We start from the raw sequence: 56,478 nt of genomic DNA on the forward strand, positions 1-56,478 counted from the left end.
AGCCCATGTTCGTCGTTTTATAAACGATGCCGGTCTCCGTATTGACGGGGCCCGGAGCGCCCATGCCGATCCATTTTAAGATGTGCTTCGGTTTGCCGAGCTCTTTCAATTTTCCGTCGATGGCTTTTGCGATGCTTACCGTAACCGTTTCCCCCGATTTATCGGTCGGAATTTCCCACTTGTGCAGGATTTCACCATAAGCGCTTACAAAAGCGAGCTTTACCGTTGTTCCTCCAAGGTCGACTCCGACCAGCCAGCTGTCATTCATTTTGCTCCCCCTCTAATCCCTGTTTTATTTTCTCTTTACTTTTGTGAGTTCATTCTGCAAAATTGAAACGCCTTTAAGCCACTGTTCTTTTTCTATCAGATTCGAAAGAAACATTTCTTTCAGTTCGTCCATCATATATTCAAGTTCAAGTTCGCGATCTCCAAAATAAACATAACATCCAAACTGTTTCAGCAACAGCTGTACATCATAGGCTGTTTTCATTTTATTTCACCATTCTTTAAAGGTCTAACATTAGAGTATTCATAAAGCTGTCCGGCGTCAAGCAAAAAAAAAGCCTGTTTTCCTGAAGGAAAACAGACATTCAGCGGTCTGGATCCTGGGGATCCAAAAATACGGGCCTTCTATTTTTCAGCGGCATTGGCGTTCGAATCGCGATATCTCGAAAGGCTCTGTAGTCAAAGGGGATAAACGGCCATAAATACGGCACATGAAACGACTTCATTCTGACCAGATAAATCACCCAGCAGAAGATCGCGATGACAAAGCCGATCGGTCCGAATGCGCCGGCCGCGATCAGGAGAACGATTCTTGCCAGCCTGTTCGCTATGCTCAGCTCATAGCTCGGCGTAGCAAACGTGCCGATAGCCGCAACAGCGAGATACAAGACGACTTCATGCGAGAAAAGTCCGACCTGCACCGCCACTTCTCCGATCATTAAAGCAGCTACAAGTCCGAGAGCCGTAGCCAGAGACGACGGGGTGTGGATTGCAGCCATCCGCATCATGTCGACGCCTATTTCAATTATGATGAATTGCGCAAGCAGCGGAAGGGCCCCTTTTTTTTCAGGCCCTATATATTGAAGGGCGTCCGGCAAAAGATCGGGATGGACAGAGAGCAAAAACCACAGCGGCAGCAAAAAGATCGATGCCAACACAGATATAAAACGGACCACTCGCAAATAGGCGCCTGCAAGCGGTTTGTTTCTGTACTCTTCGGCATGCTGCAGATGGTGCCAAAAAGTAACAGGGGTAATCAGCGCGCTTGGCGAACCGTCCACAAAGACGAGAATGTGGCCTTCGTACAAATGAACGGCCGCAGTATCAGGCCTTTCTGTATAGCGGACCGTCGGATAAGGATTCCAATGACGGCCGCCGATATATTCTTCCAGTGTCTTTTCCGCCATTGTCAAAGCGTCCGTATCGATCGCTTCAAGCGATTGCTTCAGCTTTTTTACACTTTCCAAATCAGCGATATCTTCCAAATAGCAGATGACAACATCTGTTTTGCTTCTTCTGCCGACCTGAAGGAACTCCATTCTGAGGGACCGGTCGCGGATTCTTCTTCTCGTCAGTGCGGTGTTGAACACGATCGTTTCGACGAAGCCGTCTCTTGAACCTCTGACGACACGTTCATTGTCGGGTTCCTCCGGGTTTCTTGCCGGGTATGTCCGCGCATCGATAATAATGGCATGGTCCACCCCGTCGACAAGGAGAACGGCCGGCCCGGACAGCACCTGGGCGGCTGCTTTGTCGAGGTCGTCTTCCGTATCAATTTCGATGTATGGGATGTACGTTTTGATCAGCTTCTCAAGCGGATCGTCTTCCAGAGTTTCGGGGGTGAGCCTTGAGAGATTCTTAAGCAAGTGGTGCATAATATCATCTTTTACAAAGCCGTCGACAAGATAAAGCGACATGTCTCTATCAGCATAAACAACATCAAGCCGGATCATATCGAAGCTTTTGTCGACCCCCAGCTTTTCATTTAAATATTCAACATTTTTCGCTAAATTTTTTTGGACCGCATGCTTTTTTTCCATTGTATATTAAAAGCTCCCGTCAAATGAGTCTATACTAAAGACCATTTTTAACATAACGGAAGCTTTTCATACTTGGTTACCGGGCGGTTTCTTTCTTAAGTTCGTCCCGAAACGCTTTATACATCTCTTCATCAGGCTTTTCTGCCAACGCTCTTTCAACAGACTGTTCGGCTTTGGCGAACTCGCCTTTTTGAGCATAGAGCCTGGCAAGATTATAGAGTGAGGCGTGATCTGATGGATCTTTTTCAACGACGGCCTCGAACCTTTTCTCAGCGTTTTCAAACTCGCCGAGCTGAAATTCGGAATAAGCGAGCAGCTTTAAAGTGTCGCTGGAAGCGTCCTGCTTTGAGCCCGCTTCCTGCAAGGCATCTTTTACCTTTTCATAGTCTCCCTCTTCATACCATTTCGCCGCCTGATGCAGCATGGCATTTTCCTGCATCGAAGCTGAATGTGTCCCAATGTACAGAGCGCCTCCTCCGATGACAAAGATGAGAACCCAGCCTGTCAGCCGCTGGAGTGGTCTTTTTTTCCCGGGGATTCCGACTGCCAAGGCCGTCAGAAGTCCGCCGATCAATCCGCCGATATGGCCGGCATTGTCAACATTTGAAATCGTGAAACCGAGGCCGAGGTTCAGAATGATAATCACAATGATATTTGTTCCAATCGTTTTTAAGAAAGCTTTCCGATTTGAAAAAGCCAGATACAAAAGTGCTCCCAAACAACCGAAGATGGCTCCCGAAGCCCCTGCGGACGGATACGGGCTGAACAGAAAGCTGCCGATCGATCCAAAAATTCCGGCTGATATGTATATGACAAGAAAGCGGAATGATCCAAACACCCTTTCTGCCGCGGCTCCGACAGACAGCAATGCAAATGTATTGAACATGAGGTGGACCAATCCGATATGAAGAACGATCGGCGTGACAAGCCGCCACCATTCCCCTGCTAACAGGAGGCTGTTTTCCTTCGCACCGAACCGGATGAGCGTGTCGGTATTCTGACTGCCGCCCGACATTTCCAGAAGCAGAAACATGAAGACTTGAAGCACTGCAAAAATCCAGGTAAACATCGGTTTGCCTTTCTCAAATACAGCCGCTTCCCGCCGCCTTTCTTCTTCTCTTGCTTTAGCCGCTGCTAATACTTCGGCTCTCTTCTCTTCCACATTCTCGTATCCGGCATCGTGCATGTGGCCTGTCAGCTCATCCGGCCCCATGTTTAAAGCAACGGCGAGTTTGCGGAAGCCTTCTTCAGCCGAAGCGTGCTCAATAAAAACCGGCACGATGCTGATCCGTTTATCTGCGACCGGATGACTGACAACATCTTCCCACTCATCTACAGGTGCTTCCTGTGACAAATAGACGTTTAATATCGAGAGCTTTCGCTGCCTTGATGCTGCTCTCAGGCGCTCCGCTCTTTCATAAAGAGATTCCAAGTCACCGACGAGATCCTGTCTGAAATCGATATCCTTCCGAAAAACGCGAACCAAATCATACGGCGCGCTCCCCCTTGCTTCAAGCCAGGCTTCTCCGAATGAAGCTGGTGCCTGCACAAGCTCAAAATCCCTGTCTAAGAGGTTCCCGATGAAATTCCAATACAAATAATCGATTGAATACATACCGACGCTCCACAATTGTTTTTGTCCATTATAACAGGAAACGCGTCATTCTGCGCCTTTTAAGCGCTTTAAAAAAATCCCGTTTTTAAACGGGATTCAGAAAGCCTGCTGTATAAACTTATTGCGAAAAAACGGAATTCTCATCATCAAATGGATAAAATAGTGGCGGATCTGGTTTTGACCAAGAATGAAATTGATGACACGATAACGATTTTGAAAAAACACAAGGGCGGCAATGACGCCTACTGCAATGAATGTAACTTTTCTCATATGATCCCTCCTATAACCGTATCGTGTCTCATTTTTTAATAATTATTCAGCAGACCCGCTGCAGGTGTAAACGGCGTCTTCGGTAAAAATTTGCTCAACCGGAATGTCGTGCGGCTCCTTTGGGACATGATCGATCACTTGGCACTCGAAAGCCAGCGATGCGGTATCTTTTGTGAAACCGGCCAGGTATCTGTCATAATAGCCGCCTCCATAGCCGATTCTGTATCCTGTCCGGTCATAGCAAATTCCCGGCACAAGGATGAAATCGATGTCTTCAGGCTCCATCCGCCCGGTTTTGTGCACGATCGGTTCCTGCAGGCCAAAATACACAACTTCAAGATCGCTTTCATCCTGAAAGCTGCGAAAGTGCATCTCTTTTGTATCAGGCATACATTTCGGAATGCACACCGTTTTTCCTTCAAGCCGTGCCTGTTCGATAATCGGTTCTGTCGGAACTTCGCGATTTCTGGATATCGTAAGGGCAATGCCAGACGCTTTTTTCCACTGTTTGGATTGAAAAAGCTTCCGGTGAATCGCTTCCGCCTTTAGAAGAAACTCCTGTTCCGGCATGTTTGCAAGCCTCTTTCTGACCTCATTTCGTAAAGAACGCTTCACATCTCTTTCCCCCTTAAAAACAGAAAAACAGCAGGAAAATCCCTGCTGCTTACTTTGTTTCGCGGTGTAATGTTGATTTTTTGTCACGTGGGCAATACTTTTTGAATTCAACGCGATCTGGATTGTTACGCTTGTTCTTTGTAGAAATATAGTTACGCTCGCCGCATTCAGTGCAAGCTAAAGTAATATTAACGCGCATTTATTTTTCCCTCCAAACTATATATCATTTCTGTTCAGACTTATCTATAATACCACTTATGATGCCGGAATGCCAGGCGTTTTTTTTAGTTTGTCACGGTTTGTTAAAAAGACGTGTGATACACATGTTGCAAAAACACATTTTTGATATATCCAGGATCATGCAAATCCAATATATAAGCCTCTGCCGTTTGCCCGACCTTGAGCAGCTGCTCCTTATCGCGGACAATTTCTGCAAGCGCATATGCAGCTTTATCCGGATGATTAAAATCAATCTGAAAGCCGGTCACCCGATCGATGACGAAATCGTTCCATCCCCCGTTGGTTCCGACGGCGACGGCAACGCCGGCTGCCATGCTATCTTGAGCAGCGATGCCGAACGGCTCATAACAACTTGGGAAAACAGCCATTTCACAAAATGCCAGCCAGCTCTCTCTTTCTTCTTCACAAAGGAAAGGAAGAATTGTCACACTTTCCTTAATGCCCAATTCTCTTGCCTTGGTCTGGATCCCGCTTTGAAGCGGTCCTTCCCCGGCAATGACAAGTTCAAGATCGGGCTGCCGTTTGCGAAGCTGCTGAAAGGCGTGCAGCCATTCGATAAACCCTTTTTCCGGAACAAACCTTCCGCAGGAAAAAAAGTACGGCGCACTTTTCATTCGTTTTTTCACCGTGCGGCTTTTTATGCACGGATGGGGAATGACGCGGACTTGCTCGAAAGGAAGCGAAAACGCCTTTTGCATGTCTGTCTTCATCATGCTGCTCAGCACGAGAATTTGATCGCTTTTTTCAGCCAGAAGCCGTTCGAGGCTTGCTCTGTATGGGTGGACATTCTCGCCTGCTGCCGTTTTCCGGCCGCTTTCAAGGCCGTGTACCGTGGAAATCAGCGGAAGAGCCAGCACCTCGCTGAGATAAACGGCGGCAGGCGCGGTGATATCATCATTTGCATGGATAAAATTAAATTGTCCTTTATACGCCAGCACGGTTTTGATCATCTGAAAATTCATGGCGGCCACCGCCTCTTCAAAAGAAGCGAACGCTTTTAAATCAAGCGGAATCTCAAGCGTTTTCCATCCATGGCTGTTTTGCCCGGCAGCCGTCGTGCAGACGGTAAAGCTGACTTCGTTCCGCAATAGTTCAAGGTGACTTTTCACATAGCGCCCCGCTCCGCTTTTCAATAAAAGAGGATTTTCCAGCGACAGCAGCAATACGTTGATCAACGGAAACGCTCCTTTCCTTCTATTAAAGAATAACTCGTGTACGCGGAAAATTGAGTCGTCCAATCCTGCTGATTGTCGTGACAGAGAAAACAGCTGTTTGAATGGATTCCGTTTTCCCCAAGGTAGAAGCAGCCGGAGGTGAGAACGGCCAGTGACATGTTGAGCGAATTGTATATTCGGTATTCCGCTTTGTAGAACGCATTGCCTGCAGCGGGAAAAACCGAGGCTTCCCCTTTAAATGCACCGGTATGGATCGTCCGTACGCTGCGCTCTCCGTTTTTTACGCAAAAGAGAAGAACTTGCTTTTCGACGTCTTTAATATTTTCAAACAGCACCGCTTCAGCTGCCGAAAGCGCAGCATCTGAGATTTCCCAGCTCAGCCGAACGGTTTCATGATCCGGCGAAGATATTTTTAAAATATCGTTACAAAACAAAGATTCGCTTCGAATACTATGTTGAAAAGGTTTTTTCGAGATGATTATCCTTTTCACCGTGCGCCCTCCCGTTAAGCCCTGTTATGTATTTATCCTATTGGAAATGGCCCCGCAGGCGCAACGAAAATAAAATTCTTCGACAAAATTTTTATTTTTTGCATTAACTCCTTTTGAAGCAAGCGTTTTTATGGTATAAAAAAGAAGGAGAAAATTAGAATTGAAGGTGATGAACGTGGAAATTGCTATCATTGCGCTGCTCGTTGTCAGCATTGCGCTGATTGCATTCTCATATTTTCAAAGAGAACCGATCAAGGAAGTTGAACAGGAGTTGGAAACCCTTCAGCTGTCCGCCATGCAGGAAATCTATAAATTGAAAAAGAAGATGACCGTGCTTGAGGAAGAGCTCCTCGATTCAAATGTGGTCGTCCGCAGACCAAATGCCGGCATCAGCCAGCATATTGCGAAGCAGATTCTTTCAAAATACCAAAACGGCATGTCTGTAGACGCCATCGCTAAAGCTGAGCACGTATCTGTCGAAGATGTGAAAGCGATCATTAAAGACAATGAGAGGGTGCTTGTATGACCAGACAAAGTGTACAAGCATTTGCCGGAGGAATGATTTTGGCTACCGCCGTTCTTGCAGGCGCATTTTATTTGACAGATAACGGAAAAGTTGAAGCTTCTAAAGACGCTCAAAACATCAGCGAAACCGATGTCAAAACCTATTTAAAGGACAACCAGCAGGTTTCGCTGAAACGCGAAGAATACCAGCAGCTGCTCCATTATAAAGAGACCGCTCTGAAGCAGGATGCTTCGTCTCAAAACAAAAAAGAGAAAGTAGCAGAAAAAAAAGATTCCAAGTATAAGCTTGAAATCAAAAGCGGCATGAGCACGGCTGAGATAGCAGACCTCCTTGCAAAAGGAAAAGTCATTTCATCTGCCGATGACTTCAAAGATTATGTAAAAAAGACCGGAAACGAATCTAAAATCCGCGCAGGTAAGTACGAACTGAAGCGCGGTGACAGCTTGAAAAACATCGTCAAAACACTGTCCAAATAAAAAAGCAGGCTGGAACGGGACTGACCCCCGTTTTGAGTCAGGATTTAAAAACACCTTTAAACAACCAATTCCCGATAGTTTACCGGTGATTGGTTGTTTAGTTTTGTTTTAATACGAATATTGTTAAAATAATGAATGTATTTCTTTAACAGTGTGTTCTACGATGGCAGTCGTAGTTCGATCAATGCTGTTAAGATCAAACGTTTCAGACTTTAGTGAGGAATGAAACGATCGGATGGAGGCATTATATTAATAGCTTTCTGATACTCATAAGATGTATACACTTAACCTTGATCGCACAGTAAGCAAGGACCCATATGTAATTTTTACAAGCTGAAGCAGTGCGGGTACAGTTCATAAAAAGGTTGTGGCTCCTGCACCATCTAAGTGTGAGATCATCCCACTTGCAGCTGTACCCATGGAAACAGTGACAACATTCCCCTTTGTCAGCTGTTTAATGCTTTGATTAGAGGTTCAAAGAATCCTGTGTCTTGTAGAATGCAAAAATTAAAGTGACGAAGATAAACATGGTCGCCACTGGCAGTACTTTGATAATCCCTTCTTTAAATATCATTGATGCCAAATCCAGAAATAAGCACCCCTACCAAAGGCACCATGGTCGGACTTGCTTTCCCCAAACCAGTAAACGTTAACATAAGCCCTCCCCCTACAGAAACCGTTTACATACCTATACAATAAAAAAAGATGGAGAACCCATTCGTAGTACGAAGTTGAACTTGTCAAAAAGCAATTCAAATTATTAATTTAAACGATATAAAAAAACATCCATTAAGGACGTTTTTTGATTGAGAATTAAGCAATCAATTTAACCAAAAGAAAGTAACTGTAATTAAAAGTATTAAATATATGGCCGAAAAAATTCTATAAATACCTTTTTTGGTTTGGAAAGGTGGGGATATAAAAGTTACTAAAATGGTCGGGCCAAACAAAGCAATCAAAAAGTACCTATAATCAAAAAAGACAGTACAGATTGATAGTAGTATTGAAAAATAAAATACTATTATAAATGAAGTATTAACTTTACTTTTCGTTTCTTTTTGTTCTTCTTCTGTATGATCATCCAGTAATTTATCTATCTGCTTTTTATTAAAAAACATAAGAGCCTCCTAATGTTAATTTGTTAAGTAAATAAGGCGTTATTAATGCTTCTGTAACAGCAGCAAGTAATGTCAATAAAAAAAGTATAATAACAAAGTACAAAAAATCTTGTAAAAACTGTTTTTTTGAAAAATAAATACCCCTTATCTTCATATACACGTAATCTAACAATTTGAAACCAAGTGCTCCCGACAAAATCATTGCCGGAATCTCAAAAATACCGTGAGGAACCAAAGCAGTTAATATAAATAAGACATCGTTTCCATGGTCAGTGATACTATGTAAAGAAGATAGACCGACTAAGAAGCCATTCAATAGTAATAAGATAGATGTCAAAATTCCAAATGTAAACATTGAAAAAATGAGAAATAAATTTGCTGCAAAATTATGTGTAAAGTAACCTGATACTGTGATATTTTGAACATTATCTTGACTAAGGCTAGGTAGAATATTGTTAAAAATCACACCAAGAACTAAACCCACTATGTAAAAGGAGCTTGCTATATAGAGTATACGCTTATTTCTTTTTATTAATTCCTTCATTTTAGTATCGTATCCATATCCCTTATAATCAAATCTTCAAAATCCTTTATGTCTGTCAGGTGATTATATTCTTTAACTAAAGTACCATTAATCAGTATACCAACCTTATCGCATAGTTGTTGCGCTATGTTTACAAGGTGTGTAGACATGATGACAGTATTTCCCTGTTCAGCATAACGTTTGAGAAAACTTTTCATCATCTTTGTAGTGGGGGGATCAAATGCCCCTAATGGTTCATCTAATATTAATATTTCTGGTTCATGAACTATGGCTCCTGCAACAGATAACTTATGTTTCATACCAAAAGAAAATGTAGATATCATGTCGTTTTCATTATCTTTCAATTTAAATTGACTTAACAAAAGATCTATTCTATCATTTTTAATCTCATAAGGGACTTCTTGTAAATCAGCAACAAACTCAAGGTACTCTCTAGGTGTTAAATAATGATAGATAAAAGGTGCGTCTGGAACGTATCCTATATATTTAAGGTAAGAGGATCTTTCAGATTCCAAGGTTTCTCCTTTGACAGTGATTTTACCTTCGTAAGGTTTCACTATACCAAGGATACATTTTAAAAGAGTTGATTTACCAGCTCCATTTGGTCCAAGTAAGCCGTAAACTTTGCCTTTCTCTATCTTTAAATTAATAGATTCAAGGATCAGTTTATCTTTATATTTGAAAGACACATTTTCAATGTTCATGTTTTCATCTCCCAATTTTTCGTTCCTATTCTTTTAATCCAAAAATAATAAAAGACTCCAATACCTATAACAAATAAAATGGTACCTGTCACAATGATTAAAAAGAATACTCCCCTATTAATAATATTAAAAGTAACGAGAACGCCTGTGATACCATACAACTGAAGGTAAAATGCCAGTAACACTCCGAGAATAGTATGTTCAAAAAATGATGCTTTAACAGATGAACCAATGTCTTCAAAGTTCTCCCAATCTAAACGAGGATAGAGAAATGTTCCAATAATTTGTCCAGCCCCTATGATAAGACTGATGGAGTTAATCATGATGAACAATATAAGCTGCGTCATAATATCTAAGTTGAATAACAATAAGATGAATAAAAATAACGTATTCATTAAAATAAGAATCACAGATAAGTGCAATAAAGATTTTCCTGCGATCAATTTAAAAATAGAAGCACCCGAGCTCTTATAAACGTAAAGGTTCTCACGCTCTGCATCTGCTGAAGTTACGCCAAGTAATCCCTCTCCTAATAAAGATGTATTATAAGTCACAGCAAATAAAATTGGGTAGATAACAAAAATGTCTGAGAAATCAAACCACTTTTGATTTAAACTAAGACCTATCAATACACCTAGTTCTACTGCAATCATATTAATGGAAAGTACCAGTCGTTTTTTTATTGTAAAATTAGCTCTTAATAATGCAGTAAGGTCTTTCTTTAGAATAGCAATATTTTGCCGTGGTAAGGTCTTTTGTAAGAAACTTAAAAAAGGCAACTTGATTGGTTTTAATTTTGGCAAAAGATTATTAGGTACTGCTTCTTTTATAATCAATACTTTCAAAATTAAATGAAAGGTAATAAAGGCGAAAAGGCAACCTAAAGCAATATAACCTATGGAACATAAAAAAAATAAATGTATATCACTTGTTGAAAGTAAAAACCAATTTGTAGGCAGCCAATTGGTGGTTAATATCGTATCTAATTTGAATAGATATATGAAATTGCCAATAGCTTCGAGGAGATCATTTTGATAAAAATAATTAAGTCCAATCCAACCAAGAAAAGTAGTTGAAATGGCAGATATACAGGCAATTCCTATAAGGGATAACAAGCTTTTTAATCGTGAATTTAAAATGTTATGTAGAAATTTAGAATAAACGATGTATGTAAGCGATGAATAAAGACTTGTCAGTCCAACAATAAATATTAGCAGTGATGGAAATGATAACAAAAGATATATACGGTCATGTGTAGAAAAATTTATAAAAAAGAGTATAGGGAATAACACTACTGTTAATTTAAACAGGATGTTTAGAAAAATTGTTGTGAAGAATCTTGATAATAAAATTTTTTTGGGATCCGTTTTTAAAGTATGAAGAAGAAGAAAATCTTCAGGATATACATATCGATGTATGATATCAGTCGATGATTTTAATATATTCAAAACAAAAAAGAGAATGATAAAGTTAGTACCTAGAGTTAGAATATGCTCTGGAACTCCAGTTAAAAGAGTCTGTGAGGCTTTATATAGAATAAATATATACACCAAGAAAAAGGGCGCAAAGACAAATAGAATTTTATTTGATTTAAGTAAATTTTCGCTTGATGGGAAAAAATAAATCAAGCGATTTAAAGTTCGTCTATAGGTTAGTTTAAAGTTTGCAATGAGAACCCTTTTGTTGAGCATGTGTATATTCCTCCTAGAACGAAAATAAGGAGGAGTATAATTATACTCCTCAATCTCTTCCTTTTGAGCATCTTACCATTCAGCAGCATATTTCTTGCCGTATTTTTTAGCTAGCTTTTTCGCTGTAGCTACCATTGCAGCTGTAATTAGACCAGTTCCGCCCAAAACAACAGCCAATAGGCTGAGAATTGTTAATACATCGCCTGTTGTCATAATAACACCGATTGCTACATAGGCTGTTTTTTTACTAATTCCTAGGTTTGTTGCAAGGTCTAAAGCGAACTGATGACCTGAACTAAAGTCAATAGAAGCTAAACCTGCAATACCTTCTGAAGAGCCCATAAGGAAAGTAGCAATGGCAAAGAGAGAAACTACACCTGTAATACTTGCAATTTTAAAAAGATTGCTATTTTTCATCTTGAAATCTCACCTCCTTTCAGTTTATAAAAATAAACTTGTTGAAAAAAGAGAAATAATACCTAAAGACATTGTAATGCTAATGATTATGATGGTTTTTTTATAAGAAATTTGATGTATTACTTTTAAGGCAATACACCCTAGAATAGTAGACCACCAAAAGAAAGGGTCGATAATAATATTCAAGATAATATCTAGCGGCTGTTGAGAATTTGGGTAAATAACTGAAAAGGCGAAATCACTACCTAAAAAGAAAGAAAAAATAATGAGTATTGTAAATTTGATGCCTATAGGTATGATTGAATAAATAAAACTAGGGAAAAATTCTTTGGCTGTAGCGGTCCCGCCAATTAATATCCCAATAATATGTATAATAAAAAAGCTTACAAGAACCATCGAGGTAAATTGAATAATACCTAATACTAATGTAATGATCATAATGAGTGTATTCATATCAGTTGTATAATCAATTCCATTGTCTTGAAATGAATTATTAATCAAGGTAGAGAGTGTTGGGAAGATAGCTAAATAAAAGCCTAAGAACAGAAACAATACAGCTAGGAAGACAAACCAAGAATGACGATAATTCTTATCGCTAGAATACTTGATAGAAAGAAAGTCCTTTGGAGAAAATATGAAATGATGTACGAGAGTAATAAAGTTTTGTTTATTATCCATAAATGCTCCTTATATAAACAAAAGTATTTTTTGGTAATTCTATTAAAAACATATCACCTTTTACAATGTTTGGTCAATATGGGATTTTATTTATTAAGGTAAATTTAAGGTTGAATTGTTTCGTGAAAATCGAAAAGAATGCCTCTGGGACTACCCCCTTTTTTAAAACTTCATTTTGTTGTTTCAGCTAACGACTTTCTGCCTGCATTCAGAAGAATACTCGGGATCCTTTCGATAAGTATATTGTTTTCCAACAGGCTGTTCGAATCAGTGTTTATCCGCAGCCTTATACCACCTGCCCCATGCCTGAACCCGCGCCTTATTCTTGATATTCGATTTCTGCATGATCTCTTTCTTAGGTACGCCTACCAATCTCATTTCTAAAGCCTTCCGTTTGACTTCAACCGGATAATTCACTCTTGTCCCCATAGAAAAAACACCTCCACGTCTTATTTCGGATAACAACTATCCGTTCAACTTTGAAGGTGTTTTTTATTTGTCTCATCTTATGGGACCGGTCCCCTTCGTACCAGCCTGCTTTTTTATTGCCTCCGCTCCGGTGCAAAAAAGGCTGCCGCTTTAAAGCGGCAGCCTCTTTCTCATCCGAACCGGCCTGTAATATAATCTTTTGTCCGATAGTCGTCAGGACTTGAAAACATTTTGACCGTATCGTTGCACTCAATCAGCTCGCCCATGAGGAAAAATGCCGTTTGATCGGAAATTCTCGATGCCTGCTGCATATTGTGCGTGACGATTGCAATCGTGTATTTCTCTTTCAGCTTGAGCATCAGCTCTTCAATTTTCAAAGTCGAAACTGGATCAAGAGCTGATGTCGGTTCATCCATCAAGAGAACGTCCGGATTGGTGGCCAGCGCCCTTGCGATGCAGAGGCGCTGCTGCTGCCCCCCGGAAAGTCCGAGCGCCTGGGAATGAAGGCGGTCTTTCACTTCATCCCACAGCGCCACATCCACAAGCGCTTTTTCCACCCTCTCATTCAATTCCTTTTTGTTTTTCAGTCCATGGATCCTTGGTCCGTATGCGACATTATCAAAAATCGACTGGGGAAACGGATTTCCTTTTTGAAACACCATACCGACTTTCTTCCGCAGCTCAACAAGATCGACTTTGCTGTTGAGTACGTTCGTTCCGTTGTAGCTGATCTCTCCGGTCATTTTGACATTCGGAACCATATTGATCATGAGATTCAGCGTTTTAATGAAGGTCGACTTTCCGCAGCCTGACGGACCGATGATGGCGGTAATTTCGTACTCGGGTATTGTCAAGTTAATGTTCTTTAATGCGTGATGTTCGCCGTACCATAAATTCAAATCATTGATCTGGTACACATCTTTTGGCTTTACGGCTGTTACAGCGCTCATACCGGCCCCTCCTTATCCAAACCTGCCGTTGATGTAATCCTCTGTCTTTTTTTCTGAAGGATTCATAAAGATCTTTTCCGTACGATCGTATTCGATCAAATCTCCGTTAAGGAAAAATGCCGTTTGATCGGAAATTCTTGAAGCTTGCTGCATGTTATGCGTGACAATGATGATCGAGTATTCCTCTTTTAAACCGACGATTAATTCCTCTATTTTCGCATTTGAAATCGGATCGAGCGCTGAAGCAGGCTCATCCAAAAGCAGGACTTCAGGCTTCATCGCGAGCGTCCGGGCGATGCAGAGGCGCTGCTGCTGCCCGCCTGACAGCGAAAAAGCCGACTCATGCAGCCTGTCTTTCACTTCATCCCACAGCGCGGCTTTCCTCAAGCTTTCTTCCACGATCTCATCAAGCACAGATTTACGCCGTTCACCCGCATACTTTAAAGCATGGGTAATGTTGCTGTAAATCGATTTTGGAAAGGGATTCGGCTTCTGAAATACCATTCCGATTTCCCTTCTCAGATTGACGACATTGATATTGGAATCAAGGATGTTAAGTCCTTCATATCGTATTTCTCCGGATGTTCTGGCTGATGGAATCAGATCGTTCATCCGGTTGATGCTTCTTAAAAAAGTTGATTTTCCGCAGCCTGACGGGCCGATCAAAGCCGTAACGGCATGTTTGTCAACATGCATGGAAATGTCGTTGACGGCCCGCTTTTCTCCATAGTAAATATTTAAATTTTTCACTTCTAAAATATGTTCTTTCGCTTCAGGAAACGGAGCGATTCCGATAGTGTCGCGCACGGTTTCCAAAACCGGCATCTGAACCTGAACCATATGATTTCATCCTTCCTTCTTATTTGTTTGCCGTTAACTTTTTATGAATAAAAGAGCCGAGCCATCGGGCTGCCAAATTAAAGATCAAGACGGACAGTACAAGAACGGCGGATGCCCCGTTTGCGATCGCTTCAGCATCAGGGATGATCCCCTGTGTGTTTACATTCCAAATGTGAACGGCCAGCGTTTCAGCCGGTCTGAAAATATTGAGCGGCGAGGTCTCAGAAAACGGATTCCAATCGGCGAAATTCAGTCTCGGCGTGGTTAGTCCGGCTGTAAACAGCAAAGCGGCAGCTTCGCCAAATACGCGGCCCGACGCAAGAATCGCCCCTGTGATGATGGACGGCACCGCACCAGGGATCAAGACCGTTTTAATCGTATGCCACTTGGACACACCTAAAGCAAGGGAAGCTTCTTTTTGTTCCTTAGGTACAGAGCGGATCGCATCCTCTGTCACCCTGACCATGACGGGAAGGTTGAAAATCGTCAAAGCAAGCGCTCCGCCGATAATGCTGTACCCCCATCCGGTCAAATTAACAAACAGCAGCATGCCGAACATCCCCATGACGATCGAAGGAAGGGATGACAAAACTTCAATACAGACACGGATAAAATCGGTCAATTTGTTGGCGGGCGCATATTCAGCCATATAAATTCCTCCGCCGACTCCAAGGGGAACTGTGATCAGCATCGTCAGTGCGAGAATATAAAACGAGTTGAACAGCTGATCGCGGATTCCGCCGCCGCTTGAAAGCGCACTGGAACGCGAAGTTAAAAAGCTGAGGCTGATATGTGAAACACCATTGATGATGATATAAGTGAACAAACCGACAAGAATGGCGGCGATTACCGCAGCAATCAATCCAAAAACACCGGTTGCTAAACGATCTGTTACTCTGCTGTTCATTACAGTTTCCTCCTGGATGACAGATAGCGGATGAGCAGGATGAACAAGAACGACATGATCAGAAGGACAAGGCCCATTGACCAGAGCGTATTGTTTTCCACGCTTCCGTATGTTGTATGGCCCATATTCAACGTTATAATCGTTGTTAATGTCCCCGCAGGGTCTAAAAGGCTCTCAAACAGGTTTCGGGAATTTCCGATGACCATCTGCACGGCCAGCGCTTCGCCGAACGCCCTCGCCATTCCTAAGACGACGGCTGTCAGAAGCGAAGGCAGCGCTGCCGGTATCAGCACTTTTCGGATTGTCTGCCAGCGGGTTGCGCCCAATGCGTATGATCCTTCGCGCAGATTTTTCGGCAGAGACATGAGCGCATCCGTTGAAATAGAAGTGACCGTCGGCAAAATCATGACAGCCAGGACAATCGTTCCCGCCAGAAGGCTGTGGCCCGATCCGCTTGACTTAAACTGTGAAATGAACGGCACTAACACTGTAAGGCCTATGAATCCATAAACGACGGAAGGAATACCAACAAGCAATTCGACAACCGGCTGCAGTACTTTTCTGCCCCATGATGGCGCGATTTCCGTCATGAAAATCGCACCTCCTATTCCAAGCGGTGCAGCAATCAAAGATGCAAGAAGGGTCACTGCAAAAGATCCGAGTATAAACGGAAGGGCTCCGTATTCAGGGTTTTCGTTCGTTGGATTCCAATCTAGACTGGTTAAGAACTCAATTGGACTTACACCATTGGCCAGAAAAGATTGCAACCCCTTATTTCCGAGAAAAATTGTGATCGAAATCGCCGCCGCCATCATGATAAACGCGCACGACGCAACCAAAATCCTCCCGCGGATTTCATCCATTTTGCGATTATGCTTGGAGCTGATCAGCCGCTCTTTTGCGGACAGTTTCTCTATTTTTTGAACCATTTTTTTACACTCCTATAAGAACAAGTCATAAGAGGGAAAGTGTCAGGAGCACACTTTCCCGCCTTCTATTGTCAATTATTTATCAGTTTGCTTTCCATTCGCATCGCGCTTGACTTCCATGTCTGTTACTGGAATGTAGCCCTGCTCCGTCACGATGGATTTTTGAATGTCATCGTTCATCAAATAGTCGAGGAATTCTTTCGCCAAGCCTTCAGGCTCGCCTTTCGTATAAGAATGCTGGTATGCCCAGATCGGGAATTTGCCTTTTTGTACATTTTCGGCTGTCGGCTTAACGCCGTCGATTGAAAGCGGAGTGACAGTGTCATCCTTGATATAAGAAAACGCAAGATATCCGATTGCTCCAGGCGTTTCAGCGATTAACTTTTTCACTGTGTTTGAAGAATCTTCCGTGATTCCTTCAGCCGGAGTTTCTCCGTCAAGTGCATATTTAACAAAAGTCGCGCGGGTTCCTGAAGAATCAGGACGGTTGACAAGCGTAATCTTTTGATCTTTCCCGCCTAGTTCCTTCCAGTTCTTGATTTTACCTGTGAATACCTTTTTGAGATCCTCTAACGAAATGTCATCGATGCCTACTTCAGGATTGACCGCAGCTGCCATTCCGACAACCGCAACTTGATGATCGGTAAGTTCTTTGGCAGGAATGCCTTCTTTTTCTTCGGCAAAGACATCGGAGTTGCCGATTTGGACTGTGCCTTCAGCCACTTGGGAAAGACCTGTGCCAGAACCTCCAGCCTGAACTTGAATATCGGCATCAGGATTTTCATCCATGAATTTTTCAGCCGCTGCTAAAACAAGAGGCTGCATCGCCGAAGAACCCGAAATCGTCAAAGAACCTGAAGCCTTATTCTCTGCTTTATCGCTTTGTTTGCCTTCGTCTGCATTGTTGTTTGTACTGCTGCTTCCGCAAGCTGCTGCGAAGACAACTAAAACGGACATGATGAACATCAGTGTGATTTTTTTAAATGGTTTCACTTCTTAATCCTCCCGCGTAAATGTGTAATTTGTCCTACGGGTATAGCGTAACTTTTCAGTGTTAATCTTGTTTAAATGAATTATTAAGGTTTTGTAAAATAAGCTTGAACTTTGTATAGAATGCGGGTGAAAGGAACGGGCGCACAAAAAAACACCTGCATGGTTCAATGCAGGTGTTTTAATGAAAAAGTCCTATTCTGTAGCTTCTTTTTCGATTTTGTCTTTATTTTTTTCGGCGGTATTTTCTTTCGATTGTTTTGATTTCAGTTCAAAATACTTATCAAGCACTTTCCGGCCGAGTTCGTTTGTAATTGAATATCTTTGGCCATAGTCATTATAAACCCAAGGAACGACGACGGAAATTGCGACTTCAGGATTATCGTAAGGAGCGTAGGCAACAAGCGTTGTATTGTATGTCGGTGTTCCCGTTTTCGATTTGTCCGGTCCGTCATAGAAAGACTGGGCCGTTCCTGTTTTTCCTGCTGGTTTATATGAAGCAGAAGCAAACTGACCCGCTGCCGTACCTTTTGTCATTACGCGCCTGAATCCGTTTTGGACTTCTTTAATATATTGATCGCTCATGTCTAATTTGTTCAATACTTCAGGCTGCACGGACTGTGTAACGGCCCCGATTCCTTTTTTCGAATCAGGCTCCCTGATCTCTTTCACGAGCTGCGGCTTCATGCGGTACCCGCCATTGGCGATCGTTGATACATACTGAGCCAGCTGCAGCGGTGTGTATGTGTCATACTGTCCGATGGAATAGTCAAGCAAGAAACCAGGCAGTCTTTGAGATCCTTTGTAGCCTGTTGCTTCATTTGGCAGATCGATTCCGGTTTTGACGCCGAGGCCGAACTGGCTGAAATAATACCTGAATGTATCAAATGCTTTTGTTTGAAGATTGAGAGGCTGGTGCGCCTTATATTGACCTTTACCAAGGGCGATCGCTGTTTTAAACATGAACACGTTTGAAGATTGTTCAAGCGCTCCCTGGATACCCAGTGTTCCCAAGCCCACTCTCCATGACTTTTTCGGATTCGGCGAGTCACCGATCCAAAGCGGTTCATCAAGAAAAGTCGTATTTAAATTAATGGCTCCCGTCTGCAAACCTGTTAAAACAGTGGCCCCTTTGACAGCCGAGCCCATCGCGTAAGAAGACGTCATCGCGCCGAGGGCATAGTCGTCAACCTTTAATTTGCCGCTTTCGTTTTTAAGCTGCTTGCCGGCAATCGATAACACTTCCCCGTTTCGCGGGTCCATCATGACGACGAATGCGCGGTCGAGAAGCGGAGCGCTATGCTGGGCTTTGGCGGACTTCAGTTCATCCTCGATAATTTTTTCAATCTCTTTTTGCATATCAACATCGATCGTCAAGACTAAATCTTTTCCGCTTTTCCCCTCTGAAATGACTTCCGTATCGACGATGTCCCCTGATTTGTCGGTAATATTTTTCACTTTCTCTTTCTGTCCCTGAAGCACATTTTCATATTCGGCTTCAAGGTAGCTTTTTCCAACCCGGTCATTCCGGTTGTAGCCGAGCGACAAATAATGATCAAGCAGACTTTTCGGAAGCCCTTCATTTGAATCAGATATGCTGCCGATCATCGTTCTGAGCAGACCGTTATAAGGATAATCCCGCTTCCAATCTGACGTCACATCGACTCCAGGGAGCTCGTCCAGGTGTTCGCTGACAACCGCCATTTCTTTTGCGGTTACGTCCTTGTTTTTAATATACTGCGGAGTCAACGCGTATCCAGAATCCATCTGACGCTTGATTGCCAAGACTTTCAAATCTTGATCTGTCAGTTCTTTCAGTTTATCTTCCGTGATCCTGTCAAGCTGCAGCTGGTATAAATCGTCTTCTTTCAGCTTGCCGTCCTTAACTTTTTTCCGATCCTGATCGGTGATGAGCTTCTCGGCTTTTTTCGGCCTCGTTAAAATCCAGTAGTCCTTTTTATCGCGCTCCGTTATTTTATCTGTATCGATTTTGATCATTTCTGCAAGTTTTTTTGCTATTTTAAGCCTGTCCTTTTGAGAGGTCGATGATGTCCTTGTGTATGTAATGGCATTCATCGGTTTATTTTTCACGATCGTGTTTAAGTTCCGATCATATATTTTCCCCCGCGGAACGCTTGTCGAGACATCGACTTCTTCCTGCTTCTGCACTTCGTTCGTATAGTCTTCGCCAAAGACGATCTGCACCATGCCGAGGCGCACGACGACGATGGTGAAAATAATAAAAGCGAGCAGGAACAATATGTTCAATCTAATGGGGAGCGATTTGCGTTTTTCAGTTTTCATTTTTTTGTTCATCATTAGCATCACCTTTTTGAAATAAAGAAAAGACACCTTATGAAAAGGTGCCAAATCTATTGTAAAGTTTTTTTCGACATTTTTCTACTATTTTCCCTTGCGGCTTACCTTTTTCCTTCTAAATAATTGGGTTCAGCTGTTTGTTTATGCGCATCTTTTCCGACCGTTTCGCGGGCGGGCTCTGTCAGACGGATATCTTTGACGAAATAGTAGATCAGCGTGTGGCCTGCCCCCAGCAAAACGAGGGAAACCGGAATGCCCAGGTCTTCTTTCAGCAGCGACACGAGCAGCAAAAAGACCAAGATCGAGACAATCCGTCCGATGTTTAAAAAAACCTCTCTGACGACAATATATTCGATCCGCGCTTTCCGGGCATACCTTGCTTTACCGATCACATCATATGTGAGCGATGAATACGGTACGAGCAAAATCGGATAGCCGATCGCAATCGCTACAGCATACAGCAGCAGCGTCACATACGTCATATGAAACAAAATCAGAAAGAGAGCGCCGAACAGGATGAGACCGCCCATTAAAATCGCCTTTTTGCGCGCTCCTTTTTTAATAAGCCGCGTTGCGAAATAGTATGCAAAAAAAGAAACAGCTGAATTAATCAAGCCGAACTTCCCCAATGCCAACTCGCTCTTTGTCGTAATAAAGACAAAGACATTGATTAAAAAAACGAAAATCCCTTCTCTCAGCCCCTGAAAAAAATGAGCATTTGTAATGCTGCGCCAATTCGGGTCTGAATTTCGTTCTGCCCAGATTTTCTTCAAAATGTAGCGGCCGCGCGATTCACGCCTCTTTAAAAAAAAGCTCGTGATGACAGCCACTGAAAATAAAGCCAAAGACAGGCTGAAAATCACCGTGTACCCCGTGTTGTCAGCAAGCCGTGAAATAACATAGCCGGCGACAATCGGACCGATCATTCCCGCGCCGGAATTTAAAATGCCGAGAAACCCGTTAAAAAAATCTCTCGTGTCCGGCTCAGTGATTTCAAATGTCAGGACATTAAACGCAAGCCAATAAAATCCGTAGCCAATTCCGAGCACACTGCCGAGCAGCACAAGCCGTGATCCCGCATTCTCCCCCGCCAACAGCACGGTTAAATAAAATACAGCCAAAAACGAAACGCCAAACCTGAGTATAAACACCCTGTCGATTTTTTTAGCAAGGCGGCCTGCAAACATAAAGATGATAGGCTGCATCACGACGATCGACAAATTGTAAATGGCCAAATCGACAAACTGTCCGGACTGCTTCCACAGATATACATTCACAAACGTATTGGAAAGGGCAATGCTAAGAGAATAAAGGCCGCCGACTGCAAGCAACAGCAGGAGGTCCCTGTTTACTTCAACATCGCCTATTATGTTTTTGATTCTGCTCATAACTGACTCCCCTTTACTGATCATCATTAGTCTGTCTCATCAAAAGTCAGTTATGTACTTCAGAGCAAAAGAAACGAAAAACAAACAGACCGGCTTTTTGCCGGTCCTTCAACAGCCGCTCCGCTTCGCGAACAACATAAAAAGGCCCGCTTTCCGCGGGCCTCTCAGCGTGTCGACAAACCCTCGCATTCGTTGTCAGGCCTGCGCGTCGGTACTCACGAATCCAACATTCGCTCCGCTCCGATGCTCGGCCTTCCTAGACTGCAAGGGTTTTCAATCACGCTGAAAAGGGATGATAAAATCCCAAAACAAAAAGTCGTTTTGGGATTTTATCAACAATCTGAAAGGCCCGCTTTTCGCGGGCCTCTTTTCTCAAACTGGATTATTTTGCTTCGCTGTAAAGGCGTGCAACTTCATCCCAGTTCACGACGTTCCAGAATGCTTTAATGTAATCTGGACGGCGGTTTTGGTAATTCAGGTAGTATGCGTGCTCCCATACGTCAAGACCTAAGACAGGGGTCTTGCCTTCTGAAAGAGGAGAATCTTGGTTTGGCGTGCTTGTGATTTCAAGCTCTCCGTTATTGACAACAAGCCATGCCCAGCCGGAGCCGAAACGGCCAGCTGCTGCAGCGGCAAAGTCTTCTTTGAATTGATCGAAGCTGCCGAATTTGCTGTTGATCGCTTCTGCCAATTCACCAGTCGGAGCGCCTCCTCCGTTTGGAGAAAGAAGTTTCCAGAACAATGAGTGGTTGGCATGTCCACCGCCATTGTTGCGGACAGCTGTGCGGATGTTTTCCGGTACAGCATCAAGGTTTGCAACAAGCTCTTCAACAGATTTGCTTTCAAGATCCTGTTTGCCTGCCACCGCTTCGTTCAATTTTGTAACATATGTGTTATGGTGCTTCGTATGGTGAATATTCATCGTCTCTTTGTCGATGTGAGGTTCTAACGCATCGTAAGCATAAGGTAATTCTGGAAGTTTGTAAGCCATATCAATTCCTCCTTAATTTGTATGTATTGAAATGCCGCCTTTAGCAAGCCTTTCCTCTTTCAATGTATCAAAAGAAAAGGCTTGTTTCAATGGAAATGCTCACAAAATGATCACAGTTGCATTTCAAGCGCTCACTAAACTTTATCCTTTTCCCCTTCTTTTTAAACATGGACGGGAAAATTTTAGAGCACAGTATATAAAAAGTAGCCGATCATTATCAGCTGAATCACACTTTTCGCAAAAACGCCTGAAATAAATCCGATCAATGAACCGATCCCGATTCTGGCCGCTGTTTTCAAATCCTTCTGATGGACAATCATCTCACCCGCCAAGGCCCCGAAAAAGGGCCCCAAAATAATGCCCGCCACAGGTATCACAAAAGGTCCGATCAAAAGGCCGATTGTGCTGCCCCATATCGCCGCCCTGCTGCCGCCGAAGCGCTTAATACCGAGGAGATTTGCAATATAGTCAGCAGCAAACAATACGGCTGTAAAAATGCCTTCAATGATCCAAAACAGGTAGGAGTAATGCCCGAATGTAAATAAAAAACCGTATAGTACAAAGCCGGCTACGATGAAAACGACGCTCGGAATGATGGGATAAACAAGGCCGATGAACGCAATGACGAACATCGCCGCAATGATGATCCAATATAAAACATCCATCCGAATCTCCTCCAATCGATTGTGATGCTTCATATTATACCCATTTTTCCAAAAGGAAACTTCCAGAACCCCTGTTGATCGATAAGTTTTCTTGTATTCGTCCTTTTGTGACGATACAATAATGCAGATACATTATAGAAATAGGAAGTGAAAAACGAATGAATTTATTTCAGCGATTTTTTAAAAGTACATATTCCCCTCACGCGATTGGCAAAATGCGTTTCCAAGGCATAGGGAAAACGATTTTATACGTATTTTTGCTCAGCATCATCGCCGCTCTCCCGAACCTTTACCATATCAGCAGCGGAGTGGTGAATACAATGAACAGCTTTCAGTCAGCTGTAAAAGAATTCCCCGCTTTCTCCATAAAAGACGGCTCACTGCAAACAGATGCAAAGAAAGCGATTGAATCACAGTCATTCGGATTTGTCATCGTTTTTGATCCGAGCGGCTCTTATAAAACAAAACAGATCGAAGACAAACGGAATTCCGTCGGCATTCTGAAAGATAAGTTCGTCATCGCCATTGACGGCCAAGTTCAGGAAATGCCGTACACCATGCTTCCCGAAGACATGTCCAAGAACGATATCCTTTCTTTAGTTGATCAAAATAAATCGGTGATTGTTCCCGTCTTATGCGTTCTGCTGTTTTTGGCGACGGCAGCCGGAAAATTCATTGATGTCTCGGTTCTTGCCGTCATCGGGCTGATCATTCGCAATGGACAGAAGAAAATGCTCTCCTATAAGCACCTTTGGGTAATGTCTGCTTATTCGATCACGCTCGCGACCGTGTTTTTTGCAATTATGGACGCGCTGGAGGCGGTGGTTCCAAGTCAGTTCCTCCTGAACTGGTTTGTGAACTTTATCATCCTGTTTCTCGCCATTAAAGAGACGCCGTCTTCTAAAGCAGCAAGGTAAAACGGGCAGGAGCAAATTTATTGTCATGTTGAAAGAGGGACAAGCGTAACATAATAAAAAATGCACGAAATGGGGACAAATCAGATGAAACGTGTGATTGTGCTGTTTTCGATTTTGCTCGCCCTGTTCATTGTTTATTATGACTTGAAATCAGGCACCATCCCTCAAAACGCCTTGCCGGCTTCAACCATGGCAGCAGAAGCTCCGGCTGCAAGCCTGCAATATAAGACCGTTACCGTCAAACCCGGACAGACCGTATTTTCAATCATCGGGAACAGCGCCGTTCCGGCCGACAAAATAGCCGAAGATTTTGAAGCGCTGAATCCGAATGTGAAGGCGAGCCGCATTCAAGCAGGCATCACCTACAAGTTTCCCGTTTATCCTGAATAAGCGTTAATTTCTTGTCAGTTTCATGAACGGGCTGTTACAATAAGACTTGTAAACGATTTGGTATAAGAAAAGGAGCAACCGCCTCCGAATTATACTTAAGGAGCGAATTCAAGTGAGTGAAATCACACATCGTACAAAAACGCGTCCCGTTAAAGTGGGACCTTTAACAATAGGCGGCAATAACGAAGTCGTCATTCAAAGCATGACAACAACAAAAACACATGACGTTGAAGCAACCGTCGCCGAAATCAACAGACTCGCGGAAGCGGGATGTCAAATCGTCCGTGTCGCCTGTCCTGATGAACGTGCTGCAGACGCGATTCCTGAGATCAAAAAGCGGATATCCATCCCTCTTGTCGTGGATATTCATTTCAACTATAAATTGGCTTTAAAAGCGATCGAAGGCGGAGCCGATAAAATCCGCATCAATCCGGGAAACATCGGCCGCCGCGAAAAGGTTGAAGCGGTGGTCAATGCAGCGAAGGAAAAGGGCATTCCAATCCGGATCGGTGTCAATGCAGGCTCTCTGGAAAAACGAATCCTTGAGAAATACGGCTATCCGACAGCAGACGGCATGGTCGAAAGTGCACTGCACCACATTAAAATTCTTGAAGATCTCGATTTCCACGATATCATCGTCAGCATGAAGGCGTCTGATGTCAATCTGGCGATTGAAGCGTACGAAAAAGCGGCAAAAGCATTCGATTATCCGCTTCATTTAGGCATCACCGAATCGGGTACGCTGTTTGCCGGTACGGTGAAAAGCGCCGCCGGTCTCGGCGCGATCCTTTCAAAAGGAATCGGCAATACATTGCGGATTTCTTTAAGCGCGGACCCGGTCGAAGAAGTAAAAGTCGCCAGGGAGCTCCTGAAATCTTTCGGGCTCGCTTCCAATGCAGCGACATTGATTTCCTGCCCGACTTGCGGCCGGATCGAAATCGATTTGATCAGCATCGCCAATGAAGTCGAAGATTACATCGCTAAAATCAAGGCGCCGATTAAAGTTGCCGTTCTCGGCTGTGCCGTCAACGGTCCCGGAGAAGCGCGTGAAGCCGATATCGGGATTGCCGGCGCACGCGGCGAAGGCCTTCTGTTCCGCAAAGGCGAAATCGTCCGGAAAGTGCCTGAGGAAACGATGGTCGAGGAATTGAAAAAAGAAATCGACAAGCTCGCCGAAGAGCATTATGCCAAACAAGCGGCCGAAAAAGAAAAATTAAACACAAAATAAAAAAGCTTGACGGATATCCGTCAAGCTTTTTCCGTTAGAAAAACGGGGTGATGAATATGCCAAGCACCAAGGAAACTGCACCGATACCCATTGCCCATGCTCCTAAGCCAGCTGCTCCTTGTCTTCTGGCTATATAACCGACAATGATCCCTGCAATTCCTAACAGCACTGGAAGCATAAACAAGGAAATAATCGAAAGCGCAAGCGCGATATACCCGGTTACGCGTCCGCCGGCAGCATCGGCATCGTTACGCGCGTCACCGTTGTCCCTGTTATCCGTACGATAAGTCGGGGCAACTTCTGCTGCTGTTTCTTCTAAAAAGTCATCATTATCTAAAGTCGCATCGACTAGGTCAGCATCATAACCGGCCCGGTTACGACCGCGAACATTTTGATCTCTTTCCATTCGATATCCCCCCTCTTTAATCCATAAAGGAGCATTTATAGTTTAAGCATTTTAGCCCGATTCATGTTTGCTAAACTTTACTGTAAATGTTAAAAGATTATGATACACTGGAGGAATGGATGATAAGGAGTGTGGACATGTTACATTTAGGAATCGATATTGATGGAACGATCACTGCCCAGGATACTTTTGTTCCCTATTTGAACGAGTCGTTCAGCCTCTCCATTACATTGGAAGATATTAAGGAATATGACTTAACAAAGCTGCTGAATATATCCCAGGAAGATTTTTGGAAATGGATGAACGAAAACGAGCCCCGCATCTATCAGGAAGCATTGCTGGCTCAATATGCCAAACAGACGCTGGATGAGCTGAAAAAGCAGCATAAGCTGATATACATTACGGCAAGAAGACACCATCTGGAGGATATCACCTTTGATTGGTTCGAGAAACGCGACATTCATTATGACCATATAGAACTTGTCGGCGGTCACGATAAACTGGAAGCCGTCTTCAGGCATAAGATCGATGTTTTCTTTGAGGACCACCACGGGAATGCAACCATGATTGCAAAAGAAGCAGGCATTCCGGTTCTGTTGTTTAATACGCCGTATAATCAGCTTCCGATCGATTCAAACATCGTCAGAGTCGACAGCTGGCTTGAAGCCGCCCAATGGCTGAAAAAGAACGAGAAAACGATTAAAGGCGCAAAAAGCATGTAAGATAAAGTCTCTTACATGCTTTTTGCGTTAAAAAGGCATATGGCTTTTTAACGCCATATGCCGCTTTTCTTTACTGCGCTTCTGCGCTTTTTTCTTCGCATCGCGGGCACGTTCCGTAAATTTCAAACTTGTGGCCGCTGATCTGGTAGCCGTCAAGATCGTCTGTCAGCTTTTCCATCGGGCATAGCTCGATTTCCTTCGTTTTGCCGCACATCATGCAAATAAAATGATGGTGGTGATGAGCAGAAGAACATTTAAAGCGAAACAGCTTTTCACCGGAAAGCTCAGTCGTTTCCAAAATGCCGAGTTCTTCAAACAGCGACAAATTCCTGTAGATCGTATCAAAGCTTAACCCCGGATAATCATCGTTTAAAGCGGAAAGGACGTTTTTCGCCGTTAAATATTTATCAGAATCACTAAACAGCTGAAGCATATCCTCCCGTTTGCTTGTATATTTATATCCTTTTTCCTTCAGTAAATCAAGCGCTTCCTGTACGTTCACGGCGAATCCTCCTTTTGATTTTATTATAACTGATGCACAGTATCAGGATAAAGATCGACAGCATCACGATCGTTCCCCCCGGCGCAAGATCGAGATGATAAGCAAGCACCAGGCCGACGATGACGGAAAGTTCACCGAATAGAATCGATAAGAAGATCGCCTGCTTAAACCCCTTGGCAATGCGCATGCTCGCAGCGACAGGGAGCGTCATCAGCGCTGAAACGAGAAGCGTACCGACGATTCTCATTGAGGCGGCAATAACAAGCGCAACGATCAAAATAAATATAAAATGAATCCACTTTGCGGAAATCCCCGAAGCTTTAGCATGCTCTTCATCAAACGACAGAAGAAACAGCTCTTTAAAAAGGGAAAACACCACAATCAAAACGGCCGCGGAAATTCCGACGATCACCAGCATGTCTTCCCGCGAAACAGCGCTGACGCTGCCGAATAGATAGCTGAACAGATCCGTATTAAATCCGTCCGCAAGCGAAATAAAAATAACGGAAATCCCGATTCCCCCCGACATGATAATCGGGATCGCCAGCTCCTGATAATGTTTATAAACCGTTCTCAGCCTCTCGATAATCAAAGATCCGGCAACGGAAAACGCCATTCCGAAATAGATCGGGCTGACGCCGGCGAGTACTGCAAACTGTTTGCCTGCATACAGGCTCGCTGCTATGCCGGCTAAAGAGACGTGGCTGAGCGCATCTGCGATCAGCGACAGGCGCCTGACAACGATGAATACACCGAGCAAGGGCGCGATGAGGCCGATTAATATTCCTGAAATAAAAGCGTTTTGCAAAAACTCATAATGAAAAAAAGGTGTCAGCATTATTCGTGTCCTCCATGATGATGGTGATTGTGGCTGATGGCTTGAACATCATGCCCGTAAAATTGAGACAAGTCTTGATCTGTCATGGACTCAAACTCTTCTGTATTGCCGTGAAAATGAAGATGTTTATTCATGCAGGCAACGTGTGTGACTTTATCGGAAACCGTGCCGACATCATGGGTGACAAGAATGAGTGTAATGCCTTTTTCACGATTCAACTTCTCCAGCAGCTTGTAAAACCCTTCAACTGTTTTTTGATCGACTCCAACCGTCGGCTCGTCAAGAATGAGCAGCTTCGGTTCGCTCACAAGCGCTCTCGCGATGAAAGTTCTTTGCTGCTGTCCCCCCGAAAGCTCGCCGATGTTCCTGTCTTTCAGGGACGTGATGCCGACGGCTTCGATCGCTTCATCCACCTTTTGCTTATCGGCTTTGGACATGCGTCTGAATAAGCCGAGCTTCGCTGTTAAACCGCTTGCCACCACTTCATATACGGAAGCGGGAAAACCGGTGTTAAAGCTGTTTGCTTTTTGGGATACAAAGCCGATTTTGCTCCAGTCCTTAAATTTTCTGAGAGGGACGCCGAACAAATTAAGTTCGCCTGTCTGCGGCTTAATCAGCCCCAGAATGCATTTCAGCAATGTCGTCTTTCCCGATCCGTTTGGACCGACCAAGCCGAGAAAAGTCCCTTCTTCAATGTTTAAATTGATATCTTCTATCACATTTCGATGATCATAGGAATATGATACATGCTTCATTTCAATAATAGGTTGTTTCAATACGTTCACCTTCAACTTCTCCAGAATCATTACGATTTATCGCACAAAAAGAAAATGGCAGCCGAAAAGCAGCAAGCCATTTTCACGATTGACCAGTTCATCTTTAAATTATACATATAAACTAAAAAAAAGTAAATGAAAGCCTAATGGATGGCATTTTTGAACTTTCCTCCACGCGTTTCGTGCGTGTCCATAATCGTTATAAAAGCATTGTGATCAATATTGAAAACAATCGATTTCAGCTTTGTCACTTCAAGCCTGGTCACAACGGCATAAATCACCTCTGTATCCTCATCGGAATAGCCGCCTTTCCCTTTGAGCTTTGTCGTTCCCCGGCCGAGGCGATGCAGCAGCGCATCGGAAATCTCCTCGTATTGATCTGAAACGATGATGACCGCTTTCGTCTCATCAAGCCCTTGAATAACGGCGTCGATCGTCTTCATCGCAATATAGTACGTCATAACCGAAAACATAGCCTGCTCAAGGCCGAATACAAAGCTTGCCCACGTAAAAATAAAGACATTGACGAACATGACAAATTCGCCGACTGAAAATGGCAGCTTTTTCGTAAGCAAAATGCCGAGTATCTCAGTTCCATCCATAGAACCGCCGTTACGAATAACAAGCCCTACGCCGAATCCGAGCAGAAGACCGCCGAATACGGCTGCCAGAACGGGCTGAGTCGTAACCCCTTCTACATGATGCAACAAGGTTTCAATAATTGATAAGCTGATGATTCCGATCAGGGTTGAAATTAAGAACGTTTTTCCGATGTGCTTGTAGCCTGAAAACATAAACGGAATGTTAAGAACGACGACGAGCAGTGCGAAGTTGATATACGGAGTATCTTTAAAAATGTAGTCCAATATTAGTGAAATGCCGATAATGCCCCCGTCAATGATGTTGTTCGGCACTAAAAATAATTCGATGCTGGCGGCTGCACAGGCAGCCCCGACGAGAATCATGACGATCCGAAACGCCACTTTGACCGCTGATTCTTTTTTATGCTGTTTTATGGTATTTGCCATTCTGTCTCTCCTTTTTCCAAACTGGCCAAACTGTCCCTTATCATCATATCATTTAACAGACTGAAATAAAAAAATGACACATTTTTAATTTTACGCCATACATTAGTTCAGAGGGGAGGAATGGACGTGATTTTATTTCAAAAAATCGTGCTGCAGCGTTTAAATCAGGTCACGGCTGACGAGGTGCTGAAGTACGCTAAACAATACGGAATTCATGTAACAAGAAAACAGGCGCTTGAAGTGGAAAAGCTTGTGAAAGGAAAAAACATCAATATTTTTAATGAGGAAGAACGCAATAAACTGCTCAAGCAGGTGGAAGCGGTCACTTCAAAAGAAGCGGTGCAGCTCTTGAACCAGCTATTTTCTCAATACGTATCATAAAAAAAGGGGAGCTGATACGCCCCCCTTTTTTTATTGCTGCTTGATTTTTTCCAGCAGCCCTTCATCAAACTGTTTATTTTTAAGCATTTCAATTTCAAACCGGTATGGCGGCTTTTTGTTCTTTTTATCTTCTCCTACATAAGGCGTTTCAAGGATTTTCGGAATATCTTTCAGCTGATCGTGGTGGACGATGTATTGAAGCGCATCAAAACCGATTTCTCCGAATCCGATGTTTTCGTGCCGGTCCTTTCTCGCGCCTCTGACATTCTTGCTGTCATTAATATGAAGCACTTTTAAACGGTCGATTCCGACGATCTTATCGAATTCGTTTAAGACACCGTCAAAGTCGGATACGACATCGTAACCCGCGTCATGGGTATGGCATGTATCGAAGCAGACGGATAAATGTTCGTTGTGTGTAACGCCGTCGATGATCTGTGCCAGCTCCTCAAACGTCCGTCCGCATTCTGAACCTTTGCCGGCCATCGTTTCCAAAGCGATCTGCACATTCTGATTCGGGTCGATGACCTCGTTCAATCCTTCGATGATTTTTTGAATGCCCGCTTCTGCGCCTGCACCTACATGAGCTCCCGGGTGAAGAACGATTTGTCTGGCGCCGATCGCCGACGTCCTTTCAATTTCAGAACGCAGGAACTCGACACCGAGCTCAAATGTGGCCGGATTTGTTGTATTGCCGATATTGATAATATACGGGGCATGAACGACGATATCAGAGATGCCGTTCTCCTCCATATGGGCTCTTCCTGCTTCAATATTTAAATCCTCGATTTTTTTCCTGCGCGTGTTTTGCGGCGCTCCCGTATAGATCATAAATGTATTGGCGCCGTAGGAGCTTGCCTCCTGACTGGCCGCAAGCAGCATATGTTTTCCGCTCATTGAGACGTGTGAACCGATTTTCAACAAAACTGTTTCCCCTACTTTCCTTTTCTAAATTGCTTTCTTTTTTGCTGTCTTTTTATTTTATTGATTTCCGTCTGCATTTTCTTCTTATATCCTGGCTTGACTTTTCTCGGTTTTTTCACAAGCCGCTTAGCGGCCTCATCCGTTTCATCAGGCGTTCTTTTTCGATTCTGACGGCGCTTGCGGTCATCGACCTTTTTCCACTCGCCTTTTTCAAGCCTCATGTTTTCAAACACGATTCCCATCTGTTCAAGCTTCACAAGTGCATCTTCGTCAGATGTATCATAAAACGTCATCGCTGTTCCGGATGTTCCGGCGCGCGCTGTACGGCCGACGCGGTGAACGTAAAAATCAAGATCGTCTGGCAGTTCATAGTTAATGACATGGCTGATGCCTTTAATATCGATTCCCCTTGCAGCCAAATCAGTGGCTATGATATAGGTGAATTCCAGATCGCCGATTTGCTTCATCACTTTTTTTCGTTCCCGCGGCGTAAGCCCTCCGTGAAGAAGTCCGACTTTCATCCCTTTGTCCGTCAGGTATGCGGCGATTTCGTCAGCCGTTGTTTTTGTATTGGCAAAAACAATCGCCAAATACGGATTTAAATGGGTCATAACCTCGAGCAGCAGCTCATTTTTATCCCTGTGTCTGGAAGGTATCAGCACGTGTTCGATTTTTTCGGCCGTGATGTGCTTCGGCTCAACATGCGCATACCTCGGATTGGCCATATACTTTTTCAGGAAAGGCTTTAATTTTTCTGGAATCGTTGCGGAAAATACGAGCATCTGCAAGCCTTCAGGCATATGCGACCCGATAAAATCGACATCTTCCAAAAATCCCATATCAAGCATTAAGTCCGCCTCGTCGATAACGAGCGAACCGGCTTTATGAACATCGAGCGCCTGCTCCCTGATCAGATCTGCAATCCGCCCCGGCGTACCAACCACCAGATGGGGCTGTGTTCTTAATTTGTCAATCGATTTTTGTTTATCGGTACCGCCGATGAAACATTTCGAACGAACCGCTTCATCAGGCCCTAAAAACTTGGTGATTTTCAGGACTTCCTGATGAATCTGGTTGGCGAGCTCCCTTGTCGGAGCCGTAATCACGACTTGAACGAACTCTTTTTCAAAATCGATCCTGCTTAAGAGCGGGAGCAGATAGGCATGCGTTTTTCCCGTACCTGTCTGCGACTGTCCGATCGCGCTCTCCCCTTTCAGCGCCGCAGGAATTAACCGCTTCTGAATATCAGTCGGCTCATAAAATCCCAAGTCGTGAACAGCCTCTATAATAAACGGCTTTAAATCGTACATTTCAAATTTCGTTTGTTTCATTTTCCCAACTCCTTCTTGGAAAGCCTTTATTCCGGCGCTCCAAGCTTTATCCTATATGGCTGAATTGTGCGCTTATGTATCCTTTTTTATGCCGCACTGCTTAAAAAAAGGCTGATATCATGTCCATCATTAAATTATAACTGATCCTGCGGAAAAAAACCATCACCCCCGCCCTATTCGGGCCGGCGGCAAAGGCACTTTGCCACCGTTGGTGCATACCCTATCAAGAGAAGGATTTTGAAAGGAGGTACAAGTATGTTTCAGCAACAGCCGATGAGAAATCAGCCAGGACCGCAGATGCCGCAAAGGCCCGGCAGAGCCTTGATGCCGAGACATCCGGGGATGAGAATGCAGCCCCCTCAAGCGCAGCAGCGCGGCCTGCAGCAAATGTTTCAGCCGATGGGCGCCGCCCAGGAGCAAGCAGGGGCGCGAGGAGGCGGCGGGATTCAGGGTTTGCTCTCGAAAATCCTTCCTGGATCTGCCGCGTCCGGGGGAACAGGAGCAGGCCTCGGCGGAACCGGAAGCGGCCTTGGAGGCATTCAGGGTCTTGCCAATCCGGCTACCATTTCAAACATGCTCGGCAATGTTCAAAAAGCGCTCGGTGTAGCCCAGCAAGTAACGCCGATGATTCAGCAATACGGACCTCTCGTCCGCAATCTCCCCGGCATGGTGAAAATGTTCAGACAGCTGAATTCCGATGATACTGAAGCGGAGGACAGCGAACAACAAAAAGACGAACCGGACAACAAGACCGAAACGAGCGGCGAAAAGAAAGAAGAAATAAAAGTGTCTTCCAAAACACCCGAAAAATCCAAAGCCGAAGAAATCAGAAAAAAACGGAGCCGTTCAGCCCCTCCGTCTGCAAAAAGAAAAACCGGAGGATCAAAACCTAAACTGTATGTATAACATTCTTTGATATCTCCTGCGGGATCAGATATAATGAGGTCTATAGAGACTGCAAAAATAAGCCGTTTTTTACGGCTTTTTATCATGCCCGGCTCTTACTTCTTTATAGGAGGACTAAGAATGAACGTAATTAAAATATCGCCGCGCGGCTATTGCTACGGTGTCGTCGACGCCATGGTCATCGCAAAAAACGCGGCTCTCGATAAAAGTCTGCCGAGACCTATATATATTTTAGGAATGATCGTTCACAATAAACATGTCACCGACGCATTTGAAAAAGAGGGCATTTATACGCTTGACGGTCCGAACCGGCTTGAGATTTTGAATCAGGTCGACAAAGGAACGGTGATCTTCACCGCTCACGGCGTTTCGCCCGAAGTCCGTAAAATAGCTGAGGATAAAGGTCTTGTCGCGATTGACGCCACCTGCCCTGATGTGACAAAAACACACGATTTAATCCGAAAAATGAAAGCGGAAGGCTATCACGTCATCTACATTGGAAAAAAAGGACACCCGGAGCCTGAAGGAGCGGTCGGTGTCGCCCCGGATATCGTTCATCTTGTCGAAACCGAAGAAGACGTGGAAAGGCTGGACATTGAAGCGGAGAAACTGATTGTCACGAACCAAACGACGATGTCTCAATGGGATGTCCATGATATTATGGAAAAAGTAAAAGAAAAATATCCGGATGTTGAATTCCACCAGGAGATTTGTCTGGCCACCCAGGTGCGTCAGGAAGCGGTGTCCGAACAGGCGAAAAAAGCCGACTTGACAATCGTTGTCGGCGATCCGAAAAGCAATAACTCGAATCGCCTCGCCCAGGTCTCCGAGGAAATCGCAGGCACGAAAGCATACCGGATCGGCGATTTAAGCGAATTAAAGCTGGAATGGCTCGACGGCGTGGAAACCGTCGCTGTAACGGCCGGCGCATCGACCCCGACTCCGATTACAAAAGAAGTCATCCGCTTTTTAGAACAATTCGATCGTGAAGATCCTTCCACATGGAAGATCAGTCACGAAGTACCTCTTCAAAAAATCTTGCCTAAAGTAAAAGCAAAAACCTGAAGCATCCATCGCTTCAGGTTTTGTTTTTATAAAAATGTAAACGGGTTCGTATTTGTATCTGATGGAAAGACGGCGACATTGTATTTTTTCTTTCGGCACATCGCCGTCAGCTTTTTCGCAACTCCGTTTTTCATGATTTGTTCGGCATAATGTCCAGGGTCGACCACATTCAGCCCGATCATCATGGCATCGTGCGCTGTATGGAAATAAAGATCTCCTGTTACATATACATCGGCGCCCATACGTTTTGCATGATGGATGTATTTATTGCCGTCGCCGCCTAATACAGCGACCTTCTTCACTTTCGCATCAGACTTGCCCACCATCCGCGCTCCGTTTGCCTCCAGCTTTTCTTTCACATAACGGGCAAATGCTTCGAGTGTCATCTCTTCATTCAATTCACCGATACGGCCCAGCCCTTTTCGAAGCGGACTCTGCTCGACGGGATAAATATCAAAGGCCACTTCTTCATACGGATGAGCCTCATTCATCGCTTTGATCACGGATTTTTCAATACCTGACGGATAAACGGTCTCGATTCTTACCTCTTCGACCCGTTCAAGCTCGCCCCGCTTGCCGATAAAAGGATCGGCTTCAGACAGCGGCTTGAAGCTGCCGACTCCTTCTGAAGAAAACGCACAGTGGCTGTAGGCGCCGATATGACCGGCTCCGGCGTCTCCAAGCGCTGCGCGCACCTGTTCTTCATAATCTTTCGGGACATAGACGGCGAGTTTTTTCAGCGGCTCTTCGTAGGTTGGAACGAGCACTTTTGTGTTCTTTAATTCCAGCGCTTCCGCAAGCATGTCGTTGACACCGCCGTCAGCAACATCGAGATTTGTATGAGCCGCATAAACGGCGATATCATGCTTGATGCACTTTTCGATCAGCCTTCCGCCAGGCTGGTCTGTGATGACATGTTTCAGCGGCCTGAAAACAGGCGGATGGTGCGCAATGATTAAGTCAACGTTCTTTGCAATCGCTTCATCAACCGTTTCTTCGAGAACATCTAGCGTGACCATGACATTGGACACCGTTTTGTTCAGCGTGCCGATTTGCAGGCCGATTTTATCGCCTTCAACGGCGTATGACTTTGGTGAAAATTGTTCAAACAATTGGATGATTTCATGCCCGTTTATCGTTTTTGTCATCTTCTAAGTACCTCCTTTAAGACCTCTATCCGTTTTGACAGTTCAAGCAATTTTTGTTGATTTTCTGCACTCGGAAGAGCCGCTTCAATTTGTTGATAGATGTTTTCCGTATGTTTCAGTTCTTGCGACCATTTTTTGATAAAAACAGCATTTTTTTGTTTGGCCAAAAATGGGCCGACAAGCATGCCTGCCGCAAAGGAAATCCCATCGTAAGCCGCATCCCGATCGCCCGCTTCCGCGACGAGAACCTCATAGTACTTGCCGTCTTCCTCAAGGATTTCTTCATTGATCAGTGCATAGCCTTCCTGATAGAGCCATTCTCTAATATGGTGAGCGTGGATATTCGGCTGTAAAACCAAACGTTCCTTACCTGAGAGCTTATCCTTGCCCGCTTTTAGAATGTGAGCAATGAGCGAGCCTCCCATTCCGGCAATCGTGATCACATCAGCTTCGCCCTTTTCAATCACTTCAAGCCCGTCGCCTTTCCTTACGGATATGAGCGGGCTTAATTGCAATTTCTCAACCTGCTGCTTCGCAGAAAGAAAAGGACCATCTGTGATTTCTCCGGCGATCGCGGCACTTGCCAGTCGATTCAGCACACAATAGCAAGGCAAATACGCATGATCAGACCCGATATCAGCCACAATCGCCCCTTTTGTTATGTATTTCGCCACAGTCTGCAGCCTTTTCGATAACTTCAATTCATTCACAATTATCACAACTTTTCTAGATTCATTTTTCCTTTACTATCATATAAAAAATCGCTTTAGTTTCCAAGCTGGAACAGCAAATCAACATTTTACTTGATCAATTTTTGATTTTCTCTGTAGTACGCACGTAAAGCATGAGTCTCAAGATCCGCGAGCCGAACCGGAATCGGCAGCCTGCTTTCTCGATTGACCAAGCTCATCGCGATGTCATAACTGCTGTCTAAATCAATCAAATGTCCGCATGATAGAAATATCGGTTTGACATCTTGCCTTGTCCGCACCGCACGTCCGTAGACTTCACCACCAAATACAATATCAGTATAAGCACCGAAATTATTATCAGGCATCACAAAATCAGTTTGTTTTATTTTCAAGTAAGTTTTCGCAATGCCGATCGTTGGCTTTTCGAGAAAAAACGCCGCATGTGTCGCAATCCCCATATGGTTAAAATGGAGATAGCCATTCCCGTCAAATAAAAAAACATCCGGTTCAATCGTCAGCTTCTTAGCCGCCTTAATAATAAGCGGCAGATCCCTAAAAGCAAGAAACCCCGCGATATAAGGCACAGCGATTTTTCCTGCACTATGTACTTTTTCAATGACACGCTTCGTATGAAAATCCAGCACGATGATACTGCAGACACCAAACGCTTCACCATCTTCCTCCCAATAAGCTAAATCAACCCCCGCACAGGTTTGCAGAGCGTCTTTACTGATGGAGTTTACTAGATTGATATGTTTTTTTAGTTTTGTTTGTATCGTTAAGAAGTCATTTTCTTGGTTTAAATTAAAATCGTGTATGTTGTTGATGTTCATTTTTAAAACCAACTTTCTATCATCCCATTTTTTTAAGCGCCTTTAGCCAGATCATATCTAAATTGTTCAGTTCATTCAAAGTTATTGATTCATACCGGGATAAGCCGGGACAGCAAGATGTCTTATAGAATGAGCAGCATATAAAAAAGAACCCCTCAACAAGCAAAAAATTGGGAGCTCTGTTTGTCTTTTTGTAAATCGAAGTATTTTCTAATCATTCATTATTATTCTTTATTTCTCAGCTTCATCGTCATACTGTTTACACCCTCAAAAACAGCGTCCCGTATGATTTCAGTGTAATTCTCATAACTGTCGCTTTTGGCTTTAATGATATCTAAAACTTGTTTAAATTGTCCATCTATGATAATCGTAATGCCTTCGACCTTTTCACCTGTCTGATCATTCACAAATTCCTCATTTAACATGGTTACCGTATCATTACTATTCATAAGACACTCTCCTATCTTTTTGAAAATAAATTTTTCCCTTTATGATTGATCCAATACTTTTGATTTGTAGGAACTAGATTTGTAAAGTCCTCATAAATTCCGATCCAATGATTCGGTACATATTCTTCATAAGATGCCGGCTCTGGGTATATGGAATCCAACTTTTTTTGACCAAAATCTAACAAATCATCGGCTGGCTATTTATATTTATGTTCGGCTGCTTTTTGAAGTGTGGCTTCGATGTGGTCCACTAATTTTTCCGGCCTTCTCGTTTCCATGTCTTCTAACGGGTTATCCCAGTCTAGATTTTTTATTAACAGCATATAAAAGGTGCCTGAAGGATCAATATCTATGTACCAGCCGACATCTAAAGTCAAGCGGCTTTCTTTATGCTCCAACTGCAATAATGATGACGTAAAGTTGAACCAGTCATCACTGTCTTCCTCTAACTGATCTGGATCGATATCAATTAGTTTATTATAAGAGACAGTCCATCCTTGAGGAACTCTCAGGCGTAAATAGTCAGGAGGGCCTTCAAAAATAAAAATGTTCCCTCCAAATGCCGCCGCTTCTATTTTCCAAATGATCCGTTCCAATTCGTCCACTAACTGCCGGCGATCTTCAACATTGATTGTGTCAATCGTTTCTCCATGATTGTCACAAATATGTATAAGATAATCATCATGGCCTTTCATGATTTTGACCGCAGCATGATATCTTTGTTTTTCTAATTCTATTAATTTGGTATTTGGTTCAACTGTTTCTTGTGTGACCGTTAAATCATGATATTTAACGAACCAGCCGCACGGTATATTTATAGGTTCTAATGATTTTATGGAATTAGACAAAGTGTTCACTCCTGATTTTCTATTATAAACTGTTGATTTGTTTTCTGCTATATCTGAAAAACACCTTGTTATTACGAATAAAGCTCATTACTTCTTCGACTAATTGAGTGTTCTTATCAAAATTCATTTAGATAACCACCTTTTCAATAACTCTTCGGTTGCTTTACCGCCTCTGTTCCAAATAGGGAGCTTTTTCTTTTTTTCACTTTTATAAAATTCTTTAGATATTCCTATTCTTTATATAAAATAAGAAAGCTGGGATATCCCAACTTTCTTATTTTTATTCTGCACTATTAAGTAAAAAATCTTGAATACTCTCCCTGGAAACTTTTTCTGACCCCTCTTTTTTCAAAAACTTCAAAAAGGCTTTTTCTTTTTGGCCTGGATTTTTAGATAATAAACTAAAGTGACTGTGAAATTCCTCAAATAACTCGTAAGAATCTATAGATTCGATGGTTTCAGGTAAATACTCATCTTTCTGATATTTATATGCTTTGTAAATTGTATAAGATATTGCATCAGCAATACATATCCAAGCATCTAGATCATCTTCATTTGATTCAAGCTGCATTAAAGTTAAAATCCCTGTGTCATCTAAATTTTCCAGGTAAGTATAAAGATCGTCTGCTTCTATATTCTTGTGTTCAAGCCACTTCCAGCAGGCATCTAATGCTTCTTTTATATAATTGAAATCATTTGATTGTTTTAATGCAGGAACTATTGCTTCACAAAGTCCTAAATAATATGCAGATTTTAAATGATCGTTCAATTCTTCCCACTCTTGAAACATCTACTACACTCCTCAATTAAATATATTCACCATTTTTAATAACTAAATTCAATCTTCCGTTTGGCTTGATTCCTTGAATAGTCTCAGAAGTTACTTCTATCGTTAAATTAGGAAACATCTCGCTAAATTGCTTAAATATTCCAGATGGTACATTTGGATTATTTAGTCCTTGAATACAGGTTGGACAAACCCCTTTAGGATTAGATTGGTGAATTTTTAATGTTCCTGTTATTTCAGCAGGATTTTTTCCTACAGCTTCTACTTTGCTTATAAAGTCATTTAACACGCCTTCTTCAGCATGTCTTGTTGCACTTGCGATTTTTCCCGGAGATTTTATAGGTCTATCTGGCATTACTGAGTCTAAATCGGGAAGCCCGGCTTCTTTTCTAACTTTAGGCGATCCACCCTCAAATACTAAATTTTCCAAACCTTCCACATCTGTCTTTCCAACTGCAACAGTGTCAGTTTTAGGAACATTCCATTTTTGGCGTAGAACATCTAAATCAGCTTTTCCAACATCTATTTTACTCCCAGTCCTATTGGCTCCCTTACTGACGTTCCCCCCACCACTCACCATCTTCACAATCCCTAGCTCTTTCACCGGCGTTTTCTCAACATTCACGCGGACAATTGGGGTGCCGATGCGGTGGCCTGTTGCGGAGGCAGGCTGTTCGACGTAGACGCGGACGTTTGTCGGGACTTGGAAGGATTTCACCTTTTCAAGGATGTTGTTTCCTTTTTGCACCAGAGCTGCTTTTGGCGACTTGGCGAGCGGAATGTTTTTGCCGGCCGTTTTGGCCAATGTTTGAGCGCCGTGGTTTGCCGTTTTTGCGACAGCACCTGCACCGACGAGACTCAAGGCTGCTTCGATCAGGCCTTGTTTCCGCCTCTCTTCAGAAACTTTGTTTCCAAACATGTCCTTGCCCGTGACGGCTTCTGAGAACCCATTTGAAGCGACAAGGCCGTAGGCGCCCATTTCCGTCATTTTCAAGACGTTCAACGTTTTTGAGGCTTTGTAAGCGTCAAGCGCGTGTTCAGCGGCGATGAGTCCTTTTCCTGTTTTATAAATGGCTTTGCCGCCTTTGAAGGCTCGGCCTGCCCACCCTACGATCGGAATAAATCCTGCTGCCGCCATTGCTCCGGCGGCGACACGCTGGCCGTCTGTCAGCTTTTCTCCTGTGACCGGGTCGACGCCGTCAGCGGCTCTCTTATAATCATAATACCCGCTGACTTCTCCGACAAATGTTCCGGCAGCGTCGAGCGCTTTTAAATACCAAGGCTTGTTCGCTTCTTCTTCTTGTTTTTCCTGAAGCCTGCGCGCTTCTGCCTGTTCATTTTTGAATTCAATATAATTGGCGGCTTGATTTTCGACGTCTATCGTATTTTTATAGATCTCGCTTGAGTGGAACGATTTCAAGCTAAAATACATCGGCGAGGCGGTTTTTCCGTGGCTTGTAGCTTCCATTAGCCCGGAATATTTGCCGAGCACGGCGCTGTCGAGTGCTTGTAAGTTTGTGTATTCGGTCTTGAGCGATTCATCCAGCTGATTAACGGCGTCGATGGTGTTTTGCCGAGTTGTTTGCGCTTTAGACATTTTATCAATATAATCGTCGAGCGTCCAATTGTCCAAGTCAACGATATCGCTGATGCTTGCGATGATTTTATCCATTTCCAACTTGAGCCCCGAGACGATTTCTGTCGCTTTCAAATCAGCGTTTTTCAGTTCATGATCCAAAAAAGAGATTTCCACATAAGAATCGGACAGCTTTTTGTCCTTTATATCACCCGATATACCTTTAAAAAAAGCAATCTGCGCTTCAACAAGCTTTAACCAGCTGTCTACGATCTCTGCCTGTCCTTTGTAGAAGTCTTTAATGTTGTCGGCACCTTTCCCCTGGAAATCTTCACCTAAATCAGCGACGCCAAGAAACGCTTTTTTGAGCGTCTGCAGTTGATCCTCAAAGGTTTCGTATTGTTTCTTGCGGTTATTCGCTGCTTCAATTAAAGAATGCGCTTCAAATACTTTCATTGAATTGTCCTCTCTAACCTAAGGGCTATTTTCTGGCGATTGCTTTGTCCTGCTCTTTCAGCAAATCGACATTTTCCTTCGTATCCTTTATGTTTTTGTGTACGGCTTTTTTGTAATCGGCCACCATCTGATGTATGTTCTGCTCGCGTTCGTGGCACTTTGTCACATATGTCAATTTATTTTTCCCCGCAGCTTTCGGAGGATTTGGCAGGTCTAGGGCATCGAGCGCCTCTCTTACGGCCTCCAGCTTTTTGATGACCGCTTCATGTTTCAGCTTGATTGTCGTCATTAAAACCAGCTCCAACTGTTTTTGATTGAGCGGAGTTTATCGCTCAACTGATCAACCGCTTTTTCTCCGAGAGAAAGCAAATGATCAGCCTCTTTAGCTGCCGCTCCCGCCAATTCAAGGCTGTGTTTTTCAATTTCCAGCGCGAAAATTTTTCTCTCCAGCTGTGAAATATAGCCTTCGTACTTTCCGTTCACGATGTTGTACATTGATGTATGAGCTTCATCCCGTTCGTCATCAAAATCATTGGCGAAGTCCCCCGTCCAGTGGCTGTTCAGGTGAGGGTGCAAGATTTGTCTGATCTCGACTATCCCGGTTTCGTGTTCTTTCTCAATCTCCTTTTTGGCTGTTTTGACTCGTTCAATCCGGCTTTCTACATCAGCCAGCTTTTGGTTAATCGTGCTGTGGATATGATTCAATGTGCTCTCATGACTCATATGATTCACCTCAAGAAATACTCAAATAGACGGATGGCACCAGTGCATCCGCTGCATTTTCTCCATTTATATAATAGTAAAATAGATGCAATCTTACTTAAATAGGGTGGAATGCTTATTTTTTCCCTTGCAAAGATGAGTGCAGTCTTCAGAAAAAGTAATAAAGACCTATTCCCGATAGACGCCGCACCGTCATAAAGGACGAAATCACGGATGCTGAAACAGTTCAAATCACCCTTTCGAGGTGACTCCTCGTCAAGCAAGATCACCCATTTACCGAAAACAGAAAAAGGATTCGCACAAAAGCTCTTATCAAAGCTTTCATTGCGAATCCTTTTGGTGATGAAACTGATGAAACGGTTTTAACCTATTTAATCTCCGACACCCATTTTGCCATATCATCAAGCTTTTCCGCCGGAACCAGTCCTCCCGGCATTCCGTTACCGCCTTTTTCAATCTTTTCTTTAATCGCACCTGTATCCATCCGGTCCCCGACGCCCTTCAGTTTAGGTCCTGATACACCTTCATAATTCTCGCCGTGGCAGGTTACACAGTTCGCTTTGTAAATTTCTTCAGGCGAGGCATCCGCTTTGTCTTCTTGAGCTGTTTTATTCCCTTCGCCTGCAATTTCTTTTTCGTCATAAAGGCCTTTTATGGATAAGATAAAAACCAGTCCTATGCCCATAATGGCGATTAATAAAAATGGTATCAATGGATTGCGGTTCATTTTACATCCCCCTTTTTAATTTACCCCTGCCCCTTATGTAAACAATTCTAATTCTACTTTAATTTTACAAAAAGTAAACCAATTATGAAACAAAAGCTGATGAAGTTCACATTTTAGACAAAATAACGGATGATGAAGCAATTGTTCATTTTCCATTTAAAGACCAGTTTTTGAATACGGTTACAACAATAATTATAAAGGGCTTTTCCTTCGATCTCAAGGTTATAATGACTCAAAATGCACTTTTGGATATTTGCAAATTCGAAAGAAATTAAGTAAAATATAATCGGGTTACCAATAATAGCGCTTTCATTCTGTCGTGAAAAAAAGAACGGATCTCCTGACCCGTTCAAGTTTATTCGAGAAAATCTTTCAAGCGTTTGCTTCTGCTTGGATGTCTTAATTTACGAAGTGCTTTAGCTTCTATTTGACGAATTCGTTCTCTTGTTACCCCAAATACCTTACCAACTTCTTCTAATGTTCTTGTACGACCATCATCAAGGCCGAAGCGAAGGCGGAGCACATTTTCTTCACGGTCTGTCAATGTATCCAGTACATCTTCAAGCTGTTCTTTCAGCAATTCATATGCTGCATGATCTGACGGAGAAGTCGCTTCCTGATCCTCAATGAAGTCTCCCAGATGTGAATCGTCCTCTTCACCGATCGGAGTCTCGAGTGAAACCGGTTCCTGGGCGATCTTTAGAATTTCACGGACTTTTTCAGGCGTCAGATCCATATCTTCCGCAATCTCTTCAGGCGTTGGCTCGCGGCCGAGATCCTGAAGAAGCTGCCTTTGAACACGAATCAGTTTGTTGATGGTTTCAACCATATGAACAGGAATCCTGATCGTTCTCGCCTGGTCGGCAATCGCTCTTGTAATCGCCTGTCTGATCCACCATGTCGCGTATGTGCTGAATTTGTATCCTTTGCGGTAGTCAAACTTTTCTACCGCCTTCATCAGGCCCATGTTTCCTTCCTGAATAAGGTCAAGGAAAAGCATTCCGCGGCCGACATACCGTTTTGCGATGCTGACGACAAGTCTCAAGTTGGCTTCAGCCAGACGGCGCTTCGACTCTTCGTCGCCTTCTTCGATTTTTTTCGCGTATTCGATTTCTTCTTTTGCAGACAAAAGGTTTACCCGTCCGATTTCTTTCAGATACATGCGGACAGGGTCGTTTATCTTAACGCCCGGAGGCACGCTTAAATCGTTAAGGTCAAATTCTTCTTCGGCCTTGGCCAGCTGTTGAATATTAGGATCCTCATTTTCTTCGTTCTCGCTAATTAATTCAACGCCTTGTTCTCCTAAAAATTCATAATACTCATCCATTTGGTCTGATTCGATCTCGAAGCTGGACATGCGCTCTGCAATTTCTTCATATGTGAGCACTCCGCGCTTTTTTCCGGCTTCTGTTAATTGATCCCTCACCTGTTCAAATGTGAATTCAGTTTCGGTCTCGTGTGCTTGTTTATCAGCCATTCATGGATCCCTCCTTCCAAAACTTACAGACGAATTCTAAAAGCATCCCGCTTTTTTTGTTCCTATTTCACGAATAAAGCCTTCTCTCTCATCTAGGGCTTCACGGGAAAGCAAATCATAAATTGACAATATATGATTAGGACAAGCAGCTTTTGCTCCTCCGTTGGGATTCATTGCCAAAAGCTTTTCCTATTATATATAACGGTTTATTTCAGCGAACGGTTCAGCTTAACAATTTCCTGTGCCAAAGTTGCCGCTTTGATGAAGTCTTTTTGCCTCTCGGCTTCCGCCCTTGCAGCTTCTTTTTCTTTTATCATTGACCAATTTCGATAATTCAACACTTTTTTTACATAATCAGATAATTCCGCTTCACTTAATTCTTCGTTCACCTGAAGCATTAAGATATCTGTCAGAAGCTGACCGAGTTCCTGATCCTCAACTCTCTTAAAGAGCTCCTGGATGGAAATGTCCGCTCCTTCTTCATACATGGCGTACAAATAAGCGGCAATCGCGCGGTGCTGATCAAGGTTGAATTCAAAGCCCACCCGGTCTAAAACCTTTCGAATGACGTCCCGGTCATGAATCATGTGAGCCAGGAGCATCCGCTCCGCGTTCTCATGAGCCGGCCGAAGACCTGTCTTTCTCCGCGGGGCGCGCGAAACGGCCGCCTGCCGCTCTTTTGAGTCCTGACGGCTGCTTTCCCTGCTGCGGCTTACAGCCTGCTTTTCAAATACGGAAAGCTGATCCTTCAAGGATTCAAATGAGATTGAAAATTCATTTGCCAGCTGTTTGACGTATATTTCCTGTTCCAAAGGTCCGCTGAGAAGGCTGACTTCCTTCAGTACATCGTTGATATAGGCTAAACGGTCTCCTTCATCAGACAGGTTTCTGCCCTTGCGGAAATAGTTCATTTTAAACGTCATCATCGTAACGCTGGCCCCTATTACATCATTCTTAAATTTCTCGCTTCCGAATTTTTTGATGTAGTCATCGGGATCCAGCCCGTCAGGTATCATGGCCACCTTGACGTCGCAGCCTTTTTTCTGAAGAATCTCCGCCGCTTTCAGCGTGGCTTCATAACCGGCATGATCCGAGTCATAGCACAGTATGACCTCTCCGACATTTCGCCTGATGATTTTCGCATGCTCTTCTGTCAGCGATGTGCCCATCGTGGCGATCGATTCTTTCACACCGGAACTGACGGCTGAGATGACGTCGGCAAATCCTTCAAAAAGGACGGCCCTCTCTTCTTTTCGAATGTGAAGGCGGGCCTGATGGAAATGATAGAGAAGCTTGCTTTTTCGAAAAAGCGGCGTTTCCGGGCTGTTCATATATTTTGGCTGCTCCCCGGTGAACGTCCTTCCGGAAAAAGCGACCGTTGCGCCGTGATGATCATGAATCGGAAACATAATCCTGTTTCTGAAACGGTCAAAATAGCCGTCACCGTTCTCGCGTCTGATGATGAGTCCAGCTCTTTCCATCAGCGCAAGATCAAAACCTCTCCGTTCCAAAAACTTTGTGATGAAATCCCATGAATCAAGGGCGCATCCGATTTCAAACTGCTCGATCTGCTCCATCTCAAAGCCTCTTTCGAGCAAATAATCGAGCGCTTCCTGGCCTTCCTTTGTATTGACCAGCAAATGATGATAAAATTTCTTTAACAGATCATGAGCTTCCGCCATTTTCTGTTCATCCGAACTGCCTGTGCTGTATGCTGATACAGCCGCTACCTGCTCCGGCAGATCTATTTGATATTTGTCCGCCAGGTGAGAGACGGCCTCCGTAAATGAATAACCTTCCATTTGTCTTAAAAATGAAAAAACATTCCCTCCCGCTCCGCAGCCAAAACAATGAAAAATCTGTTTTTCTCCGGAAACGGAAAAAGATGGCGTATTCTCACCATGAAAAGGACAAAGCCCAAAATAATTACGCCCCTGTTTTCTCAACTGGACGTACTCTCCGATAACTTCTACGATATCAGCTGATTTTTGCACCTGTTCTACAATTTCGTCTGGTATACGATTGCCCATGTTCCAACACTCCGTCGTACATAATTCGCTGCTTAGTACGTAAATCCTTCAATTTTCGACAAGATTTTTTGCAGCTCTTTGACAAATCGCTCTCGGTCTTCCTTGACCAGTTTTTTCGGGCCTTTCGTGTAACGTCCGCTTCTTCTCAATTTTTGTGCGACGTGACGGCGGAAAAGAGCATGATCGATGGAGTCCTCTTCGAAAAGATAGCCTCTCTCCGACATCACATAGACCTTTTTGCCAAGCAAAAGTGATGCCAGCCCGATATCTTGTGTGACGACGACATCACCTGGTCGAACATGGTTGGCAATGTACAGATCGGCTGCTTCTTTATGCGGATCGACATATGTCCAATTCTCTTCTTCTTTCCTTGTGACTTGAAAATGCTCGAATGAAGCCACGAATATGACCTTTACGTCGAAATCCGCCGCTGTTTTGAGCACTTCATCTTTCACCGGGCATGCGTCTGCATCGACAAAAATCGTCCTTTCTTTTTCAAGAAGACTAATTCTCCATCCCTCCATCAATCTCCTGCTATAAATACAGGCAAAATCACACAGGTTTCAAAAATAATCGATCTATAAGAATTTGTCGAAAGTTTTTTTCGGGAAATTCTTGACACGATACCCATAATAGTTTATTCGTTCTGTACTAAGCTTAAACCTAAAAGTTAATTATTTTATCACAATTTTTTATTATAATACAAATGGGTTAAAGATGCTAACATTTTCACTTTTCCCAAAACCATCAAAGCAAAAACCCAGGATGGGGTGTCCTGAGTTTTATTCTTAGACCCTTTTTGTCATCATGTTGTGAATAATGTTGGCCGTTTCCTCTACCGCTTTATTTGATACGTCTACGACATTGCAGCCGATGCGGCCGACGATCTTTTCAAAGAACTCCAGCTCTTCTTTGATGCGGTTGATATTAGCGTAAATCGCTTTGTCGTTGAGGCCGAGCGATTTCAGGCGCTCTTTGCGAATATGGTTCAGCTTATCCGGGCTGATTTTTAACCCGATGCATTTAGCCGGATCAACGGTAAAGAGCTCTTCGGGAGGATCCACCTCGGGAACGATCGGAACGTTTGCCACTTTTAACCGTTTGTGCGCCAAGTATTGGGATAACGGAGTTTTGGACGTTCTCGACACGCCGATCAGCACGATATCCGCTTTTAAGATGCCCCTTGGGTCTCTGCCGTCGTCATATTTTACGGCAAATTCGATGGCCTCTACCTTCTTAAAATAATCTTCGTCCAGCTGCCGGACTCTGCCCGGCTCGTATTTCGCGCTGAAGCCATAGACCGTCTCCATTTTCTCAATCAGCGGGCCGATGATATCGTAATACACGACATTCGCCTTTTCCGCTTCGGCGATTAAAAAATCACGAATCTCCGGGACAACAAGCGTAAAACAGATGATGCCTCCGTCCGCTTCTGCCAGCGAGATCACTTCTTTTATTGTTCCGCGGTCTTCGACATAAGGAATCCGCCTGATGTTTGTCTGCTCGGATGAACCGTTAAACTGGCTGATAGCCGCCTTGACTACGAGCTCAGCGGTCTCGCCGACAGAGTCTGATACAACATAAATCGTCCGATTACTCATGATATCCCTCCATTTGAAGTTCACTCTACATGATTTCATTTTCAGATAAGCCGACTAAAATTTTTGTCATGTTCGTTTTCGTAATTCTTCCCACAACTTCATAGCCTTTTTCTGTATCTTTTACAACAGGCAGTGCGTCAATTTGTTTTTCGATAAGCATCTTGGCAATGTCCAAAATGAAATCGTCGCGCCTGCAAAGCGTAATGTTCGGCATTCTCGTCATAATGATATGGACGGGTATTGAAGGGAGCTCCTGTTTGCCGATGCTGGCTCTGAGCAAGTCTTTTCGTGAAAGTACACCGACTAAGATGGCATTATCATCAACGACAAAAAGCGTTCCTACGTCCTCTAAAAACATCGTGCAAATCGCATCATAAACGGAGACATTTTCATGAATGACCACCGGAATGGACTGGAAGTCTTTCACCTGCAGCTTTTTCAGCTTATCAGCCAAGAGCTGCGTGCCCGTCTTTCCCGTGTAGAAATAACCGACCCGCGGCCTTGCTTCCAAAAATCCTGACATCGTCAATATCGCCAAGTCCGGACGAAGCGTAGCCCTTGTCAGATTCAGCTTTTCCGCGATATGTTCTCCGGTAATCGGTCCGTTCTCTTTGACAATCTGCAAAATATGCTCCTGACGTTTATTTAGTTCGATCGTACTCACCACCTTTAAGCCGAAGCTCACAATTCGTTCGTTATGTATAAAAGTCGATAACATATTATAACGCATATGAAGACTAAAATAACAGCAATTACAATTGAATTCTATGAAAAAGACAGGCACAATTTGACAAGGATGTGAAAAATCAATTTGAGCAAAAAGACGATTGCCAGCTTGTCAGCAACCGTCTTCTGCGGTGTTTATTTTACAATGATGGCATTGATGTTTGCAAAAGATCGGATCAGCTCCGCCAGGCTTGCCATTTGCGCCAGGCGGTTCGCTTTTAATCTTTCATCTTCGGCATGGACCATCGTGTGATCAAAATAAGCTTCGATCGGCTCTTTCAGCTTGGACAGCTCACTGAAGGCTCCCTCATAATCTTTTGCTTGGTAAAGGGTCTCTAATTGCTGTCTGCACGCCTCATAAGCTTTGAAAAGCTCCTCTTCTTGAGGGTTTTCAAACAGTGACGCATCAATGGCGTTCGTTTCGCTCTTTTTGCTGATCGAAATAACCCTTGCCAGCGCTTCAGCCGTTTCTTTAAATTCCGGTTTTGCTGCAGCCGATTCAAGAACAGCGGCTTTTTTGACAGCCGAATACGGCTCAAGGTTCGAGCTTTCGAGCACGGCATCCACCACATCGTAGCGGATGTTTTCCGCTGTTAATACGTATTTGAGGCGCTGTTTAAAGAATTCGAGCAGTTCGCTGTTTGCTTCCTGTCCGGCAAACGCAGCCAGTTCTTTGAATGAAATGCCCCAGTTCCGGTCAAGCAGGATTTGGACGATGCCGCTCGCCTGTCTTCTTAGTCCATACGGATCCTGAGATCCTGTCGGAATAACGCCGATTTTAAAGAATGAAGCGACTGTATCAAGTTTATCCGCTAATGCGACGACGGCGCCGACGATTGATGAAGGTGTTTCCCCTCCGGCTTGTCTCGGCATATAATGCTCATTGACAGCGAGCGCCACTTCTTCTTTCTCCCCGAGCATCCGCGCATATTTTTCACCCATGATGCCCTGCAGCTCAGGAAATTCGTAAACCATGTGTGTCACAAGGTCGAATTTTGAAATGTGCGAAGCGCGCTTGATCAGCTGCACCGTCTCTTGATCCGCACCGATGATTTCAGCGATCCGTTCAGCAACCGCCTCAGTGCGTCTTACTTTGTCTCCAAGCGATCCCAGTTCTTCGTGGAAAACGATCTTTTCGAGTTTTTTCACATTCTCGTCAATGTTTAATTTTTGATCTTCTTTATAGAAGAAGGCGGCGTCTGAAAGCCTTGCTCTCAGTACTTTTTCGTTCCCTCTCGCCACGTTTTCAAGGGCGCGGCTGTCTCCGTTGCGGACGGTCACAAAGTAAGGAAGCAAATCGCCGTTTTTATCTTTGACAGGGAAATAGCGCTGATGCTCTTTCATCGTTGTCACGAGCACCTCTTCAGGAATTGCGAGAAATTCCTCTTCGTAAGAACCGAACAGAACCGTTGGATATTCAACCAGATGGGTAACCTCATCCAGCAGATCCTCGTCTCTCGGAATGTCCCAGGACTTTTCAGCCGCCAGTTCGTCAAGCTGCTTAACGATCAGCTGCTTCCGTTTGTCCGGATCGGCAATCACAAACTGGCTTTCCAGTGCCGCTTCGTATTCAGAAGGTGCGCTCAAGCTGGCTGCTTTTCCGAGGAAGCGGTGTCCCTGTGTTGTGCGGCCGGTTTCGACATGAGCGACTGAAAACGGAACGACTTCACTGCCGAACAGCGCGATGATCCATTTAATCGGCCTGATGTATTTCAAATCTTCGCTGCCCCAGCGCATGTTTTTTGGAAAGTGGAGGCTTATCACCAAGTCGCCGAGCTCAGGAAGTAATGAAAACGTATCCTGACCTTTTTGGAATTTTTGCACAAAAACATATTCCGTTCCTTTGATGTCTTTAAAATACAAATCTTCCGGACTTGCTCCTTGCCCCCGTGAAAAGCCGATGGCCGCCTTTGTCCATTCGCCGTTTTCGTCAAGGGCGATTTTCTTTGCCGGTCCTTTCGCTTCTTCTGTCACATCGTCCTGCTTCTCCGCCACGTTCTCGACAAGAACGGCCAGTCTTCTAGGGGAGTTATAGAGCTTGACGGAACCGAAGGCAATATTTTTTTCCTTGAGCCAGCTTTCCAGTTTTTCACCAAGCTGAGTCATGCTGTCATGCATGAAGCGCGCCGGCATTTCTTCTAATCCGATTTCTAAAAGCAAATCTTGATTACTCATGTGAAGCCTCTTCCTCCTTCAGCATTGGGAAACCCAACTTTTCGCGTTCATCATAATACGTTTTCGCCACTTTTCTGGCCAGATTTCTCACCCTTGCAATATATCCTGTGCGCTCCGTGACGGAAATCGCTCCTTTTGCGTCAAGCAAGTTGAACGTATGCGAGCATTTCAGTACATAATCATAAGCAGGATGGACAAGTCCCTGATCCATCTGACGGTTCGCTTCTTTTTCGTACGTGGCAAACAATTCGAACAGCATGTCGACGTCAGATGTCTCGAACGTATAGACGGAATGCTCGTATTCAGCCATCTTGAACAGGTCTTTTATCGTATAGCCTTTCGTCCATTCGAGGTCAAAGACGTTTTCTTTGTCTTGAATATAAGAGGCAAGGCGTTCAATACCGTATGTGATTTCCACAGAAACCGGTTTGCACTCAAGCCCGCCGACCTGCTGAAAATAGGTAAACTGGGTGATTTCCATGCCGTCAAGCCACACTTCCCAGCCAAGCCCGGCGCAGCCGAGCGACGGATTTTCCCAGTTATCCTCGACAAAACGGATATCATGCTCCAGAGGGTCGATTCCAAGAGCTTTTAATGAATCTAAATAAAGCTCTTGAATATTGTCGGGAGACGGCTTAATGATCACCTGGAATTGATGGTGCTGATAAAGCCTGTTCGGGTTGTCCCCGTATCTTCCGTCCGCAGGGCGTCTTGACGGCTCCACATAAGCGACTTTCCAAGGTTCAGGTCCAAGGCTCCGCAAAAATGTATATGGACTCATCGTTCCTGCACCCTTCTCTACATCATACGACTGCAAAAGTACGCATCCTTCATTGGACCAGTGCTTTTGCAGGGTCAAAATCATTTCTTGAATATTCAAATGAAGCACCTCCATAAAACGTGTTTTCAAGTTTAATTTTTGGCATAGGGCTGGTTTGGGCAGAAAAAAACTCTCGTCCCTATGCTTGTTTGCCCACAAACATAGGGACGAGAGTTCTCCCGCGGTTCCACCCTAATTGCTGAGAGGAAATGTCTCAGCCTCTTTTTTAAAAGTTGCTCAGGGAATGCCTTTCATTACGCTCTCATCCCCGGCTTTCACCGCCCCGGAGTCGCTTCAATGAGGCCGTGCGCAATTACTTCTTTCCGTCAACGCAACGTCATTATTGAATCCAATCTTCATGACATGATCTTATAAAAAGATGAAGAGGTTGTCAACTTTTGTTTTCATCGCCCAGCATCTTTTTCATATTGTCCATTTGTTCCATGAAGCGCCGCGATTTCAGGTAGATCCCTGAGTACTCGTCATAGTACGTCTGTATGACCCTTTTCAGCTCATCCTTCGTCTCCTGTTTAACCGAGACATTTCCGAGCCTTGACAGGTCAAAATAAAAAAACAGCCTCAACAGCCTGGCGGATGCGGGAGACAGCGGTATCCTGTATGGATCTTTCGCAAAACAGCGGTGGCAGATAAAGCCGTTGTCGCGGATCGAAAAATGAAATGTGCCGTCTTTGCTTTTGCAATGTACACATTCATCCAGCTCCGGATACAGCCCCATCACGCTGAGCATTTTAACTTCGATAAGGTTGGCGATAATGTCGGGATCTGTACCGTCATCGAGCCTCCTCATCGACTGAAGAAGCAGCTCAAATAAAAACGGATTCGGTTTCTTTTCCTCCGTTCCCTTGTCGATTAATTCAGTGATGTAGGCCGCGTATGCTGTTAAAAACAGATCCTCGCGTATATGCCTCATGCTTTCGATCATCTCGCCCTGCTCCAATGTGCCGAGACCGGATGATTTGCGGAATAAAAAAGAAGCATAAAGGAACGGCTGGGAAATCGCTGACAAGCGGCTGTTCGGCTTTTTGGCGCCCCTTGCCAGCACACCGATTTTCCCGTGTTCTCTCGTCAACAGCGTAATGATTTTATTTGTTTCACCATAGTCGTTTGTACGAAGGACGATACCTTCACATTTCGTCAGCATATGTGCACCATCCAAAAATTGGAGGGGTCAAGCATGATCACAAAATTGGAAAGTCAATTTGCGCTAGCTCTTCTTCAAGTACTTCGGGTCTTTCCAGGTTCTCCTTTTCCAATTCTTTAAAAAGGAGGTACGTGTCTACGCTTCCTGTTTGTGAAAATACATTCCAAGTAAAATTCAACATAAAAAGCCCCACCTTTCTGTTTATAACTAGCTTTTTAAACATCCAAATTCTTAAGATTATCTTGACCTTGTATCCTCCATTTCATGTTAAACAATTTTTTCTAATATATCTTTGATTTCGAGAGATTTTGTCACGACTAAACCGCGGTCAAGCTCTGTCCGTTAATACTCGTCTTCTCTAAATCCAAAATCACGAAGCTGAGACATCTTGTTGCGCCAGTCTTTCTGCACTTTAACCCACAGCTCTAAAAACACCGATGATCCGAGCAGCGCCTCGATATCGGTTCTTGCCCGCTTGCCGATTTCTTTAAGCAGGCTGCCTCTTTTTCCGATGACGATCCCTTTTTGTGAATCGCGTTCGACGACGATGGTCGCGCTCACATACACAGAACCGTTTTCCCGTTCTTGAATGGACTCGATCGAGACCGCAATGCTGTGAGGGATCTCTTCCCTTGTCAGATGCAGCACTTTTTCCCGAATCAGCTCAGAAATGATAAATCGCTCCGGATGATCGGTCACCTGGTCACTCGGGTAAAACTGCGGACCTTCCGGCAAATAATCTTCAATTTGCTTTAAAAGCGTATCGATATTATTTCCCTCAAGGGCGGAGATCGGAACGATTTCCTGAAACGGATACCTGGTTCTGTACTCATCGATAAGCACAAGAAGCTCATCCGGATGAATCCGGTCGATTTTGTTGACGATCAAAAATACCGGCGTCTTGACTCCTTTTAAGCGCTCGATGATAAATTCGTCGCCTTTTCCGTAGCCTTCCTCCGCATTGATCATAAACAAGATCAAGTCGACTTCCTTTAAAGTGTTCTGCGCCACCTTCATCATAAAATCGCCCAATTTATGCTTCGGTTTATGAATGCCCGGCGTATCGATAAAAATCGTCTGGGATGTATCGGTTGTCAGCACACCTTGCACTTTGTTTCTTGTTGTTTGCGGTTTGTCGCTCATGATGGCGATTTTTTGGCCGATCACGCGATTCAAAAATGTAGATTTTCCTACGTTTGGTCGTCCGATAATGGAGACAAATCCTGATTTAAAGCTTTCCTGTGTCATGTAAGTCCTCCGATGAAAATGCTCCTGGCAGTAATTCTTGAACCGTCATTTCTTTGATTTGGCCATTCAGATTGGTTAAGATGACAGGCATGTTTGGTGAACAAAGTTCAGAAATCACCTGTCTGCACGCTCCGCACGGCGACACCGGACCCGGCGTATCCGCAGCGACGGCAAGCATCTTAAACGATTTTTCCCCTTCCGAGTAAGCCTTGAACAACGCTGTCCGCTCGGCGCAGTTGCACAGGCTGTATGCAGCATTTTCAATGTTGCAGCCTTTGTACACCTTGCCGTCCTCAGTCAAAAGGGCAGCGCCGACTTTGAATTTCGAATACGGAACATATGCAAATTCCCTTGCTTTTAAAGCTTCTGCAATCAATTCTTGTTTAATCAATGTGTGTATTCCTTCCTATAGCGGTTATGGTACCGCTAACACTTTTATTTTACATAAAAATGGCTTCTTTTTCACGCCCAAATCACAAATGTAAAATTTTTGTAAGAATTGCGCACAATGAAAGGCACGGCATCAAAACAATTTTGACAAAAAGATGAGTAACCCAATCATACACGAAACGGCCGCAAACACGCAAACCGCCCCGGCCGCCGCGTCCTTTGCCGCCTTTGCAAGCGGGTGGTTCTCTTTTGTGAAAAGATCGATCGTATGCTCCACAGCCGTATTCATCAGCTCCAAGGCAAGCATTCCGCCGATCAGGATCAAGATGATGGACCATTCGATCAGAGTCAGCCTGAAGAAAAAGCCGCAGACGATCACAAGGATGGCGGCCCCGGAATGAATTCTAAAATTGCGCTCCGACATGAACGTCTTGACTATTCCTGTTAAGGCGTTTGAAAAACTCCATTTCAGACGGCGCCATTCATTTTGTTTATGAGGATCTTGAGAGCCCATATCGATTCAAAATGTCCTTTTGCTTAGTGAACATCTCTTTTTCCTCTTCTTCTGTCATATGGTCATAGCCGAGGAGGTGCAAGAAGCCGTGAACCGTCAGAAAACCCAGCTCCCTCATCAGTGAATGCCCGTATTCTTCGGCCTGTTCCCGTGCTTTATCAGCGCTGATGATGATATCTCCGAGAACGGGCGGCATGTCAGCGCCGATAATTTCAATCTCTCCTTCGCCGTCTTCTTCAAGGGCAAATGAAATGACATCAGTCGGATAATCTTTGCCTCTGTACTCTTTGTTGATTTTTTGGATCTCTTCATTGTTGACGATCGTAACCGAAACTTCGGCGCCGTCTGCGACGCCTTCCTCTGCCGCTGCGAATTGAAGAATTTTCTCAATTTCAGCAAGCTGGTCTTCAGGGACCCGTCCGGTCTCGTCTGTGATATCTAGAATTAAACTCATGTGTGTTTCACCTTCTGTTTAGGATTAGCTTCCGGATATTCGATCCGGGAATGAAAAATACCTTTCAGCGTTTCGCAGAGCGTCTTCGCGATAATATTGAGCTCTTTTAAAGTCAAATCGCATTCGTCAAACTGCCCGTCCTGCAGCTTATCTGATATGATCCCGCGCACCAGCTTTTCAATCCTTTCGGGATTCGGGTTATGCATTGAGCGGACGGCTGCTTCGACACTGTCGGCCACCGAGATGATCGCCGCCTCTTTTGTCTGGGGCTTAGGGCCAGGATAGCGGAACTCTTCTTCAGTCGTCTGATCGCCTTTTTCTTTCGCCTTATAGTAAAAAAACTTGAGCAGCGATGTGCCGTGATGCTGTTCGGCGATGTCGACAAGCTCCTTCGGCATTTTATGATCCCTCAGCATATCGGCGCCGTCTGTCGCATGGGCAATGATGATGTTTTTGCTCAGCTGCGGAGAAAGCTTGTCATGCGGATTATCAATATTCATTTGGTTTTCTATAAAGTATTGGGGCCGCTTTGTCTTGCCGATATCATGGTAATAGGCTCCGACTCTTGCCAAAAGCCCGTTTGCTCCGACAGCTTCACATGCCGCCTCCGATAAGTTCGCGACCATAACGCTGTGATGGTATGTGCCGGGTGTTTCCGTCAGAATTTTGCGGAGCAGCGGATGATTCGGGTTTGAAAGCTCGAGAAGCTTCATCGTGGACAGAATCCCAAAGCCGCTTTCAAAAAACGGCATGAACCCGAGAACAAGAACTGACGATCCGATGCCGGACACCGCTCCCATGACAAGGTATGTCCCCATCTCAAGTCCGGTTTGAGCCGTGTTTTGAATCAGCTGCAGGGTAAACAGGACGACGATGTTGATCAGGGAGACAAACAAACCGGCCTGGAGGATTTTCGCCCTCGCATTATGCTTCCCTAAAAACAGTATACCCGCCATCGAGCTGATCAAGAAATACGTTCCGATTCCATAGTTAAACGTGCCTGTCACACCCTGGTTAAACATCATGCTTCCGCAAATGGAAAGGATCATGCTTGACAGGATCGCCAGCCTTTCATTGATCAGCAGTTTAATGAGCATCACGCCCATCGCAATCGGTACGAGATAGCCGATATGGCCGATTTCAAGCTGCTGAAACAGGCTGATCACTTCCATGACGATTAAAACGATCGCTGTAATCAATGAAAACAGCATGAGC

64 protein-coding genes and 2 pseudogenes (2 of these 66 only partly in view) are annotated in these 56,478 nt (G+C 44.1%); 9 read left to right on the forward strand and 57 right to left on the reverse strand.

Features of this window, described 5'->3' with window-relative positions; translation table 11 throughout:
• From M1D67_RS13890 to M1D67_RS13930, 9 genes are all read right to left on the reverse strand, one after another.
• A protein-coding gene (locus M1D67_RS13890) for an ROK family glucokinase (RefSeq protein ID WP_020452187.1) crosses the window boundary here: on the reverse strand, positions 1-268 show its 5' end (the start). 707 nt of this gene lie to the left of the window's left edge; the window shows 268 of its 975 coding nt (coding positions 1-268); it begins with the start codon at positions 266-268; the stop codon falls past the left edge of the window.
• A gap of 24 nt (positions 269-292) precedes the next feature.
• On the reverse strand, positions 293-490 hold the full coding sequence (locus M1D67_RS13895; RefSeq protein WP_020452188.1) for a YqgQ family protein: 198 nt from the start codon (positions 488-490) through the stop codon (positions 293-295).
• Between the two features lie 100 nt (positions 491-590).
• Complete coding sequence (locus tag M1D67_RS13900; RefSeq protein WP_023855199.1) at positions 591-2,045, reverse strand: spore germination protein; 1,455 nt, start codon at positions 2,043-2,045, stop codon at positions 591-593.
• Between the two features lie 76 nt (positions 2,046-2,121).
• Positions 2,122-3,660, reverse strand: coding sequence for a rhomboid family intramembrane serine protease (locus M1D67_RS13905; RefSeq protein WP_025811154.1), 1,539 nt, complete (start codon positions 3,658-3,660; stop codon positions 2,122-2,124).
• Positions 3,661-3,756: 96 nt separating this feature from the next.
• Positions 3,757-3,930, reverse strand: a complete 174-nt coding sequence (locus M1D67_RS13910) for a hypothetical protein (RefSeq protein WP_020452191.1) — start codon at positions 3,928-3,930, stop codon at positions 3,757-3,759.
• Between the two features lie 42 nt (positions 3,931-3,972).
• Positions 3,973-4,545, reverse strand: coding sequence for a 5-formyltetrahydrofolate cyclo-ligase (locus tag M1D67_RS13915; protein ID WP_020452192.1), 573 nt, complete (start codon positions 4,543-4,545; stop codon positions 3,973-3,975).
• Between the two features lie 49 nt (positions 4,546-4,594).
• Positions 4,595-4,744 (reverse strand): 50S ribosomal protein L33, encoded by a 150-nt coding sequence (gene rpmG / locus M1D67_RS13920; RefSeq protein WP_003183500.1) that lies wholly within the window; start codon positions 4,742-4,744, stop codon positions 4,595-4,597.
• 103 nt (positions 4,745-4,847) lie between these two features.
• Entirely contained in the window at positions 4,848-5,960 is a 1,113-nt protein-coding gene (locus M1D67_RS13925) for a glycosyltransferase family 4 protein (RefSeq protein WP_479831343.1), read from the reverse strand.
• Positions 5,957-6,451, reverse strand: a complete 495-nt coding sequence (locus tag M1D67_RS13930) for a hypothetical protein (protein ID WP_145624057.1) — start codon at positions 6,449-6,451, stop codon at positions 5,957-5,959. The genes M1D67_RS13925 and M1D67_RS13930 overlap by 4 nt, the downstream gene beginning before the upstream one ends.
• Positions 6,452-6,626: 175 nt before the next feature.
• Between M1D67_RS13930 and M1D67_RS13935 the strand changes: the two genes are divergently transcribed.
• Positions 6,627-6,977 carry a hypothetical protein gene (locus M1D67_RS13935; protein ID WP_011198121.1) on the forward strand — a complete coding sequence of 117 codons (351 nt, stop codon included), beginning with the start codon at positions 6,627-6,629 and terminating at the stop codon, positions 6,975-6,977.
• Entirely contained in the window at positions 6,974-7,453 is a 480-nt protein-coding gene (locus M1D67_RS13940) for an endolytic transglycosylase MltG (RefSeq protein ID WP_479831344.1), read from the forward strand. Before M1D67_RS13935 ends, M1D67_RS13940 begins: the two co-directional genes overlap by 4 nt.
• Positions 7,454-7,509: 56 nt before the next feature.
• Here the strand turns inward: M1D67_RS13940 and M1D67_RS13945 are convergent.
• The 17 genes and pseudogenes from M1D67_RS13945 to M1D67_RS14025 all read right to left on the reverse strand — a co-directional run.
• Positions 7,510-7,737, reverse strand: a pseudogene (locus M1D67_RS13945) (IS3 family transposase); the annotation flags it as partial.
• A gap of 537 nt (positions 7,738-8,274) precedes the next feature.
• Positions 8,275-8,571 (reverse strand): hypothetical protein, encoded by a 297-nt coding sequence (locus M1D67_RS13950; protein WP_020452196.1) that lies wholly within the window; start codon positions 8,569-8,571, stop codon positions 8,275-8,277.
• Positions 8,561-9,115: a stage II sporulation protein M gene (locus tag M1D67_RS13955; protein WP_020452197.1), complete on the reverse strand. Its 555-nt coding sequence runs from the start codon at positions 9,113-9,115 to the stop codon at positions 8,561-8,563. Before M1D67_RS13955 ends, M1D67_RS13950 begins: the two co-directional genes overlap by 11 nt.
• Positions 9,112-9,819 carry an ABC transporter ATP-binding protein gene (locus M1D67_RS13960; RefSeq protein WP_020452198.1) on the reverse strand — a complete coding sequence of 236 codons (708 nt, stop codon included), beginning with the start codon at positions 9,817-9,819 and terminating at the stop codon, positions 9,112-9,114. The genes M1D67_RS13955 and M1D67_RS13960 overlap by 4 nt, the downstream gene beginning before the upstream one ends.
• A complete protein-coding gene (locus M1D67_RS13965) occupies positions 9,816-11,510 on the reverse strand; it encodes a hypothetical protein (RefSeq protein WP_020452199.1) in 1,695 nt (564 codons plus the stop codon). The genes M1D67_RS13960 and M1D67_RS13965 overlap by 4 nt, the downstream gene beginning before the upstream one ends.
• A gap of 72 nt (positions 11,511-11,582) precedes the next feature.
• Positions 11,583-11,927, reverse strand: coding sequence for a circular bacteriocin, circularin A/uberolysin family (locus M1D67_RS13970; RefSeq protein ID WP_020452200.1), 345 nt, complete (start codon positions 11,925-11,927; stop codon positions 11,583-11,585).
• Between the two features lie 24 nt (positions 11,928-11,951).
• Positions 11,952-12,605, reverse strand: a complete 654-nt coding sequence (locus M1D67_RS13975) for a YIP1 family protein (RefSeq protein WP_020452201.1) — start codon at positions 12,603-12,605, stop codon at positions 11,952-11,954.
• Positions 12,606-12,762: 157 nt separating this feature from the next.
• Positions 12,763-13,034 (reverse strand): annotated as a pseudogene (locus M1D67_RS13980) (IS3 family transposase); the annotation flags it as partial.
• Between the two features lie 170 nt (positions 13,035-13,204).
• Positions 13,205-13,984, reverse strand: a complete 780-nt coding sequence (gene pstB, locus M1D67_RS13985) for a phosphate ABC transporter ATP-binding protein PstB (RefSeq protein WP_023855209.1) — start codon at positions 13,982-13,984, stop codon at positions 13,205-13,207.
• Between the two features lie 12 nt (positions 13,985-13,996).
• Positions 13,997-14,809, reverse strand: coding sequence for a phosphate ABC transporter ATP-binding protein PstB (gene pstB, locus M1D67_RS13990; protein WP_043054596.1), 813 nt, complete (start codon positions 14,807-14,809; stop codon positions 13,997-13,999).
• A 34-nt stretch (positions 14,810-14,843) separates the two neighbouring features.
• The gene (gene pstA, locus M1D67_RS13995) at positions 14,844-15,731 is read right to left on the reverse strand and encodes a phosphate ABC transporter permease PstA (protein ID WP_224067290.1); all 888 of its coding nucleotides are present in this window, start codon (positions 15,729-15,731) and stop codon (positions 14,844-14,846) included.
• Positions 15,731-16,660, reverse strand: a complete 930-nt coding sequence (pstC, locus tag M1D67_RS14000; RefSeq protein ID WP_003183532.1) for a phosphate ABC transporter permease subunit PstC — start codon at positions 16,658-16,660, stop codon at positions 15,731-15,733. Before pstC ends, pstA begins: the two co-directional genes overlap by 1 nt.
• A gap of 75 nt (positions 16,661-16,735) precedes the next feature.
• Positions 16,736-17,626, reverse strand: a complete 891-nt coding sequence (locus M1D67_RS14005) for a phosphate ABC transporter substrate-binding protein (RefSeq protein ID WP_031304750.1) — start codon at positions 17,624-17,626, stop codon at positions 16,736-16,738.
• 219 nt (positions 17,627-17,845) lie between these two features.
• Positions 17,846-19,969, reverse strand: a complete 2,124-nt coding sequence (locus tag M1D67_RS14010) for a peptidoglycan D,D-transpeptidase FtsI family protein (protein WP_035338382.1) — start codon at positions 19,967-19,969, stop codon at positions 17,846-17,848.
• Between the two features lie 101 nt (positions 19,970-20,070).
• Complete coding sequence (locus M1D67_RS14015) at positions 20,071-21,357, reverse strand: MFS transporter (RefSeq protein WP_023855214.1); 1,287 nt, start codon at positions 21,355-21,357, stop codon at positions 20,071-20,073.
• A gap of 382 nt (positions 21,358-21,739) precedes the next feature.
• Positions 21,740-22,348 (reverse strand): superoxide dismutase SodA, encoded by a 609-nt coding sequence (sodA, locus tag M1D67_RS14020; RefSeq protein ID WP_023855215.1) that lies wholly within the window; start codon positions 22,346-22,348, stop codon positions 21,740-21,742.
• A 182-nt stretch (positions 22,349-22,530) separates the two neighbouring features.
• Positions 22,531-23,013: a DUF456 domain-containing protein gene (locus M1D67_RS14025; protein WP_105981082.1), complete on the reverse strand. Its 483-nt coding sequence runs from the start codon at positions 23,011-23,013 to the stop codon at positions 22,531-22,533.
• Positions 23,014-23,171: 158 nt separating this feature from the next.
• On the opposite strand from M1D67_RS14025, the gene M1D67_RS14030 reads away from it, so the two are divergent.
• The 3 genes from M1D67_RS14030 to ispG all read left to right on the forward strand — a co-directional run bounded on the left by M1D67_RS14030 (position 23,172) and on the right by ispG (position 25,548).
• Positions 23,172-23,930: a DUF1189 domain-containing protein gene (locus M1D67_RS14030; RefSeq protein WP_105981083.1), complete on the forward strand. Its 759-nt coding sequence runs from the start codon at positions 23,172-23,174 to the stop codon at positions 23,928-23,930.
• 84 nt (positions 23,931-24,014) lie between these two features.
• Positions 24,015-24,320, forward strand: a complete 306-nt coding sequence (locus tag M1D67_RS14035; RefSeq protein ID WP_026579294.1) for a LysM peptidoglycan-binding domain-containing protein — start codon at positions 24,015-24,017, stop codon at positions 24,318-24,320.
• A gap of 106 nt (positions 24,321-24,426) precedes the next feature.
• Positions 24,427-25,548, forward strand: a complete 1,122-nt coding sequence (gene ispG, locus M1D67_RS14040; RefSeq protein WP_095323521.1) for a flavodoxin-dependent (E)-4-hydroxy-3-methylbut-2-enyl-diphosphate synthase — start codon at positions 24,427-24,429, stop codon at positions 25,546-25,548.
• 34 nt (positions 25,549-25,582) lie between these two features.
• Here ispG and M1D67_RS14045 read toward each other — a convergent pair whose 3' ends face one another.
• On the reverse strand, positions 25,583-25,954 hold the full coding sequence (locus M1D67_RS14045) for a hypothetical protein (RefSeq protein WP_023855219.1): 372 nt from the start codon (positions 25,952-25,954) through the stop codon (positions 25,583-25,585).
• Positions 25,955-26,091: 137 nt separating this feature from the next.
• On the opposite strand from M1D67_RS14045, the gene M1D67_RS14050 reads away from it, so the two are divergent.
• Positions 26,092-26,676: a 5' nucleotidase, NT5C type gene (locus tag M1D67_RS14050; RefSeq protein WP_026579293.1), complete on the forward strand. Its 585-nt coding sequence runs from the start codon at positions 26,092-26,094 to the stop codon at positions 26,674-26,676.
• 70 nt (positions 26,677-26,746) lie between these two features.
• On the opposite strand, the gene zur is transcribed toward M1D67_RS14050, so the two are convergent.
• The 4 genes from zur to M1D67_RS14070 form a co-directional block, all read right to left on the reverse strand.
• Positions 26,747-27,178, reverse strand: coding sequence for a zinc uptake transcriptional repressor Zur (zur, locus tag M1D67_RS14055; protein ID WP_023855221.1), 432 nt, complete (start codon positions 27,176-27,178; stop codon positions 26,747-26,749).
• The gene (locus M1D67_RS14060) at positions 27,156-28,016 is read right to left on the reverse strand and encodes a metal ABC transporter permease (RefSeq protein ID WP_023855222.1); all 861 of its coding nucleotides are present in this window, start codon (positions 28,014-28,016) and stop codon (positions 27,156-27,158) included. Before M1D67_RS14060 ends, zur begins: the two co-directional genes overlap by 23 nt.
• Positions 28,016-28,792, reverse strand: a complete 777-nt coding sequence (locus M1D67_RS14065; RefSeq protein WP_023855223.1) for a metal ABC transporter ATP-binding protein — start codon at positions 28,790-28,792, stop codon at positions 28,016-28,018. Before M1D67_RS14065 ends, M1D67_RS14060 begins: the two co-directional genes overlap by 1 nt.
• 143 nt (positions 28,793-28,935) lie before the next feature.
• Positions 28,936-29,820: a YitT family protein gene (locus tag M1D67_RS14070; protein ID WP_026579292.1), complete on the reverse strand. Its 885-nt coding sequence runs from the start codon at positions 29,818-29,820 to the stop codon at positions 28,936-28,938.
• 126 nt (positions 29,821-29,946) lie between these two features.
• On the opposite strand from M1D67_RS14070, the gene M1D67_RS14075 reads away from it, so the two are divergent.
• A complete protein-coding gene (locus tag M1D67_RS14075; RefSeq protein ID WP_023855226.1) occupies positions 29,947-30,201 on the forward strand; it encodes a DUF2624 domain-containing protein in 255 nt (84 codons plus the stop codon).
• Positions 30,202-30,231: 30 nt separating this feature from the next.
• Here the strand turns inward: M1D67_RS14075 and M1D67_RS14080 are convergent, their stop codons facing one another.
• Positions 30,232-31,125 (reverse strand): deoxyribonuclease IV, encoded by an 894-nt coding sequence (locus M1D67_RS14080; protein WP_020452220.1) that lies wholly within the window; start codon positions 31,123-31,125, stop codon positions 30,232-30,234.
• 11 nt (positions 31,126-31,136) lie between these two features.
• Complete coding sequence (locus M1D67_RS14085; RefSeq protein WP_079289183.1) at positions 31,137-32,456, reverse strand: DEAD/DEAH box helicase; 1,320 nt, start codon at positions 32,454-32,456, stop codon at positions 31,137-31,139.
• 255 nt (positions 32,457-32,711) lie between these two features.
• On the opposite strand from M1D67_RS14085, the gene vrrA reads away from it, so the two are divergent.
• Together vrrA and M1D67_RS14095 are read left to right on the forward strand one after the other, a co-directional pair.
• The gene (gene vrrA, locus M1D67_RS14090) at positions 32,712-33,362 is read left to right on the forward strand and encodes a VrrA/YqfQ family protein (protein ID WP_026579290.1); all 651 of its coding nucleotides are present in this window, start codon (positions 32,712-32,714) and stop codon (positions 33,360-33,362) included.
• 120 nt (positions 33,363-33,482) lie between these two features.
• Entirely contained in the window at positions 33,483-34,427 is a 945-nt protein-coding gene (locus tag M1D67_RS14095; protein ID WP_023855228.1) for a 4-hydroxy-3-methylbut-2-enyl diphosphate reductase, read from the forward strand.
• Positions 34,428-34,453: 26 nt separating this feature from the next.
• Here M1D67_RS14095 and M1D67_RS14100 read toward each other — a convergent pair whose 3' ends face one another.
• The 24 genes from M1D67_RS14100 to M1D67_RS14215 form a co-directional block, all read right to left on the reverse strand.
• Positions 34,454-35,575, reverse strand: a complete 1,122-nt coding sequence (locus tag M1D67_RS14100) for a Nif3-like dinuclear metal center hexameric protein (RefSeq protein WP_020452224.1) — start codon at positions 35,573-35,575, stop codon at positions 34,454-34,456.
• A complete protein-coding gene (locus M1D67_RS14105; protein ID WP_026579288.1) occupies positions 35,572-36,219 on the reverse strand; it encodes a tRNA (adenine(22)-N(1))-methyltransferase in 648 nt (215 codons plus the stop codon). Before M1D67_RS14105 ends, M1D67_RS14100 begins: the two co-directional genes overlap by 4 nt.
• A 155-nt stretch (positions 36,220-36,374) precedes the next feature.
• A complete protein-coding gene (locus tag M1D67_RS14110; RefSeq protein WP_318602262.1) occupies positions 36,375-37,100 on the reverse strand; it encodes an endonuclease V in 726 nt (241 codons plus the stop codon).
• A gap of 224 nt (positions 37,101-37,324) precedes the next feature.
• A complete protein-coding gene (locus M1D67_RS14115; RefSeq protein WP_020452227.1) occupies positions 37,325-37,549 on the reverse strand; it encodes a hypothetical protein in 225 nt (74 codons plus the stop codon).
• A 197-nt stretch (positions 37,550-37,746) separates the two neighbouring features.
• Complete coding sequence (locus M1D67_RS14120) at positions 37,747-38,406, reverse strand: hypothetical protein (RefSeq protein WP_479831345.1); 660 nt, start codon at positions 38,404-38,406, stop codon at positions 37,747-37,749.
• Between the two features lie 271 nt (positions 38,407-38,677).
• A complete protein-coding gene (locus M1D67_RS14125; RefSeq protein WP_479831346.1) occupies positions 38,678-39,187 on the reverse strand; it encodes an Imm6 family immunity protein in 510 nt (169 codons plus the stop codon).
• A 16-nt stretch (positions 39,188-39,203) separates the two neighbouring features.
• A complete protein-coding gene (locus tag M1D67_RS14130) occupies positions 39,204-41,216 on the reverse strand; it encodes a ribonuclease YeeF family protein (RefSeq protein ID WP_479831347.1) in 2,013 nt (670 codons plus the stop codon).
• Between the two features lie 25 nt (positions 41,217-41,241).
• Positions 41,242-41,505 (reverse strand): YwqI/YxiC family protein, encoded by a 264-nt coding sequence (locus M1D67_RS14135; RefSeq protein WP_025811144.1) that lies wholly within the window; start codon positions 41,503-41,505, stop codon positions 41,242-41,244.
• A complete protein-coding gene (locus M1D67_RS14140) occupies positions 41,505-41,939 on the reverse strand; it encodes a YwqH-like family protein (RefSeq protein WP_020452232.1) in 435 nt (144 codons plus the stop codon). Before M1D67_RS14140 ends, M1D67_RS14135 begins: the two co-directional genes overlap by 1 nt.
• A 367-nt stretch (positions 41,940-42,306) precedes the next feature.
• Entirely contained in the window at positions 42,307-42,666 is a 360-nt protein-coding gene (gene cccA / locus M1D67_RS14145; protein WP_020452233.1) for a cytochrome c550, read from the reverse strand.
• Positions 42,667-43,021: 355 nt separating this feature from the next.
• A complete protein-coding gene (gene rpoD, locus M1D67_RS14150) occupies positions 43,022-44,143 on the reverse strand; it encodes an RNA polymerase sigma factor RpoD (protein WP_020452234.1) in 1,122 nt (373 codons plus the stop codon).
• Positions 44,144-44,349: 206 nt separating this feature from the next.
• Positions 44,350-46,173 (reverse strand): DNA primase, encoded by a 1,824-nt coding sequence (gene dnaG, locus M1D67_RS14155; RefSeq protein ID WP_023855237.1) that lies wholly within the window; start codon positions 46,171-46,173, stop codon positions 44,350-44,352.
• Positions 46,174-46,205: 32 nt separating this feature from the next.
• Positions 46,206-46,697, reverse strand: coding sequence for a YaiI/YqxD family protein (locus M1D67_RS14160; RefSeq protein ID WP_023855238.1), 492 nt, complete (start codon positions 46,695-46,697; stop codon positions 46,206-46,208).
• A 264-nt stretch (positions 46,698-46,961) separates the two neighbouring features.
• The gene (locus M1D67_RS14165; protein ID WP_023855239.1) at positions 46,962-47,774 is read right to left on the reverse strand and encodes a pyruvate, water dikinase regulatory protein; all 813 of its coding nucleotides are present in this window, start codon (positions 47,772-47,774) and stop codon (positions 46,962-46,964) included.
• 25 nt (positions 47,775-47,799) lie between these two features.
• Complete coding sequence (gene ccpN / locus M1D67_RS14170; RefSeq protein WP_025804968.1) at positions 47,800-48,438, reverse strand: transcriptional regulator CcpN; 639 nt, start codon at positions 48,436-48,438, stop codon at positions 47,800-47,802.
• 197 nt (positions 48,439-48,635) lie between these two features.
• A complete protein-coding gene (gene glyS / locus M1D67_RS14175; protein ID WP_479831348.1) occupies positions 48,636-50,675 on the reverse strand; it encodes a glycine--tRNA ligase subunit beta in 2,040 nt (679 codons plus the stop codon).
• Positions 50,668-51,555, reverse strand: a complete 888-nt coding sequence (gene glyQ / locus M1D67_RS14180; protein WP_020452239.1) for a glycine--tRNA ligase subunit alpha — start codon at positions 51,553-51,555, stop codon at positions 50,668-50,670. Before glyQ ends, glyS begins: the two co-directional genes overlap by 8 nt.
• A gap of 331 nt (positions 51,556-51,886) precedes the next feature.
• On the reverse strand, positions 51,887-52,657 hold the full coding sequence (gene recO / locus M1D67_RS14185; RefSeq protein ID WP_020452240.1) for a DNA repair protein RecO: 771 nt from the start codon (positions 52,655-52,657) through the stop codon (positions 51,887-51,889).
• Between the two features lie 37 nt (positions 52,658-52,694).
• The gene (locus M1D67_RS14190) at positions 52,695-52,838 is read right to left on the reverse strand and encodes a YqzL family protein (RefSeq protein ID WP_003183626.1); all 144 of its coding nucleotides are present in this window, start codon (positions 52,836-52,838) and stop codon (positions 52,695-52,697) included.
• A gap of 161 nt (positions 52,839-52,999) precedes the next feature.
• Positions 53,000-53,905, reverse strand: a complete 906-nt coding sequence (gene era, locus M1D67_RS14195; RefSeq protein ID WP_023855242.1) for a GTPase Era — start codon at positions 53,903-53,905, stop codon at positions 53,000-53,002.
• Positions 53,886-54,296 carry a cytidine deaminase gene (locus M1D67_RS14200; RefSeq protein ID WP_105981087.1) on the reverse strand — a complete coding sequence of 137 codons (411 nt, stop codon included), beginning with the start codon at positions 54,294-54,296 and terminating at the stop codon, positions 53,886-53,888. Before M1D67_RS14200 ends, era begins: the two co-directional genes overlap by 20 nt.
• A 132-nt stretch (positions 54,297-54,428) precedes the next feature.
• Positions 54,429-54,809, reverse strand: coding sequence for a diacylglycerol kinase family protein (locus M1D67_RS14205; protein ID WP_020452243.1), 381 nt, complete (start codon positions 54,807-54,809; stop codon positions 54,429-54,431).
• Positions 54,787-55,263 carry an rRNA maturation RNase YbeY gene (gene ybeY, locus M1D67_RS14210; RefSeq protein WP_020452244.1) on the reverse strand — a complete coding sequence of 159 codons (477 nt, stop codon included), beginning with the start codon at positions 55,261-55,263 and terminating at the stop codon, positions 54,787-54,789. The genes M1D67_RS14205 and ybeY overlap by 23 nt, the downstream gene beginning before the upstream one ends.
• Positions 55,260-56,478 carry the 3' portion of an HD family phosphohydrolase gene (locus M1D67_RS14215; RefSeq protein ID WP_231692479.1) on the reverse strand. It continues 836 nt past the right edge of the window, so only the last 1,219 of its 2,055 coding nucleotides appear in the window; the start codon falls outside the window, past its right edge; it ends in the stop codon at positions 55,260-55,262. Before M1D67_RS14215 ends, ybeY begins: the two co-directional genes overlap by 4 nt.

It is taken from the genome of Bacillus sp. PK6-025, from assembly GCF_056530265.1.

What these genes read in the sequence shown, in the direction of transcription:
- M1D67_RS13895 (WP_020452188.1), bottom strand. Translation starts at nt 490, where the DNA reads ATGAAAACAGCCTATGATGTACAGCTGTTGCTGAAACAGTTTGGATGT.
- M1D67_RS13900 (WP_023855199.1), bottom strand. Translation starts at nt 2,045, where the DNA reads ATGGAAAAAAAGCATGCGGTCCAAAAAAATTTAGCGAAAAATGTTGAA.
- M1D67_RS13905 (WP_025811154.1), bottom strand. Translation starts at nt 3,660, where the DNA reads ATGTATTCAATCGATTATTTGTATTGGAATTTCATCGGGAACCTCTTA.
- M1D67_RS13910 (WP_020452191.1), bottom strand. Translation starts at nt 3,930, where the DNA reads ATGAGAAAAGTTACATTCATTGCAGTAGGCGTCATTGCCGCCCTTGTG.
- rpmG (WP_003183500.1), bottom strand. Translation starts at nt 4,744, where the DNA reads ATGCGCGTTAATATTACTTTAGCTTGCACTGAATGCGGCGAGCGTAAC.
- M1D67_RS13940 (WP_479831344.1), top strand. Translation starts at nt 6,974, where the DNA reads ATGACCAGACAAAGTGTACAAGCATTTGCCGGAGGAATGATTTTGGCT.
- M1D67_RS13950 (WP_020452196.1), bottom strand. Translation starts at nt 8,571, where the DNA reads ATGTTTTTTAATAAAAAGCAGATAGATAAATTACTGGATGATCATACA.
- M1D67_RS13955 (WP_020452197.1), bottom strand. Translation starts at nt 9,115, where the DNA reads ATGAAGGAATTAATAAAAAGAAATAAGCGTATACTCTATATAGCAAGC.
- M1D67_RS13960 (WP_020452198.1), bottom strand. Translation starts at nt 9,819, where the DNA reads ATGAACATTGAAAATGTGTCTTTCAAATATAAAGATAAACTGATCCTT.
- M1D67_RS13965 (WP_020452199.1), bottom strand. Translation starts at nt 11,510, where the DNA reads ATGCTCAACAAAAGGGTTCTCATTGCAAACTTTAAACTAACCTATAGA.
- M1D67_RS13970 (WP_020452200.1), bottom strand. Translation starts at nt 11,927, where the DNA reads ATGAAAAATAGCAATCTTTTTAAAATTGCAAGTATTACAGGTGTAGTT.
- M1D67_RS13975 (WP_020452201.1), bottom strand. Translation starts at nt 12,605, where the DNA reads ATGGATAATAAACAAAACTTTATTACTCTCGTACATCATTTCATATTT.
- pstB (WP_023855209.1), bottom strand. Translation starts at nt 13,984, where the DNA reads ATGAGCGCTGTAACAGCCGTAAAGCCAAAAGATGTGTACCAGATCAAT.
- pstB (WP_043054596.1), bottom strand. Translation starts at nt 14,809, where the DNA reads ATGCCGGTTTTGGAAACCGTGCGCGACACTATCGGAATCGCTCCGTTT.
- pstA (WP_224067290.1), bottom strand. Translation starts at nt 15,731, where the DNA reads ATGAACAGCAGAGTAACAGATCGTTTAGCAACCGGTGTTTTTGGATTG.
- pstC (WP_003183532.1), bottom strand. Translation starts at nt 16,660, where the DNA reads ATGGTTCAAAAAATAGAGAAACTGTCCGCAAAAGAGCGGCTGATCAGC.
- M1D67_RS14005 (WP_031304750.1), bottom strand. Translation starts at nt 17,626, where the DNA reads ATGTTCATCATGTCCGTTTTAGTTGTCTTCGCAGCAGCTTGCGGAAGC.
- M1D67_RS14010 (WP_035338382.1), bottom strand. Translation starts at nt 19,969, where the DNA reads ATGATGAACAAAAAAATGAAAACTGAAAAACGCAAATCGCTCCCCATT.
- M1D67_RS14015 (WP_023855214.1), bottom strand. Translation starts at nt 21,357, where the DNA reads ATGAGCAGAATCAAAAACATAATAGGCGATGTTGAAGTAAACAGGGAC.
- sodA (WP_023855215.1), bottom strand. Translation starts at nt 22,348, where the DNA reads ATGGCTTACAAACTTCCAGAATTACCTTATGCTTACGATGCGTTAGAA.
- M1D67_RS14025 (WP_105981082.1), bottom strand. Translation starts at nt 23,013, where the DNA reads ATGGATGTTTTATATTGGATCATCATTGCGGCGATGTTCGTCATTGCG.
- M1D67_RS14030 (WP_105981083.1), top strand. Translation starts at nt 23,172, where the DNA reads ATGAATTTATTTCAGCGATTTTTTAAAAGTACATATTCCCCTCACGCG.
- M1D67_RS14035 (WP_026579294.1), top strand. Translation starts at nt 24,015, where the DNA reads ATGAAACGTGTGATTGTGCTGTTTTCGATTTTGCTCGCCCTGTTCATT.
- M1D67_RS14045 (WP_023855219.1), bottom strand. Translation starts at nt 25,954, where the DNA reads ATGGAAAGAGATCAAAATGTTCGCGGTCGTAACCGGGCCGGTTATGAT.
- M1D67_RS14050 (WP_026579293.1), top strand. Translation starts at nt 26,092, where the DNA reads ATGTTACATTTAGGAATCGATATTGATGGAACGATCACTGCCCAGGAT.
- M1D67_RS14060 (WP_023855222.1), bottom strand. Translation starts at nt 28,016, where the DNA reads ATGCTGACACCTTTTTTTCATTATGAGTTTTTGCAAAACGCTTTTATT.
- M1D67_RS14070 (WP_026579292.1), bottom strand. Translation starts at nt 29,820, where the DNA reads ATGGCAAATACCATAAAACAGCATAAAAAAGAATCAGCGGTCAAAGTG.
- M1D67_RS14085 (WP_079289183.1), bottom strand. Translation starts at nt 32,456, where the DNA reads ATGAAACAAACGAAATTTGAAATGTACGATTTAAAGCCGTTTATTATA.
- vrrA (WP_026579290.1), top strand. Translation starts at nt 32,712, where the DNA reads ATGTTTCAGCAACAGCCGATGAGAAATCAGCCAGGACCGCAGATGCCG.
- M1D67_RS14095 (WP_023855228.1), top strand. Translation starts at nt 33,483, where the DNA reads ATGAACGTAATTAAAATATCGCCGCGCGGCTATTGCTACGGTGTCGTC.
- M1D67_RS14100 (WP_020452224.1), bottom strand. Translation starts at nt 35,575, where the DNA reads ATGACAAAAACGATAAACGGGCATGAAATCATCCAATTGTTTGAACAA.
- M1D67_RS14110 (WP_318602262.1), bottom strand. Translation starts at nt 37,100, where the DNA reads ATGAACATCAACAACATACACGATTTTAATTTAAACCAAGAAAATGAC.
- M1D67_RS14115 (WP_020452227.1), bottom strand. Translation starts at nt 37,549, where the DNA reads ATGAATAGTAATGATACGGTAACCATGTTAAATGAGGAATTTGTGAAT.
- M1D67_RS14125 (WP_479831346.1), bottom strand. Translation starts at nt 39,187, where the DNA reads ATGTTTCAAGAGTGGGAAGAATTGAACGATCATTTAAAATCTGCATAT.
- M1D67_RS14130 (WP_479831347.1), bottom strand. Translation starts at nt 41,216, where the DNA reads ATGAAAGTATTTGAAGCGCATTCTTTAATTGAAGCAGCGAATAACCGC.
- M1D67_RS14135 (WP_025811144.1), bottom strand. Translation starts at nt 41,505, where the DNA reads ATGACGACAATCAAGCTGAAACATGAAGCGGTCATCAAAAAGCTGGAG.
- M1D67_RS14140 (WP_020452232.1), bottom strand. Translation starts at nt 41,939, where the DNA reads ATGAGTCATGAGAGCACATTGAATCATATCCACAGCACGATTAACCAA.
- cccA (WP_020452233.1), bottom strand. Translation starts at nt 42,666, where the DNA reads ATGAACCGCAATCCATTGATACCATTTTTATTAATCGCCATTATGGGC.
- rpoD (WP_020452234.1), bottom strand. Translation starts at nt 44,143, where the DNA reads ATGGCTGATAAACAAGCACACGAGACCGAAACTGAATTCACATTTGAA.
- dnaG (WP_023855237.1), bottom strand. Translation starts at nt 46,173, where the DNA reads ATGGGCAATCGTATACCAGACGAAATTGTAGAACAGGTGCAAAAATCA.
- M1D67_RS14160 (WP_023855238.1), bottom strand. Translation starts at nt 46,697, where the DNA reads ATGGAGGGATGGAGAATTAGTCTTCTTGAAAAAGAAAGGACGATTTTT.
- M1D67_RS14165 (WP_023855239.1), bottom strand. Translation starts at nt 47,774, where the DNA reads ATGAGTAATCGGACGATTTATGTTGTATCAGACTCTGTCGGCGAGACC.
- glyS (WP_479831348.1), bottom strand. Translation starts at nt 50,675, where the DNA reads ATGAGTAATCAAGATTTGCTTTTAGAAATCGGATTAGAAGAAATGCCG.
- recO (WP_020452240.1), bottom strand. Translation starts at nt 52,657, where the DNA reads ATGCTGACGAAATGTGAAGGTATCGTCCTTCGTACAAACGACTATGGT.
- M1D67_RS14190 (WP_003183626.1), bottom strand. Translation starts at nt 52,838, where the DNA reads ATGTTGAATTTTACTTGGAATGTATTTTCACAAACAGGAAGCGTAGAC.
- era (WP_023855242.1), bottom strand. Translation starts at nt 53,905, where the DNA reads ATGACACAGGAAAGCTTTAAATCAGGATTTGTCTCCATTATCGGACGA.
- M1D67_RS14205 (WP_020452243.1), bottom strand. Translation starts at nt 54,809, where the DNA reads ATGGGCTCTCAAGATCCTCATAAACAAAATGAATGGCGCCGTCTGAAA.
- ybeY (WP_020452244.1), bottom strand. Translation starts at nt 55,263, where the DNA reads ATGAGTTTAATTCTAGATATCACAGACGAGACCGGACGGGTCCCTGAA.